This window comes from Desulfovibrio desulfopostgatei, from assembly GCF_053570645.1.
In genome coordinates this window covers 2313050-2363730 of sequence record NZ_JBRBQS010000002.1, presented here as the reverse complement: position 1 = coordinate 2363730, position 50681 = coordinate 2313050, and the positions used below count along the sequence as shown (strand labels likewise).

Annotated in this window: 41 protein-coding genes, 1 tRNA gene and 2 rRNA genes (2 of these 44 running past the window's edge); 19 read left to right on the top strand and 25 right to left on the bottom strand. The window is 57.7% G+C overall.

The window, feature by feature from the left end:
- From ACUZ9Q_RS10475 to ACUZ9Q_RS10465, 3 genes are all read left to right on the top strand, one after another.
- Positions 1-2803, top strand: a 23S ribosomal RNA gene (locus ACUZ9Q_RS10475); it begins 131 nt to the left of the window's first position.
- A gap of 45 nt (positions 2804-2848) precedes the next feature.
- A 5S ribosomal RNA gene (rrf, locus tag ACUZ9Q_RS10470) occupies positions 2849-2963 on the top strand.
- 1629 nt (positions 2964-4592) lie between these two features.
- A complete protein-coding gene (locus tag ACUZ9Q_RS10465) occupies positions 4593-5096 on the top strand; it encodes a prolyl-tRNA synthetase associated domain-containing protein (protein ID WP_233483152.1) in 504 nt (167 codons plus the stop codon).
- Positions 5097-5253: 157 nt separating this feature from the next.
- Here the strand turns inward: ACUZ9Q_RS10465 and ACUZ9Q_RS10460 are convergent, their stop codons facing one another.
- Positions 5254-6387, bottom strand: a complete 1134-nt coding sequence (locus ACUZ9Q_RS10460) for a DUF362 domain-containing protein (RefSeq protein ID WP_449247837.1) — start codon at positions 6385-6387, stop codon at positions 5254-5256.
- Positions 6388-6902: 515 nt separating this feature from the next.
- On the opposite strand from ACUZ9Q_RS10460, the gene ACUZ9Q_RS10455 reads away from it, so the two are divergent.
- Both ACUZ9Q_RS10455 and ACUZ9Q_RS10450 read left to right on the top strand, forming a co-directional pair.
- Positions 6903-7442, top strand: coding sequence for a flavin reductase family protein (locus tag ACUZ9Q_RS10455; RefSeq protein ID WP_449247836.1), 540 nt, complete (start codon positions 6903-6905; stop codon positions 7440-7442).
- A gap of 36 nt (positions 7443-7478) precedes the next feature.
- A complete protein-coding gene (locus ACUZ9Q_RS10450; protein ID WP_215648758.1) occupies positions 7479-7976 on the top strand; it encodes a nitroreductase family protein in 498 nt (165 codons plus the stop codon).
- A 111-nt stretch (positions 7977-8087) separates the two neighbouring features.
- On the opposite strand, the gene ACUZ9Q_RS10445 is transcribed toward ACUZ9Q_RS10450, so the two are convergent.
- The 4 genes from ACUZ9Q_RS10445 to ACUZ9Q_RS10430 all read right to left on the bottom strand — a co-directional run bounded on the left by ACUZ9Q_RS10445 (position 8088) and on the right by ACUZ9Q_RS10430 (position 11913).
- A complete protein-coding gene (locus tag ACUZ9Q_RS10445; protein ID WP_215648755.1) occupies positions 8088-8753 on the bottom strand; it encodes a type 1 glutamine amidotransferase domain-containing protein in 666 nt (221 codons plus the stop codon).
- A gap of 120 nt (positions 8754-8873) precedes the next feature.
- Positions 8874-9449, bottom strand: a complete 576-nt coding sequence (locus ACUZ9Q_RS10440; protein ID WP_449247835.1) for a TetR family transcriptional regulator C-terminal domain-containing protein — start codon at positions 9447-9449, stop codon at positions 8874-8876.
- A 294-nt stretch (positions 9450-9743) separates the two neighbouring features.
- Positions 9744-10565, bottom strand: a complete 822-nt coding sequence (locus ACUZ9Q_RS10435) for a phosphodiesterase (RefSeq protein ID WP_449247834.1) — start codon at positions 10563-10565, stop codon at positions 9744-9746.
- Between the two features lie 4 nt (positions 10566-10569).
- Positions 10570-11913 carry an MFS transporter gene (locus ACUZ9Q_RS10430; protein WP_449247833.1) on the bottom strand — a complete coding sequence of 448 codons (1344 nt, stop codon included), beginning with the start codon at positions 11911-11913 and terminating at the stop codon, positions 10570-10572.
- Positions 11914-12221: 308 nt separating this feature from the next.
- Here ACUZ9Q_RS10430 and ACUZ9Q_RS10425 point away from each other — a divergent pair, with 308 nt between their 5' ends.
- From ACUZ9Q_RS10425 to ACUZ9Q_RS10415, 3 genes are all read left to right on the top strand, one after another.
- On the top strand, positions 12222-13319 hold the full coding sequence (locus ACUZ9Q_RS10425; RefSeq protein ID WP_449247832.1) for a LacI family DNA-binding transcriptional regulator: 1098 nt from the start codon (positions 12222-12224) through the stop codon (positions 13317-13319).
- Positions 13320-13565: 246 nt separating this feature from the next.
- Positions 13566-13877, top strand: a complete 312-nt coding sequence (locus ACUZ9Q_RS10420; protein WP_449247831.1) for an ArsR/SmtB family transcription factor — start codon at positions 13566-13568, stop codon at positions 13875-13877.
- Positions 13874-17791, top strand: a complete 3918-nt coding sequence (locus ACUZ9Q_RS10415; RefSeq protein WP_449247830.1) for an MFS transporter — start codon at positions 13874-13876, stop codon at positions 17789-17791. Before ACUZ9Q_RS10420 ends, ACUZ9Q_RS10415 begins: the two co-directional genes overlap by 4 nt.
- 163 nt (positions 17792-17954) lie before the next feature.
- On the opposite strand, the gene ACUZ9Q_RS10410 is transcribed toward ACUZ9Q_RS10415, so the two are convergent.
- The 3 genes from ACUZ9Q_RS10410 to ACUZ9Q_RS10400 form a co-directional block, all read right to left on the bottom strand.
- Positions 17955-18596 (bottom strand): LysE family transporter, encoded by a 642-nt coding sequence (locus ACUZ9Q_RS10410; RefSeq protein ID WP_192113887.1) that lies wholly within the window; start codon positions 18594-18596, stop codon positions 17955-17957.
- A gap of 840 nt (positions 18597-19436) precedes the next feature.
- A complete protein-coding gene (locus ACUZ9Q_RS10405; RefSeq protein ID WP_192113886.1) occupies positions 19437-19970 on the bottom strand; it encodes a lysozyme inhibitor LprI family protein in 534 nt (177 codons plus the stop codon).
- 71 nt (positions 19971-20041) lie between these two features.
- Positions 20042-20731: a LexA family transcriptional regulator gene (locus ACUZ9Q_RS10400; RefSeq protein WP_192113885.1), complete on the bottom strand. Its 690-nt coding sequence runs from the start codon at positions 20729-20731 to the stop codon at positions 20042-20044.
- A gap of 210 nt (positions 20732-20941) precedes the next feature.
- On the opposite strand from ACUZ9Q_RS10400, the gene ACUZ9Q_RS10395 reads away from it, so the two are divergent.
- From ACUZ9Q_RS10395 to ACUZ9Q_RS10375, 5 genes are all read left to right on the top strand, one after another.
- On the top strand, positions 20942-21388 hold the full coding sequence (locus ACUZ9Q_RS10395) for a LexA family protein (protein ID WP_192113884.1): 447 nt from the start codon (positions 20942-20944) through the stop codon (positions 21386-21388).
- Entirely contained in the window at positions 21369-22697 is a 1329-nt protein-coding gene (locus ACUZ9Q_RS10390) for a Y-family DNA polymerase (protein WP_449247829.1), read from the top strand. The genes ACUZ9Q_RS10395 and ACUZ9Q_RS10390 overlap by 20 nt, the downstream gene beginning before the upstream one ends.
- 457 nt (positions 22698-23154) lie before the next feature.
- Positions 23155-24363 (top strand): quaternary amine ABC transporter ATP-binding protein, encoded by a 1209-nt coding sequence (locus tag ACUZ9Q_RS10385; protein WP_323390275.1) that lies wholly within the window; start codon positions 23155-23157, stop codon positions 24361-24363.
- The gene (locus ACUZ9Q_RS10380) at positions 24353-25192 is read left to right on the top strand and encodes an ABC transporter permease (RefSeq protein WP_022658192.1); all 840 of its coding nucleotides are present in this window, start codon (positions 24353-24355) and stop codon (positions 25190-25192) included. Before ACUZ9Q_RS10385 ends, ACUZ9Q_RS10380 begins: the two co-directional genes overlap by 11 nt.
- Positions 25193-25205: 13 nt before the next feature.
- Positions 25206-26072, top strand: a complete 867-nt coding sequence (locus ACUZ9Q_RS10375; protein WP_192113880.1) for a glycine betaine ABC transporter substrate-binding protein — start codon at positions 25206-25208, stop codon at positions 26070-26072.
- Between the two features lie 76 nt (positions 26073-26148).
- Here the strand turns inward: ACUZ9Q_RS10375 and ACUZ9Q_RS10370 are convergent, their stop codons facing one another.
- The 12 genes from ACUZ9Q_RS10370 to ACUZ9Q_RS10315 all read right to left on the bottom strand — a co-directional run bounded on the left by ACUZ9Q_RS10370 (position 26149) and on the right by ACUZ9Q_RS10315 (position 39746).
- Entirely contained in the window at positions 26149-28836 is a 2688-nt protein-coding gene (locus ACUZ9Q_RS10370; protein WP_449247828.1) for a ComEC/Rec2 family competence protein, read from the bottom strand.
- 293 nt (positions 28837-29129) lie between these two features.
- Positions 29130-29585 (bottom strand): SsrA-binding protein SmpB, encoded by a 456-nt coding sequence (smpB, locus tag ACUZ9Q_RS10365; protein WP_449247827.1) that lies wholly within the window; start codon positions 29583-29585, stop codon positions 29130-29132.
- Positions 29582-31354 carry a phosphoenolpyruvate--protein phosphotransferase gene (gene ptsP, locus ACUZ9Q_RS10360; protein ID WP_449247826.1) on the bottom strand — a complete coding sequence of 591 codons (1773 nt, stop codon included), beginning with the start codon at positions 31352-31354 and terminating at the stop codon, positions 29582-29584. Before ptsP ends, smpB begins: the two co-directional genes overlap by 4 nt.
- Before the next feature lies 1 nt (position 31355).
- Complete coding sequence (locus ACUZ9Q_RS10355) at positions 31356-31646, bottom strand: HPr family phosphocarrier protein (protein ID WP_449247825.1); 291 nt, start codon at positions 31644-31646, stop codon at positions 31356-31358.
- A gap of 72 nt (positions 31647-31718) precedes the next feature.
- Positions 31719-32468 (bottom strand): PTS system mannose/fructose/sorbose family transporter subunit IID, encoded by a 750-nt coding sequence (locus ACUZ9Q_RS10350; RefSeq protein WP_192113876.1) that lies wholly within the window; start codon positions 32466-32468, stop codon positions 31719-31721.
- Positions 32469-32639: 171 nt separating this feature from the next.
- A complete protein-coding gene (gene rsmI, locus ACUZ9Q_RS10345; protein ID WP_297894592.1) occupies positions 32640-33491 on the bottom strand; it encodes a 16S rRNA (cytidine(1402)-2'-O)-methyltransferase in 852 nt (283 codons plus the stop codon).
- Positions 33433-33822: a YraN family protein gene (locus ACUZ9Q_RS10340; protein ID WP_192113900.1), complete on the bottom strand. Its 390-nt coding sequence runs from the start codon at positions 33820-33822 to the stop codon at positions 33433-33435. Before ACUZ9Q_RS10340 ends, rsmI begins: the two co-directional genes overlap by 59 nt.
- Positions 33823-33884: 62 nt before the next feature.
- On the bottom strand, positions 33885-34658 hold the full coding sequence (locus tag ACUZ9Q_RS10335; RefSeq protein WP_449247824.1) for a ribonuclease HII: 774 nt from the start codon (positions 34656-34658) through the stop codon (positions 33885-33887).
- Positions 34659-34945: 287 nt separating this feature from the next.
- Positions 34946-35293 (bottom strand): 50S ribosomal protein L19, encoded by a 348-nt coding sequence (rplS, locus tag ACUZ9Q_RS10330; RefSeq protein ID WP_022658201.1) that lies wholly within the window; start codon positions 35291-35293, stop codon positions 34946-34948.
- A 78-nt stretch (positions 35294-35371) separates the two neighbouring features.
- Positions 35372-36679 (bottom strand): tRNA (guanosine(37)-N1)-methyltransferase TrmD, encoded by a 1308-nt coding sequence (gene trmD, locus ACUZ9Q_RS10325; protein ID WP_227118239.1) that lies wholly within the window; start codon positions 36677-36679, stop codon positions 35372-35374.
- 55 nt (positions 36680-36734) lie between these two features.
- Complete coding sequence (locus ACUZ9Q_RS10320; protein ID WP_449247823.1) at positions 36735-37571, bottom strand: 4'-phosphopantetheinyl transferase superfamily protein; 837 nt, start codon at positions 37569-37571, stop codon at positions 36735-36737.
- Between the two features lie 111 nt (positions 37572-37682).
- Positions 37683-39746: an elongation factor G gene (locus tag ACUZ9Q_RS10315; RefSeq protein ID WP_227118237.1), complete on the bottom strand. Its 2064-nt coding sequence runs from the start codon at positions 39744-39746 to the stop codon at positions 37683-37685.
- Between the two features lie 223 nt (positions 39747-39969).
- Between ACUZ9Q_RS10315 and ACUZ9Q_RS10310 the strand changes: the two genes are divergently transcribed.
- Positions 39970-40701 carry a hypothetical protein gene (locus tag ACUZ9Q_RS10310; RefSeq protein WP_449247822.1) on the top strand — a complete coding sequence of 244 codons (732 nt, stop codon included), beginning with the start codon at positions 39970-39972 and terminating at the stop codon, positions 40699-40701.
- 116 nt (positions 40702-40817) lie between these two features.
- Here ACUZ9Q_RS10310 and ACUZ9Q_RS10305 read toward each other — a convergent pair whose 3' ends face one another.
- Positions 40818-41204 (bottom strand): acyl-CoA thioesterase, encoded by a 387-nt coding sequence (locus ACUZ9Q_RS10305; RefSeq protein ID WP_300554241.1) that lies wholly within the window; start codon positions 41202-41204, stop codon positions 40818-40820.
- A gap of 99 nt (positions 41205-41303) precedes the next feature.
- Between ACUZ9Q_RS10305 and ACUZ9Q_RS10300 the strand changes: the two genes are divergently transcribed.
- From ACUZ9Q_RS10300 to ACUZ9Q_RS10290, 3 genes are all read left to right on the top strand, one after another.
- Positions 41304-42407 carry an MltA domain-containing protein gene (locus tag ACUZ9Q_RS10300; RefSeq protein ID WP_233483135.1) on the top strand — a complete coding sequence of 368 codons (1104 nt, stop codon included), beginning with the start codon at positions 41304-41306 and terminating at the stop codon, positions 42405-42407.
- Between the two features lie 749 nt (positions 42408-43156).
- Complete coding sequence (locus ACUZ9Q_RS10295) at positions 43157-43516, top strand: helix-turn-helix domain-containing protein (RefSeq protein ID WP_192113869.1); 360 nt, start codon at positions 43157-43159, stop codon at positions 43514-43516.
- Positions 43517-43757: 241 nt separating this feature from the next.
- Positions 43758-44516: a DNA alkylation repair protein gene (locus ACUZ9Q_RS10290; RefSeq protein WP_449247821.1), complete on the top strand. Its 759-nt coding sequence runs from the start codon at positions 43758-43760 to the stop codon at positions 44514-44516.
- Positions 44517-44667: 151 nt separating this feature from the next.
- Here ACUZ9Q_RS10290 and ACUZ9Q_RS10285 read toward each other — a convergent pair whose 3' ends face one another.
- The 3 genes from ACUZ9Q_RS10285 to ACUZ9Q_RS10275 form a co-directional block, all read right to left on the bottom strand.
- Positions 44668-46053 carry an aminopeptidase gene (locus ACUZ9Q_RS10285; RefSeq protein ID WP_449247820.1) on the bottom strand — a complete coding sequence of 462 codons (1386 nt, stop codon included), beginning with the start codon at positions 46051-46053 and terminating at the stop codon, positions 44668-44670.
- 39 nt (positions 46054-46092) lie between these two features.
- Positions 46093-47529, bottom strand: coding sequence for an L-seryl-tRNA(Sec) selenium transferase (gene selA, locus ACUZ9Q_RS10280; protein WP_449247819.1), 1437 nt, complete (start codon positions 47527-47529; stop codon positions 46093-46095).
- Positions 47530-47644: 115 nt separating this feature from the next.
- Positions 47645-48937 carry a bifunctional folylpolyglutamate synthase/dihydrofolate synthase gene (locus tag ACUZ9Q_RS10275; RefSeq protein ID WP_449247818.1) on the bottom strand — a complete coding sequence of 431 codons (1293 nt, stop codon included), beginning with the start codon at positions 48935-48937 and terminating at the stop codon, positions 47645-47647.
- Positions 48938-49150: 213 nt separating this feature from the next.
- Here ACUZ9Q_RS10275 and ACUZ9Q_RS10270 point away from each other — a divergent pair.
- Positions 49151-49227: transfer RNA gene (locus tag ACUZ9Q_RS10270), tRNA-Arg, on the top strand.
- A gap of 194 nt (positions 49228-49421) precedes the next feature.
- Here the strand turns inward: ACUZ9Q_RS10270 and ACUZ9Q_RS10265 are convergent.
- The gene (locus tag ACUZ9Q_RS10265) at positions 49422-49856 is read right to left on the bottom strand and encodes a YqaA family protein (protein WP_449247817.1); all 435 of its coding nucleotides are present in this window, start codon (positions 49854-49856) and stop codon (positions 49422-49424) included.
- A gap of 481 nt (positions 49857-50337) precedes the next feature.
- Between ACUZ9Q_RS10265 and ACUZ9Q_RS10260 the strand changes: the two genes are divergently transcribed.
- Positions 50338-50681, top strand: partial view of a methyl-accepting chemotaxis protein gene (locus tag ACUZ9Q_RS10260; protein WP_308585312.1) — the 5' end (the start) only. The gene runs 1672 nt beyond the window's last position; the window shows 344 of its 2016 coding nt (coding positions 1-344); its start codon is at positions 50338-50340; the stop codon falls past the right edge of the window.

The window sequence follows — 50681 nt, the reverse complement described above, 5'->3', positions numbered from 1 at the left end:
GGCGGGAGTCATGTCCCGTCACTGGTAGACGAATACATAGTCTGCCAAGTGCCAACTCAGGGAAGTGAAACATCTCAGTACCTGAAGGAAAGGAAATCAAACGAGACTCCCTCAGTAGCGGCGAGCGAAGGGGGAATAGCCCAAACCGTGTGGATCCGTCCATGCGGGGTTGTAGGGCCGGCATACGTGATTCTGGAGTAGGCAGGGGAAGGAAGCTGGAAAGCTTCGCCAGAGCGGGTGATAGCCCCGTACCCGAAACTGAAAAGGACACAGCCGGTACCTGAGTACTGCGAGGCACGTGAAACCTCGTGGGAATCTGGGAGGACCATCTTCCAAGGCTAAGTACTAACCGACGACCGATAGTGCACCAGTACCGTGAGGGAAAGGTGAAAAGAACCCCTGTCAGGGGAGTGAAATAGAATCTGAAACCTGATGCTTACAAGCTGTGGGAGCACCCTTGTGGTGTGACCGCGTGCCTTTTGCATAATGAGTCAGCGAGTTAATCTGTACTGCAAGGTTAAGCGTAAGTGGAGCCGTAGCGAAAGCGAGTCTGATAAGGGCGTTTAGTAGTGCGGATTAGACCCGAAACCGGGTGATCTATCCATGAGCAGGTTGAAGCAAGGGTAAAACCTTGTGGAGGACCGAACCATTAACGGCTGAAAACGTTTTGGATGACTTGTGGATAGGGGTGAAAGGCCAATCAAACCCGGTGATAGCTGGTTCTCCCCGAAATATATTGAGGTATAGCCTCATGGATTGTCTACCGGAGGTAAAGCACTGACAGAGCTAGGGGTCCTACCAGATTACCAAACTCTTTCAAACTCAGAATGCCGGTCAGATGTACCATGGGAGTCAGACAGTGGGTGCTAAGGTCCATTGTCGAGAGGGTAAGAGCCCAGATCAACAGCTAAGGTCTCCAAATCTATGCTCAGTGGTTAAGGTGGTGACGTTGTAGAGACACCCAGGACGTTGGCTTAGAAGCAGCCATCGTTTAAAGAAAGCGTAATAGCTCACTGGTCTAATGACGTTGCGCCGAAAATGTAACGGGGCTAAGCATAGTACCGAAGCTTTGAATTCCACGTATGTGGTCTGGTAGGGGAGCGTTCTTCACGGGCTGAAGGTGTGTTGTAAAGCATGCTGGACTGTGGAGAAGTGATTATGCTGACATGAGTAACGATAAAACGGGTGAAAAACCCGTTCGCCGTAAACCCAAGGTTTCCTGGGTAAAGGTAATCTTCCCAGGGTTAGTCGGTCCCTAAGGTGAGGCTGAAAGGCGTAGCTGATGGGAAACGAGTTAATATTCTCGTACTTGTACATCTGTGCGATGGAGGGACGCAGAAAGGTAGACAGGCCGGGTGTTGGTTGTCCCGGTGCAAGCAGGTAGACGTGTGGTACAGGCAAATCCGTACCGCTCTACGTCGAGACGCGAGTCCGTGACCGTAAGGTCTGAAGCTGTTGAGCCTATACTGCCTAGAAAATCTTCTAAGTTTAGGATGTGCAAACCGTACCGCAAACCAACTCAGGTGGGTGGGATGAATAATCCAAGGCGCTCGAGAGAACTCTGGCCAAGGAACTCGGCAAAATAACCCCGTACCTTCGGAAGAAGGGGTGCTCCTCCGGGTGAAGTTAATTCACTTAACGAGCCTGAGGGAGCCGCAGAGAAATGGTGGTGGCGACTGTTTACTAAAAACATAGGTCTGTGCGAAGTCCTAAAGACGACGTATACGGACTGACGCCTGCCCGGTGCCGGAAGGTTAAAAGGAGAGGTCAGCGCAAGCGAAGCTTCGAATTGAAGCCCCGGTAAACGGCGGCCGTAACTATAACGGTCCTAAGGTAGCGAAATTCCTTGTCGGGTAAGTTCCGACCTGCACGAATGGCGTAACGATCTCCACACTGTCTCGGCCAGAGACTCGGTGAAATTGAAGTCGCGGTGAAAATGCCGTGTACCCGCAGAAAGACGGAAAGACCCTGTGCACCTTTACTATAGCTTGACATTGGGATTTGGAACTGCATGTGTAGGATAGGTGGGAGACTGTGAACTCTGTACGCTAGTATGGGGGGAGTCATTGTTGAAATACCACCCTTGTTTTTTCAGGTCCCTAACCCTCGACCGTTATCCGGTGAGGGAACAGTGTCTGGTGGGTAGTTTGACTGGGGCGGTCGCCTCCTAAAGAGTAACGGAGGCATGCAAAGGTTCCCTCAGGCTGATTGGAAACCAGCCGTCGAGTGCAAACGCATAAGGGAGCTTGACTGCAAGAGAGACATCTCGAGCAGGTACGAAAGTAGGTGTTAGTGATCCGGTGATCCCGAATGGAAGGGTCATCGCTCATTGGATAAAAGGTACGCCGGGGATAACAGGCTGATCGCATCCAAGAGTTCACATCGACGATGCGGTTTGGCACCTCGATGTCGGCTCATCACATCCTGGGGCTGAAGCAGGTCCCAAGGGTACGGCTGTTCGCCGTTTAAAGTGGTACGCGAGCTGGGTTTAAAACGTCGTGAGACAGTTTGGTCCCTATCTTCTGTGGGCGCTGGAGAATTGAAAGGGCCTGTCCCTAGTACGAGAGGACCGGGATGGACGCACCCCTGGTGGACCTGTTGTCGTGCCAACGGCACAGCAGGGTAGCTATGTGCGGAAGGGATAACCGCTGAAAGCATCTAAGCGGGAAGCCTGCCTTAAGATAAGTTCTCCCTGGAGCAATCCCTAAAGGGCCGAGGTAGACTACCTCGTTGATAGGCTGGAGGTGGAAGCGCCGCGAGGTGTGGAGCTGACCAGTACTAATAGCCCGTGCGGCTTGTGTTTGAAAAAATCCTTCCGTCCCTGTCAATTAATATTTTGACAAATTTCGTTGATAGCCATGGAGGAGAGGGTACACCCGATCCCATTCCGAACTCGGAAGTTAAGCTCTCCATCGCCGATGATACTGCATAACGTCATGTGGGAAAGTAGGCCGCTGTCAACGATCGCTCCAAAGCCCCTTGCTGCTATTAGCGCAAGGGGCTTTGTCTTTTATTCCCCCTTGCTCCTTCCTTCCAACTCCCCCCTTGCTCTTTGGAGTTTTTCCTCGCTTTCTCCTGGTTGCGTCCAGAGCACGTCAGCCGCATTTACGCAAACCCGTCTTTTTGGGCCTGACTGCGTCAAAATTGGTTTTTTAATGCTCACGTACTTGAGTACGCTGCGCTTAAAAAACTAATTTTTCCTTGTCAGTCCGCAAAAATGCGTATTTTGCAAATTCGCCCAACACCAGCACGTCGCCTCCGCTCACGCTCCGGCGAGTCTAAGGAAGGCAACTCCACAACCCTCTCCTGATCACGACCTGCGAAAGCCAAGATGGAAGGCGGCACCACAACCATTTCACGTCATTCCCGTTGAAAGGCAGGGTGTCCTGTGCCGCGTGCGGTGTAATTTCATTGCAACTTTGCGCATTCAAAAGGTGATGCAATGTGACCCTGAAACCATTTATTAATTACTCCCCATAAAGACAGGATGGAAGGTGGTGCTACAGCAATCTCCTGACCATAAACAATCTAGGGACTCAGGCTCCATACGGTTACACTAGTTTATCGCAACAGTTCGCCCGTATGTGCTGAACGTGACTCTGCAACCTTTCTTTAACTACTGACTGCCAAAGACATATGATGTTAACGACTCGCCATTGGCTTCTAGCTGTGGGGCTTTCGCTTCGAGGTGACTAGGGGATTAAGCAATACGTCTTGCTTGTAATGATGCCCGCAGCGAAGCTAAGTATGTTGAGAGACAACAATTATTGTGGCGAGACAGCTTGAGCCAACGACCAGTTTTAACAGTATAATTGTTATCAGGATAGTCGGCTGAAACGGACTTTATCCAAAGCAAATGCGCCATCTGGCATTTACGCGGCGCGGAGGGAGATCGCCTGACCGAGCGTAGCGAGGGAAGGAAGCTCCCGGAGCTACAGCCGCGTTGCCCTCGCCACTCTGGGGTTATTGACAGTCCCTCTTTGGGGGTGCTTCGGGGGGGATGCAAGGGGGGCCGAGAAGGGGCGTAGCCCCATAACCGGCCCCGCCTTGCTGCGCGCCGCACAGGCGTCCCAAACTCCGCCGGGCGGCGGAATACAATGCCCGAAGGGCAGCAAAAGACTCAAACTCTACGATGAGCAGAAATTGCTCTGCACCCGCGTCTCATACTTCGCCGGATGGCGGAATACAGTGACTGAAGGGCAGTAAAAAGACTTAATCTTCACGGGGAGACGAAATTGCGCGCCGCACAGGGTCCCAACTTCCGCCGGACGGCGGAATACAATGCCCGAAGGGCAGCAAAAGATTTAAGCTCCACGAGGAGGAGAAATGGCTCGTCTCCAGGCGTCCCAAACACTGCCGGATGGCGAAATCTCTTTCCCTAAAGGTGATAAACAAATCAGGTTGAGCTGAGTAAATCAGACTGCTACACACTCAACTCCTCCCCCAGTATATTGATGCTCTTCCTTGCATCAGCAGAAGCTTGGATTTAAACTAATTTTCTGTATGATTCTGTATGACGTACGGGCAATATTCAAACGTGTATGCCAGTCTCTTGGAACACGGTTTTTTTGATACGCTGCTATGGAGGTGCAATGTCTGATCTTGAGAAGCGACAAAAAGTCTATGACTACTTGAAGCGGCTTGAAGTGAAGTACACCGTGACGGAGCATCCGGCCGTTTTCTCAATTGATGAAATAAAGGCCCTGAAGATTAATCTTAAAGGTGATGTCTGCAAAAATCTTTTTTTGCGAGATTCCGCTGGGAAGCGGCATTTTCTTGTGACCATGCGCAACGACAAGACAGCACCTTTGAAGGTCTTGCAGCAAAAACTGGGTATTTCACGGCTAAGCTTTGCCTCGCAAGAGCGCCTTGCCAAGTATCTGGATTTGGCCCAAGGGGAAGTAACTCCTTTTGGCATTCTTAATGATGAAGGCTGCGAAGTTGAGATTGTATTTGACTCCGCACTAGAGGGTAATCCCTGCCTTGGCGTTCACCCCAATGACAACACGGCAACCGTCTGGATTTCTTTTGATGACCTTTACCGTTCTGTTTCGGCGCATGGAAACCGTATCCATATGGTCGCGCTGGATGGCTGATTTCTTGCAATTTTAAATGTACGCTTCATTAATGCTGGTTATATTGCCATAGTGTTTGCCCGTGTTTTGCCCTTTGCCGGTTAAGACTTCTGGCTCATGCGGCATAACGCAAAAAAGCCGGGTTGCCCCGGCCTTTTTCACATCTGTAATAATATGCTTACTTCACCACAATCAGATCATATTCGCGTGTGCCAAGGCCGATTTTTTCGGCATGCTCCATACAGGTACGCCACTCGGATTCAGGGCCAGAATTTTTAAAGTGGTCGTGGTGATCCACAAATCCTTTTTTCGCAAGATTTTCCACAAGCTGACTGCCGGGCAAGGGTTTGGCCTTCATGCAGGCATCCACGCAGGCCTGATCAAGCGCCAGCGGGTCAAATGAGGCGAACATGCCGATGTTGGGCAGAATGGGCGCGTCATTCTCGCCATGGCAATCGCAGTTGGGTGAAACATCCACAATCAGCGAAATATGAAAGTGTGGGCGACCGTCCAGCACGGCCTTGGTGTATTCCGCCATTTTGTAGTTGAGCATTTCGATGGCGGCATCATGTGCGAAAGAAATGGCGTCAAAATTACACGCTCCCAGGCAGCGGCCACAGCCCACGCAATTATTGTGATCGACCGTGGTTTTCTTGGTTTCGGCGGAGTAGTGCAGGGCGTCATTGGCGCACTGCTTGATGCAGGCCTTGCAGCCAACGCACAGCGATTCGTTGATATTGGCCTGACCGTTGCTGTGCTGCTCCGTTTTACCAGCGCGCGATCCGCAACCCATGCCAATATTTTTGATGGCGCCGCCAAAGCCGGTCATCTCATGCCCCTTAAAGTGGGTGAGGCTGATGAAAATATCGGCATCCATAACGGCGCGGCCAATCTTGGCTTCCTTGACATATTCACCGCCCACCACGGGCACCAGGGCTTCGTCTGTGCCTTTGAGCCCGTCGCCAATGATGATGGGGCAATTCACCGTGAGGGGCGTAAAACCGTTCTGCCATGCGCATTCCAGATGTTCCAGGGCATTTTTGCGGCTACCGGGATACATGGTATTGCAGTCGGTCAAGAAAGGCTTACCGCCAAAATCCTTGACCGTGTCAACAACCGCACGCGCATAGTTGGGGCGCAGGTAACTGATGTTGCCAAGCTCCCCAAAATGCAGTTTGATGGCAACAAAACGGCCCTTCATGTCAATGTGGCCGATGCCAGCTTTTTTGATCATTTTCTTCAGCTTGGTGGGCAAACCATCGCCAAAAGCCTTGGTGCGAAAATCCGTAAAATACACCTTTGCTTTTTCCATAAGTATTCACCTTCGCGTTTAGCAGTGTTGGCCGTAATGATTGCATTGCACAATTGTGCGCAAGTTAAAAAGGGCGGCACATGGCATTCAATTGCCCCATGTTGTTTTTCGCCATCATGTCTGCATGGCTTCCAGTGGGAAAATACAGCCTGCGGCAGGGAACTGCCAAGAGCGGGCACGCCATGATCCCGACATTCTCATACCTCTGGCAGGGCGCTGCTTGCTAGCACGATCCTCCTGTTTATTTGCCTGATCCTGCAAAATCATAAAGTTATGCTAACGGTTACGCTCTCGTGCCTCCACCATATGGAGTTTGAAATAAATCTGCTTGACTTATTATACGACCGGTCTAATAATCATATGGCAAAACACGGAGCACAGATATTTTTGTATGAAAAAGTATGAACTCGTCCACTTGAGCCGCACCTCCCCAACTATCGTTCTGGCTGCACCCACAAACCTGCCGGCGGGCTTTTAAGCCCGTAGTATATTACCACACAAATGAGGATTGAATTATGGAAAGGAAAAAAATTATTGTTGCCGAATACGCCAAAAATATTCTTGAAGCTCTGCCCAAGGGCATACTGCTTACCTCAAAGGCGGATGGCCGGGTGAACAGCATGACCATTGGCTGGGGAACCCTTGGCATTGACTGGTCCAGCCCGGTATTTGTTGCCTATGTGCGCGAGCACCGCTTTACACGCGAATTGCTGGATAAAAATCCAGAATTTACGGTCAATGTGCCCTTTGGCGAATACAGCAAAAAAATCCTCGGCATTTGCGGCTCCAAATGCGGGCGCAATCTGGATAAAATTTCTGAAGCAGGCCTGACTCTTGTGGATTCAGAACTTATTTCTGTGCCCGCAATCAAGGAGCTGCCCCTCACCCTTGAGTGCAAGATCGTGTACAAGCAGAAGCAGGATCTCCCCAGCCTGATCACCGAATACCAGTCAAAGTTTTACCCTCAGGATGTTGACGGCTCCGCAGTTGGAGCAAACCGGGATGCGCACATCGCCTATCATGGCGAAATTGTCAGCGCATACATTCTGCAATAAGTTGAATTTGGCAGCACAATAACCAAGGGGGTTCCCATGAAGGAGATTTTCCACAGGGTCAGCGTGCGCAAGTTTGAAGACCGCGCCGTTGAAAGTGACAAGGTCGAGCAGATTTTGCGTGCCGCCATGGCCGCACCTTCTGCAGGCAATCAGCAACCGTGGGATTTTTATGTGGTGACATCCAGAGAAAAGCTGCACGCGCTTGCTCAGGTCAGCCCCTATGCCGGGTGCGCCGCAAATGCCCCCCTGGCCATTGTGGCTGCCTATCGGCAGGATGGCTGCCGCTTTCCACAATATGCGCAGATTGATCTTGCCATAGCCATGCAAAACCTCTGGCTGGCGGTGGATTCGCTGGGCCTGGGCGGCGTGTGGCTTGGTGTGGCCCCTGACGAAGACCGGATGGAAAAGGTAGAGAAAATTCTGCCTGTGGCAGCAGGGCAGAGGGCCTTTGCCATCTTCCCCCTGGGCTATCCTGCGGAGCAAAAAACGCAGCAGGACAGATTTAATGCAGAGCGCATCCACTACGTGAAATAATTTGTGGCCCGGCTTCCGGCCTTGTGTCGAAGCCGGGCCAAGGCCAACGAAAAGCGCCCGGTTCCCCTGAGTAATGGGGAACCGGGCGTTGATGTTTTTGTACGAGATAACTTAGCGCAGACGTTCAAGAACCGCCTGGGCAATGGGTTCGCTGGAGGCCGGGTTTTGCCCGGTTATGAGCTTGCCGTCCACTTCCACATGCGGGGCCCACATGGGGCCGACTACAAAGTTCGCGCCTTCGCTGCGCAACGTTGTTTCGAGCATAAAAGGAACTGCCTTTTCCAGCTGCATGGCAATTTCTTCATCATCGGTAAAGGCCGTTATGGTTTTGCCCGCCACAAGGGGGGAGCCGTCAGGCTTTTTGGCACCTACCAGCCCGGCCGGGCCGTGGCACACTGCCGCAATTATCTTGTCTGCTTTGGCAAAATCGTTGAGCAGGCGTTTCAGCTCGGCATCGGTGGCAAAATCCATCATGGTGCCGTGCCCGCCAGGCAGGAAGATGGCGTCAAAGCCCTCAGCCTGAATATCCTTGAGCTGTGCAGAATTTTTCAGCAGTTCAAGGATGTCGGGCCATTTGGCAACAGAGGCATCATCAAGGCTGTGGGGATCAACTGGCACTGCGCCGCCCTTGGGGCTGGCAACGGTTATGGAGAGGCCTGCCTTTGCCAGCGCAATATAGGGAACCGCGATTTCTTCAAGCCACACGCCTGTTTTTCTGCCGTTGGTCAGGGCATCGGCGCTCGTCGTAACCATGAGTATCTTTTTCTGCGCGTTCATAAGAATGCTCGCTGTTGTATGTGTGGTGTGGTTGGGGATGCCGCAGATTTTGGCTGGCAGTGCCCCGAGCATGCGCGGGATTGGCCAGCAGCTTCAGGCTCAGCCGGTTTTGCTGCGGCATCACAAAACCCTTGTGAACAGCACGTTCACAAATTGTTTCAGTGGCTCGGGCGAGCGCATGACCTTTGCCCGCAAAATGGCTCCTTCCCAGCCAGAGAGGAGAAAGCCTGCAAGCGACTGGGGATCAAGCCCCGGATTCAGTTCGCCAGCCTGTTGCGCTTCGTGCAGGCACTTGGCAAACAGCCCGAGCCAGTCGTGGAAGACTTCTTCCAGGCGGCATCTGAACCGTTCGCTCTGAGCGGCCAACTCCTGCCCCAGATTCCCGATGAGGCAACCCTTGCTGAAGTTGTCCTGCACTGTACGTTCAATGCTTTCTTCCAAATACCTGCGGATGCGCTGGAGCGGGGCCAGCGCTTCATCATCAAGATAGCCGTGCAATTTTTTTGTGTAGTTTTCAGCAAAGAGGTTGATGACTTCAATGCCGAAGTTTTCCTTGGTGCCAAAATGGTGGTAGAACGAGCCTTTCGGCACGCCCGCCGCCTTGAGTATGGCGTCTATGCCTGTGGCGTTGAAGCCGGAAACAGCGACTATTTCAACACCTACAGCGATGATTTTTTCTCGTGCGCTTTCTTTCATGACTAAAAATTAGACCGGTCTGATAGTGATGTCAATATCTGCTGCGGTCAGTTTTTATCAACTTGGACGGGCAACTTGCCAAGAGTCTGGTCTTGTTCGGTGCAGGGAGACGTGGGCAGAAGTTTATCTGAACTTGCTAAAGCTGTTTCAAAATAAGCGGATTTGGCAGAAGCAGGGCAGAAAATAAGGAGGGGAATGCAGGTATGATGGCTTGATTTCAAGAGGGTGCCGGGACTGCCGACCCGATGTCGGCAGCCCCGGCCCGCTTGCGCGGGTGTTTCATGTCGGGAAACACTATTGGGTAGGATTCACCGAGCCGGCAAAGGGATACGGCCCGGCAAACGTGGCCTGCACTGCAATCTGGCAGATGTGGGAATTCCACACGCCCTTGTCAAAGTGGTGGAGCAGATAGCCCGGCGTTTCCATGCGGAAGGTGTCGCCGCCCTCGGGGGAGAGATCAAGGTCTATCTGCATGGAAACCGCAGGTGCCGTCATGGCGATCCGCCCGTGCCATTCTGTGACGATGGGGCGGTGCATGTGGCCGAAACACAGCCGCATCTGCGGGTTGCGTTCTACAATTGCTGCAAAGCGCTCCATATTTTCAAAAGGTTCGTCCATGGCACCCATGCCCGTAACAAACGGGGGGTGGTGCATGAAGAACATGGTTGGCGTATCCGGACGCTTTGCCAGCTCACGTTCCAGCCAGTCGCCGGTTTCGGCGGGGAAGTGGCCGGAATGGGAGCCGGGGCTCATGCTGTCCATCATGATCAGCCGCTGGTTTTCTTCTTCCACCGTATAGCAGAGGTAGGGCGCAATATCTTCCTTGGCCGGGCACCAGTGGGGCATTACCTCGCGCAGGCGGTCGCGCCTGTCGTGGTTGCCGGGCACGGCGTACACGGGCACCCCAAAGGGCAAGAGTTCGTCGTGCAGGATGTGATATGCGTTAAGGTCTCCGCTGTCGGCAAGATCGCCTGTGATGACAATAATATCCGGCTGTTGCGTCAGGCTTTTTACGTGAGCCACGGCTTCGTCCAGGCAACGCCGGGTATCTACCACCCTGAAAGACAGGCTGTGGTCGCCCCGCAGGTGCGTGTCTGAAAGTTGCAATATACGCATGATGCTAACCCTGTGCGGTTCCTGCAGCCTGCGCAGCCAATCTGTTGTGCCGCGCCTGGATGGTAAAGGCCGAGAACGCGCTGGTTGCTGCGGCTACGAGTACGAAGATGCAGATGTAGAAGGGATCGCCATCGTTCCACTGGATCAGGGCGGTGCACACGCCGGGCACTATGCCCGCAACCAGGAAGCCCGGGAACTGGTAGACGATGGAAATGCCCGTGTAACGTACTTCAGCCGGGAAGAGATCCGAGAACAGAGCGGCCTCAGGCCCGAAAACACCGGCGTAAAAGATGCTCAACGGGATGGCGATGGCAAGGCCAACCAGAAACATATTGCCGCCGCTGCTTTGCATAAGCCAGAACGAGGGGAAGATGGAGATGCCGCAGGCAAGGCTGGCAAGGCCATAAATGCGGCCCCGGCCAAAGCGGTCGGCCAGTCGGCCAGCGATCAGAATAAAGGGGCACATGAGCAGGGCCGCAAACATGACCGCCGTAAGTGCCTCGGTGCGGGTGGTGTGGATCTGCTGCACAAGATAGGTGATGGAAAATACGGCCAGCACGTTGAAGAACACGCCGTCAATCCACCGTGCGCCAACACCCAGGGCAATGTTGCCGGGGTAGTTTTTGCATACGGTCACGATGGGCAGGGCCTTTTTGCTGGTTTCGCCCTTGGCTTCGGCCTTGCGGAATTCGGGGGTTTCCAGAATGTGCGTGCGCACATAGAGGGCAATGGCGATGAGTACCACGCTCACAAGGAAGGCAAAGCGCCAGCCCCACTCCAGGAACTGCTCGTTGTCCAGCAGCCAGGAGAGCAGGGCAACCATGCCGGAAGAAAGGCACAGGCCGGTGGCAAGACCCATCTGGGGGATACTGGCGTAAAAGGCCTTTTGGCGATCACTGGCGTATTCGTAGGTCATGAGCACCGCGCCGCCCCATTCGCCGCCAAGGCCAAGGCCCTGACACAGGCGCAGCGTTTGCAGGATGATGGGCGCGGCAATGCCAATGGAGGCATAGGTGGGTACAAGGCCAATACCCATTGTGGCAATGCCCATGATGAGCATGGTGAGAATGAGCATGCGCTTGCGGCCCAGCTTGTCGCCGTAATGGCCGAAGATAAAGCCGCCAAGGGGGCGTGCAAGATAGCCGATGGCAAAGGTGCTGTAGGCCATGATGGTGCCGATGAAGGGGTCGGCGGTGGGGAAGTAGAGCTTGTTGAACACAATGCCCGCCACCACGCCGTAGAGGAAAAAGTCGTACCATTCAATGGTGGCGCCAAGCAGGCTGGCAATTACGACCTTGCGCATTTCTTTTTTGGAAGGAACGTATTTTTGCTGTGAGCTGTCGTCCATACAGACACCCTCCGTGTGGGCTGTCAGCACCGCAATTCTTTTGCGGGTGCAATTAAAATTTTAATTGAATTTTAATCATGCGGTGGAATAAAATTTTAATATAAAATTTTTTAATTGCCTCCACTTCAAAAATAATGTTGAATATGGCTAAATTTAGGGTTTGATATCACGCTGAAAAAAATTGTGTCAATTGAATATTTATTAAATAAAAAATAATTCTTTTGATACATAAAAATCTGAATAAAGCCTTAGGCCTGGTTTCCATGCGTCGCCGTGTGGGATCGCCCATGACTGAACAGGAGGCTGCCATGACGGCAGAAACAAGCAGCAAGAGCCGCGTCAGGCATACCGCCGCAAAAAAAGTTACGCTTGCCCATGTGGCAAAAGCAGCCGGAGTTTCCCAGGCTACAGTCTCAATGGTGCTCAACGGGCGCGAAGGGGTTTCGTTTGCAGACGAAACCATTGCCGCAGTCTTTGCGGCAGCGGAAAGCCTGGGTTATCGGGGTGCAAGAAGGGCAACGGGGTGCGCAAACGTTCCCTCAGTGCTTGTGGTGGCCCCTAACGTCACCAATCCATATTATTCCACTGTTATTCAGGCCATGCAGCAGGCTGCCGCGCTCAAGGGCTATGCCACTAGCATATATACCACCTACCGCAGTCTTGAGAGCGAACTGGCGGCCCTGCGCCTTGCCCGCAATATGGGCATGGCGGGTATTATTTTTGCCATGCTGGCCCATCCGGAAGAAGTACTTGAAAAGGCTGACCGCAAGTTGCCCATGGTTGTTATTGGCGACAGGCGGCAGGATCTTAACGTGGATACGGTGGAATTGAACAATTATGATGCTGGCAGCCTCATTGCCCGGCATATGCACGATCTGGGGCATCAGCATCTGGCCTACATTTCCACCACGCTGGATCAGGCCAATCCCATCCGCATGCAGCGATTGCAGGGCCTGCGCGACACCTTTGCCCAACTGTGCCCGCAAGGCTCGGTGCTGGTAAAAAGCCGGGATATCAGCCCCGAGACAGAGCTGGAAAATTTGCAGATAGAACACATTGTGGGTCTTGAACTGACGCGCAAGTGCCTTGATGACAAAAAAATCACCTCCTTTGTGGCGGTGAACGACATGGTGGCTTACGGCGTTATAGATGCCGTGCGCGGAGCAGGTTTTACCATTCCCGGCGATTACAGCGTTTGCGGCTTTGACAATATCTTTCCCTCAGGTTTTGCGGGCGTGGCACTGACCACGGTTGAGCATTATATGCGCGACAAAGGCCGCAACGCGCTGGAAATTTTGCACAATAAAATCAGCGGTGCGGCCTCTGACCGAAATATCACCCGCGTGGAATACAGCCATAAGCTCATTACGCGCACCTCTACTGCTGCGCCACGCGCTGGCGGCTAGGGCACGCCCATAGGCCTGAATCCGGAGGGCCTTGCTGGCAATAAAAACCTGGAAGCAGGGGGGCATTCCACCGTGGGGAATTGCCCCCCTGACCTGTGATGGTAATGTTGTCCCTCCTGTGTTTATTCAAAGTAATTATCTGGTATGATTAGTAAAAATATTTATTTGACATTTTATAACTAAAAAACTAGTTATATAGTTATGAGAACAACGTACCTGAATACCCTCCCCGAACATTGGCAGCCCGTGGCCGCAGTATTCGCAGCCATGGGGGATACCACCCGCCAGCGCATCCTGCTTTTGTTTGAGCCCGGCGAGGAACTTTCCATCAAGGATATTGCCGCAGAATTCGATCTTGGCCGTTCCACCATTGTGCATCACCTTGCAGTGCTGGAAAAAGCCGGGATACTCGCCGTGCGCCGCGAGGGCAGGCAGGCCCTGTATTCTGTATGCCACCATGTTGTGCTGGATTCTCTGGAAAAACTTCGTCTCTTTATTGAAGAAGACCTGCAAGAAGGGGCCGCGCAGCCCCAAGCCGAAAAGGGAACAAACGCATGAGCCAGTCGCCCGAATCACTCCCGGCAGCCAGTGGGAAAAAAATACTGCTGAGCATGGGCACAACCTATGCCATGGGCACATTCAACGACAATTTTTTCAAACAGGCAGCCCTGTTGCTTGCCGCCAGCGCGGGGCTTGAGTCCATTCAGGGCATTGCCTCCGCCATGTTCGCCTTGCCGTTTGTGGCCTGTTCTGCCTGGGCAGGGTGGCTGGCAGACCGCATGCCCAAGAATAAAATGGTCATCTGGTCAAAATTTATGGAACTGGCGGCCATGCTCTATGGCGTGTGGGCGCTTGTGGATATGAACTGGGCGGGCATGGTTGCTGTAGTTTTTTTGATGGGCCTGCAATCCACAATCTTCAGCCCCGCCCTTAACGGAGCCATACCGGAAAACTTTTCTCCGCAGGAAGTGCCACGGGTGAATGCCCTGCTCAAGCTGGCAACCACGGCAACCATTCTGCTGGGTATCGCCGCCGGGGGAGTTGTGCTGGATCTGCCCGAATTTTCTGCATTTGCTGCATTCATCCCGCAGGGGGATCACGGTTTTGGCCGACTGGCCGTGGGGGCGGTGGCTGTGTTTATAGCTGTTATCGGGCTGGCGTCCGCCTTTGGCATTGGCAAAAGCGTTGTTTCTGCCGGGGCAAACGCTCCCTTTCCCCTATTGGGGCCTGTGCATTCCGTGCTCCATGCGCTGGAGTGCCGCGGGCGCGACCCGCACCTGTTTCTCACGCTGGCGGGGGAAGCTTTTTTCTACTGCCTGTCGTCCTTTGCCCTGTTGTGCATCAATAATCTCGGCATCATCCAGCTTGGTTTTTCGCTTACCGTTACGAGCCTGCTTTCCGTGGCGATGATGATTGGCATATGCGTGGGTTCCGTTCTGGCCGGGCGGTACGAAGCCACAAGCTGGCAGCGCATTATGGTTCCGGCTGGCGCAGGGCTTGGCCTTGGCCTCATGCTCTCCGGCCTTGCCCCATTGCTGCCGGAGGCGCTGCAATTTCCCTGGCTTTTCTTGTTGCTGACGTTTTCCGGTATTTGCGGTGGATTGTACCTCATACCACTTGTGAGCTTTATTCAGGTAAAGCCAGCCGCCACGGAGAAAGGAAAAACTCTGGGGATTTCCAACTTTTCGTGCTTCAGCGGTATCCTTCTTTCCGGTTTGATTTTCGCATGGCTGGGCAAGTTGCCCCCGGCATGGCTGCTGGCTGGCAGCGGCCTTGCGGCGCTGGTTTTCATCAGTTGGGCCGCTGTGCGAATTAGCCGCATGTTTTCTTGCGGTAAGCGTTTCAGCCTTTTGGGGCTATGTTTGCGTCTGCTGCTGGGCCTGCGCTACCGCGTGACCGCGACCGGACTGGAAACCATATCCGGCCCCGGCCCAATCCTGTTTATGCCCAACCATCCCGCGCTGATTGACCCCGTCATTGTATATTCGCTGCTGGCGAATCATGCGCCACGCCCTCTGGCCGACGAGCGCCAGATGGAAGGCCCGCTTGGACGGCTGGCGGCTAAGGCCCTGCGCGCCGTGCTTATTCCTGACGCCATGAAGGATGGGGCCAAGGCCCGACAGGGCGTTGAGGCTGGCATGCAGGCCGTGCTGGATGCCTTGCAGGCCGGGGACAACGTATTGCTGTATCCCGCAGGGAGGGTTTATCGCTCAGGCCGGGAGAGCCTTGGCGGCAACTCCGGGGCAGCGCTTATTCTGCAAAAAATGCCCGGCCTGCGCGTGGTGCTGGTGCGCACAACCGGGCTGTGGGGCAGTGCTTTTGGCTACGGAGCCACGGGCAAAGCGCCGCATTTTGGCAGGGTGCTGCTGCGTGGCGCGCTGGTGGTAGTTGCCAACCTGCTGTTCTTTACGCCCCGCCGCCCCGTGACGGTGGAGTTTGTGGAAGCCGGCGATCTGCCCCGCACGGGCGACAAACGTGTGCTCAACCCCTGGCTGGAGCAGTTTTATAATCAGGCGGAGCGCCCGGCGCAGGAAATTCCCCATTTTTTCTGGCAGGGAAGCGCGGCGCGGATTCTGGATGCCGTGCCGCAAAACCGAGCGGCAGAGGCGGCGGATATCTCTGCGGAAGTGCGCGCCGCCGTCTATGCGGCCTTGCGTGAGGCGGCTGATCTGCCGGAAGCTCACCCGCTCTCGGACGACATGACCCTTGGCGGCGATCTGGGGTTGGACAGCCTGGCCCTCATGGATCTGGCCCTCAGCCTTGAAGGTGCGCAGGGTGCAACTATAGCAAATCTGGAGCTTCTGGTTACGGTGCGCGATTGCCTGCTGGCGGCGAGCGGTCAGCTTGGCGAGACCTGTGCGGATTCTCCCGCTCCTGCTGGCTGGTTTGCGCCTGCCGCTGACCAGAAGCTTGCCATACCCGAACACGCCGCAACCATAGCCGATGCCTTTCTGACCCAGGTGCGTTCCGCCCCTGCCCAGCCATTGCTGGCAGACCGCGCAAGCCTGCGCAGCCGGAGGGACATTCTGATGGGCGCACTGATTCTGGCTCGCCGTTTACGGACGCTGCCCGGCGAGCGCCTTGGCATCATGCTGCCCGCCGCGCCCGCAGTGGTCACGGTGTGGCTTGCGGCACTGCTGGCAGGCAAGACGCCTGTGCTGTTCAACTGGACGGTGGGGCAAGCCAACCTCCGTCACTGCATAACTATAACCGGGGTCAGCCATATTCTCAGCGCAACGGCCTTGCAGGATCGCCTGGAACGTCAGGGGCTGGGCCTTGCATCCCTGCCTGTGCAGTGGGTGCTGCTGGACAAGCTGGCGGCATCGCTGACCATCTGGGAAAAACTCTGCGGCGCGCTCAAAGCCCGTCTGCTGCGTAATCTGAAAGAATACGCGGTGCCGGAAACAGCGGCGGTGCTCTTTACATCCGGCTCGGAATCCCTGCCCAAGGCCGTGCCCCTGAGCCACGCCAATCTGCTCGCCAATGCCCGCGATATTGTGGAGGTGCTGCACCTTGAGCCGGACGATAGCGTGCTTGCCATGCTGCCGCCTTTCCATTCCTTCGGCCTTATGGTGAATATTGTGTTGCCCCTGTCGTTGGGCATCCGCGCCGCCTCTCATCCCAACCCCACTGAACCCGGCCCGCTGGCGGCCTTGGTGCGCGATTACAGGCTTACGCTCATGGCCGCGCCGCCCACATTTCTTGGGGCAGTGCTGGAGCGGGCCGCAGGGACGGAAAATCTTGCAAGTTTGCGCTGCGCTTTTGTGGGGGCGGAAAAATGTCAGGATCATGTCTACCGCGCTTTTGCAGCGCAATGTCCGCACGCGGCGCTTTGCGAGGGCTATGGCGTTACGGAATGCTCCCCGGTGGTTTCAGTCAACAGACCGGGCGACATTGTGTGCGGAACCATAGGCCACGCCATGCCCTCGGTAACACTGGCCCTTGTGCGCGAAGAGGACGGCAATATCTGCGGGCGCGTGGAGGCGGGGCAGACCGGTATGCTTCTGGTGCGCGGCCCCAGCATCTTTGGCGGCTATCTGAGTGATGCGCCCTCGCCCTTTGTGGAGTTTGAAGGCCATACATGGTACCGCACCGGCGACCTTGTGCGATTGGATGAAACTGGCCGCCTGACCTTTCAGGGACGGCTCAAGCGCTTTGTGAAGATTGGCGGAGAAATGATTTCTCTGCCGCAGATCGAATCCGTGCTGCTCGAAATATTCGGCAAGCGGGGAGATGCGCCGGAGCAAGGCCCAGCGCTGGCTGTGGAAGCCACAGCGGAAGAAAGCGGCTCGGCAATTATGCTCTTCACCCCGATGGCGCTCTCCCTGCCGGAAGTGAATGCCGCCCTGCGTGGGGCGGGGCTTTCATCCCTGTATGCGATAAAGCGCATTGTGAATGTGGAGGCGATTCCCCTGCTGGGCAGCGGAAAAACGGACTACAGAGCGTTGAAAGGGAGTGTTGATGCGGTTTAGCTTGCGTGTCTAGGATGCTGTTATGCAAAGGGCCGCAGGAATAATATATGTTCCTGCGGCCCTTTTGTGATCTTTTTGATCGGCACTGCAGTGGGGATGTGCAGCTTGCTTACATTTGCACCTTGTCCGTTATGAGGGGGAACGCTCCGAGAGTGGCTGCATTTCAAGGTTGCTGCATTACAGCGTAAAGCAGAGAGCCGAGCGCATAAAAACCGAAACCCATGAGGATCACCCCGGACATTCTTGATACGCAAAGGGAAAATCCTTCGGGCAAGCGCCGCTGGGCCAGAGCAACCCCGCCGCTCAACAAGAACCACCACAATAACGACCCCAGAAATACTCCGGCAACAACGGCAAGAGCATTGGTTGCCCCCGGCGTATCGGTCAAGCCGAGGCCAGCGAACAGTGCCGCAAAGGAGAAGATGGTCACCGGGTTGGTGAGCGTAAGAAGAAATGTAGCGGCGATAGTTCCGGAGAGTCCCCTGAATTCATTGGTGCGGGCAGGTGTTGATGCCCGCCGGGGATTTGGCCGCAGGCTGCTACAGCCAAGCCACAGCATGAACAGACCGCCTGCAAGCTTGAGCCACGGGGCAAGCGTCGTCAGTGTTGCCGTTAAAGCTGAAAAGCCGATCGCCGCAAGGCTCGCGTAGATGGCATCGGCCAGGGCCGTTCCCATCCCTCCGGCTACCCCAGCCCAAAAGCCGCGCTCAAGCGTGCGGTTTATGCACAATACGCCGATGGGCCCGAGCGGAGCTGCCACCGCCAGGCCGAGAAGCATGCTTTTACAGAATAACAGGAGTTCCATCAGGCGTTCTTTTTGCGGTGTTGACAGTATGCTGTTGATGATCGGGCATATTCATTGCTGGGACCTTGCTCTACGGGGTTAGCCAATCGTCCGTGCCGTGGTCCCTGTGGTAGCCACCGGAATATCTGGCCCACGTGCAGCCATAAATTTTACCGTTTCTGTCCGTGTACAGATTGAAAACAGTCATGCGCTTGATTGTAAAAGAGTCCATCCTGCTTGGTGCAGCAGGGGAATCGTAGTAATATGCCCAGGTTTTGTCACCATCGTCATTGTATTTTTTGTATATTGATCTTTGGAATGAAGAGAACTCATCAATATGCTTGCCCAGATAGTCCCCATCTGAACACATTCGTTCCTCGGCTCTGGCGATATATTTCCACGTTTCAACTCGCCGCATTTCTTTTGGAATCCACATGTTGAGGGCTTTCCCGGTATTGACATCTATGACAGGCTTGCTGGGAGGTGGTCAGTCGAAATAGCAGCCAGGTCTGGAAGGCACCCGGCAAGAATGACTATGATGGATGCGCAGCATTTCAGATCCCCGCCATAGTTTGCATCGCGGGAGTATACTGGCAACTGATGATAGACGCAACGGTTTGTAATTACTGGATTGTTAGTCTGTTTTTGTAGCCAGTGAGAAGTAAAATATGCTAACTTGCTAAAACTAATAGTATAAATTATTGAGTTATTTCGGTATATAAGAGTGACAGAATGTTGTTTGCACATAGAGCGCCGCTGCTTCGCCTGTTGCACGAGAGGCGGGCACAAAAAAGCGCACCCCCAAGGATGCGCCTTTGCATGTCATTGATTTGCACCAGCCGTGATGCCGGATTTTGTTCGCTACTGTTCGGCGCTTTCCTGCAAGACGTCAACCCAGCGCGTCATGCGGGCAGTTTGTTCCAGATACCACAGCGATGCCATAAGCGGCGAAAGGGTACCGCCGTTGGGGTCAAACATGGCAAGGGAACCGCTCTTGCGCAGGGTGTCCCACGCGCTCAGAGCGTCATTAAAAGCCTTGGCGCGTTCCGGGTTCAGGGTGGCGGCAACGCGCGCGCGTTGCGCGTTCAGGCGGGTTTCAAGCCGTTCCTGTTCCGCACTCATGCAGTCCTGCATGCCGGTTGTCACCCCAGCAGCTTCGTCCATGCAGGCCTGATAGGTCTGGCTGAACAGATTCTCCGCCGGGAGGGCGGAGTCTTGCTGATCAGGGCTGTCGGCGGCAGCGGCGGCGCTGGCATCCTGCTGCGCCGGGGGCGCAGCTTGTGGCGCGGCCTCTGCGGCAAGGGCGGGGTGGGCAACAAGCAGCACGGCGCAGAGCGCACTGAATGCGGCAAGATTGGCAAAGAACGTTGCAAAGGATCGACGAGCAGACGACATCCCAGACTCCTTGGCGAAAAAACCTTATATGTTGAAAGTGTACGCGCGCCGGGTGCCGTGCGCAAGCATTCTTACCTGTATTCCCTTCCAGACCACAGCACGCGACCAATAACCCTGAACTGGTCGGCGCAGTCGCCGCGCAGGTCAAGGCTCACAGGTGGATAGGCCGGGTTGACGCTGTTCAGAACAATTTTGCCGGGGAGTTTATCAATGCGTTTTATATAGATGGCGTCTTCAAAGCCAACGGCATAAAGCCGCCCAGGGCTGATTTCCGTCTGCCCCCGATCCAGCAGCACCAGATCGTTATCAAAAATTTCCGGCACCATGCTGTCGCCAGAAACACGCATGAGCACCATACGCCGGGGGTTGCCCTTGCGGCGTAAAAAATCGCCTCTGAAGGCATAGCTGCCCTGGCTGTGACTGTTGACCTCAAGACTGCCCGTTCCGGCAGAGAGCCGCGCTTCTGCCAGCGGCACACTGATAAGATCAGTTTCACAATCCGCCTGAATGCTGGGCAGTTCGCCATCCGCCGCCTCCGGCAGCCGCATGGGCCCGCTGCCAAAAAAAAGCCAGTGGGCGTTTACGCCTGTCTGGGCGGCGCAGGTCTGAATCCACGCAGGCGGCACTTCGCCGCGTTTGCGCGCTCCACACACGGATTGTGGGGTGATGCCCAGCGATCTTGCCAGTTCCGCATCGCTGACCACGCTGAGGGCCTGCATAAGCCTTTGCAATGTTTCTTTGAACTCTGATTTTTCAGGCATTGCGTTCCTCGCTTCCGCGCGAATGGGTGATTGCCGCACACGCTTTCGGCGGGGTTGTTTCAACTTTTCATTCAGGGTATCAATCTCAGGCGTTGCTTGCAAGGAGAAAATAAGCTAAAAACTGATGGTCGCGTGGTTTTGCCCCACATTTTTGCAGATTTTGCCATCCGCATCCGTCGGGCTGCGGTGAACCGATCCACAGGAGGCGGTATGGCTTTCATTTCGTCTTCACTGGAACTGCTGGCTCCGGCAGCGGCCGTTTCTGACCACAGGGCGGGGCTGCCCCTGTATCTTGCGCCTGTGGAGGCGGGTTTTCCTTCTCCGGCGGAGGATTACCTCGACTGCAAGCTGGATCTGCACAGGCACATGGTGCGCAACGAGGCTGCCACCTTCTTTTTGCGCGCTCATGGAGAATCCATGCTGGGCGCGGGTATCCATGACGGAGACCTGCTGGTGGTTGACCGCTCGGTAGAGGCAGGGCACCGCAAGGTGGTTATCGCCGCACTGGAAGGGGAACTGACCGTCAAGCGCCTGCTGCGCCGCGATGGACGCGTCTTGCTCGCCCCAGAGAATCCCCGGTTTGACCCCATCGACATTACAGAAAGCGAATTTGTGCATATATGGGGCGTTGTTACCTATGTCGTCCACAAGCTCTGATTCGCCAGCGTCTTTGTGGGCGCTTGTGGACTGCAACAATTTTTACGCCTCGTGCGAAAAACTGTTCCGGCCCGATCTTGCCGATCGCCCTGTGGTTGTGCTCTCCAACAACGATGGCTGCATCGTGTCGCGCTCGGCTGAGGCCAAGGCTCTGGGCATCCCCATGGGCGCGCCGGAATTCAAGCTCCGTTCCCAGTTGCGCGCGCTGAACGTAGCGGTATTTTCCTCTAATTATGCTCTGTACGGCGATATTTCCGCACGGGTAATCAGCATCCTTGAGCAGTGCTGCTCTCTGGTGGAGCCGTATTCCATTGATGAATCCTTTTTGCGGCTTGAGGCCCCCCAGCGGGCCAATCTGCCCGAATTCTGCCGCGATGTGCGGCAACGCATTCAGCGCTGGACGGGAATCACAGTTTCCGTTGGGGTTGGAGCAACGCGCACCCTTGCCAAGATTGCCACACATGTGGCCAAAAAGCATCCGTCCTACGGGGGCGTGTTTTCCCTTGTACGGCAAGAGCGCGACATCGACCGCGTGCTTGCCGGTACGCCCGTTGAGAATGTTTGGGGCGTTGGGCGGCGGCAGGCGCGGCGCTTGTGGGCCGAGGGCATCTGCACGGCCCTGCATATGAAAAACGCTGACGACATCATGCTGCGCCGTCTGCTCACCGTGACGGGCTGGCGCACGGCTCTGGAATTGCGCGGTGTTCCCTGCCTTGGCAACGAGACCGCTCCTGTGGCGCGCAAAACACTCATGTCCACGCGTTCGTTTGCGCAGCGCATCCACGACAAGGCCATGCTGGCGCAGGCGCTCTCAACCTTTGCCGTGCGCGCGGCCACGCGGCTGCGGCGCGAGGGCCTTGTGGCCAGCGGGCTGGGCGTTCATATCCGCACGGCGCGCCCCGGCCAGGCGGCAGCGGAAGAGCGGCTTTACGACCAGACAGCCCAGTGCCCCCTGCCCCTGCCCACGGCTGACAGCCAGATGTTCATCCGCACGGCGCTGGAGGGGCTGGAGCGCATATTTTTGCCCGGCTTTGCCTATGCCAAGGCAGGGGTGATGCTCTACGGCCTTGAACGGGCCGATGCCGTGCAGGGCAGCCTGCTGGCCCTTGCGGCCGGGATTGAATCCGGCGGCGATGGGCGGCGGCAGAGCCTCATGCGATCGCTGGACAGCATCAATAACCGTTTTGGCCGGGATACGGTTATCTTTGGCGCGCAGGGCATGGGCGAGGCTCCCTGGCATATGCGGCAGGAACACCGCTCCCCCCGGCTCACAACCTGCTGGAATGAACTCCCGCTTGCCCGCTGTTGAAAACGCCTTCCCCTTCCTTCTTCAATTTCCCGCCCCTTGAGTGCATATGCTCGTCATGGTGGAAGTGTCATTTGCGCTTTGCCTGTCTTGCATAAATTTATGATGCAACACATTATTTATGTTGTATTACACAGCAGCAAATTGCCATATTTGCACAAAATTTTAGTTTATAGTATGGTGTCATTATCGGTACAAAAATTACAAACATCATGGGCACGTGGCATGGTATGCTGTGTGTAGAATTGTGATTTTTTCTGTTGTGGTTGTTTAACGATTTTGTGTTAACATTATGGAAGTTCGGTAGTAACCGAGGAGGCGTTCAAGAGCTGGTGCTGTCTGCGCTGATGACTCCAGCCCGTTCGTTTTGACGGCCATATTGGGGCCGTGCTTCCATATACTCGTCCCTCCTCAGGGGCTACACCCGCAGCGGTTTTCTGCTGCGGCAGAAGGAGAGTATATGGCGAAGATTTCCGTCAAGAATCTGTTCAAGGTCTTTGGGCCAAATCCGGAGCATGCCCTTCAACTGGCATCCAAGGGGCGTTCCCGCGAAGATATTTTGCGGCAGACCCGCTCCACTGTGGCACTGCGTGATGTTTCCCTCAATATAGCTGAGCGTGAGCTGCTCGTGGTCATGGGGCTTTCCGGCAGCGGCAAGTCCACACTGCTGCGCTGTCTCAACGGACTCATCATGCCTACGGCTGGTTCCGTGCTGGTAGATGATCGGGACATCATGCAGATGAAACCGCGCGAGCTGCGTCGCGTGCGGCAACGCTGCTTTGGCATGGTTTTTCAGAATTTTGCCCTTTTTCCGCACCGCACCGTGCTGCAAAACGCGGCCTTTGGCCTGGAGGCCATGGGGGTTGGCGAGGCCCTTCGCCTGAAAAAAAGCGGCGAAATGCTCGAGCGCGTTGGCCTCTCCCAGTGGGCTAACGCCTATCCCCGGCAGCTTTCCGGCGGCATGAAGCAACGTGTGGGCCTTGCCCGCGCCCTGGCAATGGAGCCGGAAGTGCTGCTGATGGACGAGGCTTTCAGCGCGCTTGATCCGCTTATCCGGCAGGAAATGCAGGAAGAACTCCTGACCCTCCAGCAGGATATCCGCAAAACCATCATCTTTATTACCCATGATCTGAACGAGGCCTTCCGGCTTGGCGACCGCATTGTGCTGCTGCAGGACGGCGCGGTGGTGCAGACCGGCACGCCGGAGCAGATACTGCAATCGCCAGCCAACAGTCACGTGGCCCGCTTTGTGGCCTCCGCCGACGTGACCCATGTGCTCACGGCTGGCGGCATCATGAAACGGTCAGAAGACTGGGCCGTACTGGGCCTTGACGGGCCGCATTCCGTTTTGCGCAAAATGGCCGCGCATTCCATAAGCTCGCTGTTTGTCATTGATGCGCAGCGGCGCTTTGCGGGCATTCTGTATGCCGCCGACGCCGAGCGCATGGTGGCCCAAGGCAAGACGGACATTGCCGCCATCACCCAGCGCGACATAACAACAGTCGCGCCCTCGACCCCCATTGCAGAAGTGATGCCCATCATGGCTGAGCTTCCTTATCCGCTGGCCGTTGTTGACGAGCGGCAGAGGCTCCAGGGCGTCATCGTGCGCGGCCTGCTGCTGGCGGCAATGGTGGAAGGCATGGAAGCGGGAGGTCAAAATGCTGCCTAGAATTCCCCTGGCCCAGAGCATTGACGCCTCCGTAGACTTTCTGGTGGAAACCTGCTCGGATTTTACCCGCGCTGGTTCTGCGGCAATGGGCACGCTGCTGGACGGGTTTGAAAATCTGCTCATGTTGCCCCAACCCTGGCTTTTCATCATCCTGCTGGGCCTTGTGTGCTGGTGGGCCACGCGCAGTATCAAGTTGCCCGCCTTTTCCATGCTGGGCTTTGCCCTGCTGTGGAACCTTGGCTTGTGGGAACCGACCATGAGCACGCTTGCCCTGGTGCTTTCCGCAACCTTGCTTTCCGTGCTGCTGGGGGTTCCCTGCGGCATCTTGGCGGCGGTGTCGGGCTGGGGCAGGCAGATCATCATGCCCGTGCTGGATGTTATGCAGACCATGCCCGCATTTGTGTATCTTATCCCCGCCATCCCCTTTTTCGGCATCGGCAAGGTAAGCGCCGTTGTGGCAACGGTGGTCTTTTCCGTGCCGCCAGCCATTCGCCTCACCTGCCTGGGCATCCGGCAGATTCCCGCAGACCTTGTGGAGTGCGCCGAGGCTTTTGGCCTCACGCGTGTGCAGCGCCTGCGCAAGCTTGAGCTGCCCCTCGCCATGCCCACCATTGTGGCGGGCGTAAACCAGACAATCATGCTGGCGCTTTCCATGGCGGTCATCGCTGCCATGATCGGTGCGCGCGGCCTTGGCGGTGAAGTCTGGAAAGCAATTCAGAGATTGCAGATAGGAAATGGCTTTGAAGCCGGACTTGGAATTGTTATCGTGGCAATCACACTTGATCGCCTCTTTCGTGCGTTGGCGCAAAAATGCGCCGGACAAAACTAGACGGGAGGACGCAATGACACGCAGACTTTTTATAATGGTTCTTGCCATCATGGTTTTGTGGGTGTGGCCTGCTCAGGCCGCTGCCGGCAGCAAACAGAACAAAACCCTTAAAATTGTCTATGTCGAATGGGATTGCGCCACTGCCTCCAGCAATCTTGCCAAGGCCGTGCTGGAAGACAAGCTCGGCTACAAGGTGGAATTGCTGCCCGTTACCCAGCCAATATTGTGGACGAGTATTGCCACCGGCGATGCCGATGCCATGGTGACTGCCTGGCTGCCTGACACCCACGCCGCCATGTACGGCAAGGTGAAAAATCAGGTGGAAATGCTGGGCAAGCTTGTGGGCGGCGCGCGTCTGGGGCTGGCCGTACCGGATTATGTGCCGCTCAAGTCCATTGATGAACTGGACGCCAATGCGGACAAGTTCAAGGGGCGCATTGTGGGCATTGATCCGGGTTCCGGCCTGATGCAGCTCACGGAAAAAGCCATTAAAGACTATGATATAAAGCAGTTGCAGCTTGTGGAGGGCAGCGGAACCATCATGACCTCCAGCCTGGCTGAGGCCATCCGCAAGCAGGAATGGATTGTGGTGACGGCATGGTCGCCCCACTGGATGTTTGGCCGCTGGCAGATGCATTATCTGGATGATCCGCTGGGCAGCCTGGGCAAGGAAGAAGGCATTTTCAAGGTTGGCCGCAAAGAGCTGAAAAAGGATCACCCCGATGCCTGGGCCTTTTTGACCAACTTCCGGTACGAAGATCCAAGCCAGCTCCAGAGGCTCATGAACTGGAATCAGGAAAAGGGCGCAGATCCTCTGGAAAACGCCCGCCGCTTCATGAAGGAAAATCCCCAGATGGTAGAAGCCTGGCTTAAAAAATAATCAATGCCTGCAAGAGGCCTTGTTGTTCCTCCTGATGCACCCCGGTTGCCCGCAAAGGCCGCCGGGGTGTATGCGTTCAGGGCCGCGCGGAATGAACGGCTGGCGGGCCAAGACTGTCGCCGCGCGCGGGCCAGATAATCCGCACAGCGCCGTCGCGCCCTGTAAAGTACAGCGGCACCTTGGCGGCATCGCACCATGCGCGTAGTGGTTGTGAAGGGTAGCCATAGCGGTTTTCAAATCCGCACGAGGCGGCCACAATACCGGGGTGCACCGCCTCATAAAATTCCGGCAGAAATCCTGTGGCAGAGCCATGGTGCGGCGCAACAACAACCTCGGCGCGCAGGTCATCGCCATTATCAATCAGACGGCGCAGCACCGGGCGTTCCGCATCGCCCAGAAAAAGGGCCAGACCACGGCCATGCTGAGTCAGCCGGGCCACTACCGAGGCATCGTTGCCTTGCCATGCGTCCCACTCGTTCAGTGGCGGGTGCAGAACTTCCAGGCGCAGACCCAGAGACGGTTTGCCCAGTATCAGAACATCGCCACGGACAAGGGCGCGGCTGTTGTGGGCCGTGCGCGCCGCGCGCCACTGTTCGCCCCAACTGCCCTTGCCTTCGCGCCCATTGTCCAGCAGGTGATCCACACGAAAAACGCGCAGTATGTGCAGCAAGCCGCCCATGTGGTCCAGGTCGGGGTGGGTGTTGAGTATGGCGGCCAGGTGCGGCGCGTCATTATAGGTCAGGGCCGGGGCCACCAGCGCCTGCCCCGGATCAAAACGCGGCGAGGCGCTGCCTCCGCCGTCCAGCAGCAGGCGCACATGCCCCGGCAGACGCAGCAGCAGGGCCTGACTCTGCCCCACATCCAGCACATCAAGACGGATATGGTCTGACAGGCGCTCTGCGGTGCGCAGGGCCGGGCCAACGCATAACAGCAGCGCCCCGGCCAGCAGCAGACGTCGCGCCGCGCGGGGCAGGTCTGCGCGCCCCGCCTTCAGCGCCAGCGCCCCAAGCAAGGCCGCAAAAGCTGGCAGGGCTGTCCAGTGCGGGCGCAGCAGGGCCGGGGGCTGCAACAGGTTTGCGCCAGCCAGCCACGCAAGGCAGTCTGTAAGCCATTGGCAGGGCAGAGCCGCCATGTCCAGCACTGCCCGCGCCGCAAGGTCAAGACCAAGAGCGGACAGGAACAGGCCGAGCACAGAGGCGGGCAACACCAGCATGTCGGCCACGGGCAGCCAGAGCACATTGAGCCAGAACCAGTGCCCCATATTGTTGAACAGCAGCATGTTCAGAGGCAGCAGGGCAATCTGGATGCCCAGGGAAACCAGAAATATCCGCGTTAATACCCACGTTCCCCGGCGGATCTTTTGATTCACATGTCTGCCAAGGCCGTTGCCCTGCCGTATTTGCGCAGCCGCATCCGGCTCCGGGGCCAGCACCCGCAGCCAGGGCAGGCTCATGCCGATGACCGCCACGCACAGCACGGAAAGTTGCAGGCCTGTGTCCAGCATGCTCAGCGGGGAGACCACGCTGATGCAGAGCAAGGCGGCGCAGAGCACATCAAGCGTTGTGTGGGGCCGCCCGCGCAAAAAATAGACGGCAAGAAGCAGCAGCATGACGGCAGCCCGCAGCAATGACGCCGGGGCATCGCCCAGCCACAGGTAGGCCAGTGCTGGCGGCAGTGTTGCCAGCAGCGCCCAGACGGCGCGGGGGCGGCGCAGGTATATGCCGGGGCGAACCCGCGCGGCGGCAAGTACGCAGAGCAGGCCCACAAGGCCCGCCACTGTAAGGTGCTGGCCGGAAAGGGCGAGACTGTGCACAAGCGTGGCCGAGGCAAAATTGTTCAGTGTCTGCTGGTTCAGGTATTGCCTGTCGCCAAAGAGCAGAGCCAGCAGGATGGCCTTGCCCTGTGAAAGCTTGTACGGCGTGGGTTTGTTATGGGCTGGTGGAGGGGAAGCGTCAGCCGCTATGGTTTCGTCTGCTCCTCCCGTATGGGACTGTGCCGCCGCCTGGGCCGGAAACAGCGCGTGCACAAAATCCTGCCGCAATGATTCGCGCCAGCGGGCGGAGAGGGTTGGCTGGCCGGAAATGTGCGGCTCTCCCTGATTGCCCAGAGTCCACATGCGCCAGCGCACACCCTGAGCCGCCAGCCACAGGCCCCAGTCGGTCTGGCCTTCGTTGGCAAAGCCCTGCGCGGGCATGGGGCGTCGCGTCAGGCAGACTGTCTGGCCGGGGAGCGGAGGAGAAAGGGCAATGGCGGCTGTGGGCGCTTCCCATGTCCAGGCCAGTTTGCCGGGCAGAGGGCGAACAGTTGAATTTGCGGCGCCTGGCGGTATTGCGGCAGCATCAGAGGCAGAGGGCAAGCCGTCCCTGCCGTCCGTATCGGCGGGGCGCACATCGCTCAGCAGCAGGCGCAGGCGGTTGTCGGGCAGGCCCTGCATATCGCGCACAATGCCGCACACTCGCGGCGGCTGGGCAGATTCGTGCAGCCATTGGGGCGGCTGGCCCGTTTGCCTTGCCTGCTCTTCTGTTGTGAGCAGGGTTTGCCACGGGCAGCCATAGAGCTGCCAGTATCCTGTCAGAAATCCCGCCAAAAGGCACAAGGAGGCCAGAGCCGTGCGCGCGGCGCGCCACAGGCGGGCATCCACAAAAAGCAGCAGCAAGGCGCAGCAAAGCGAGGGCAGGGGCCAGGGGGCCGCGGTAATGCCCGCTATCCAGAAGCCCAGATATGTCTGCCAGAGCAGGGGGGCTTGCAATGGAGGGTGCCGCATGAAGAGCCTTGGGAGAGATGTGAGGTGTCGCGCCCTTGCAGCAAGAGCACCTGCTCACGCAATCGCAGTTTATCTGCGCTGTTAAACGCCGAAGCGGGAGTCTTGCAAACTTTGAAAATGCACATTTTCGAAGGAAATTTGCATCTAGGGGTTGTTTCTAAATAAAATATTTTGCGCCGAGGACAAGGAAAACAGTATTTTTTACGACAGGAGTGGACTTTTTCTGTCCATGACTGGAGTAAAAATGCTGGATGACGCAGTGATCGGCCAAAAGAATTATTTAGAAACAGGCCCTAGGACAACTCCCGGGCCATATCCCGTTCCTCCGCCCTGCGTTTGAGTGTTTCGCGGTGGTCGTGCAGTTTTTTGCCCTTGCCGAGGGCAATTTCTATCTTGATCTTGCCCCTCTTGAAGTAGAGGCGCACGGGCACAACCGTCAGGCCCTGCTGGGCCACCAGCCCCGCGAATTTGGAAATTTCCCGCTCGTGCAGCAGCAGTTTGCGCGCGCGGTCCGGCTCCTGCGACACATAGCCCGCGTTGGCGTAGGGCGCGATGTGCAGCGAAACAAGCCAGGCTTCTCCCTGGCGAAAGTCTACATAGCTATCAATAAAGTTGACCTTGCCCGCGCGGATGCTTTTGACTTCCGGGCCGGTCAGTACAATGCCCGCCTCGGTGAACTCGGAAAGTTCATAGAGGTGGCGGGCCTTTTTGTTCAGGGCCACAGTGGATGGGGGTGTTTTCTGGCTCATGGGTGACTGTATGTGAAAAGGCTTGTGGTGTGAAATGCCAGTTCCTGTCCCAGTGACTGTTGCAACGCTTCGCGCACCATGCGCTTGGAAGCGGCCACATCGGTGCTGAGCAGCACGCTGTTGGCCAGATCCATGCAGGTCTGGGCGTTGAACTGGCGTATAAGGTGCTTCATGCCCGGTACAAATCGGGGGGCGGCGGACACAGTGTCCACGCCCATGCCCAGCAGCAGGGCCAGGCCAAAGGGGTCAGAAGCAAGCTCGCCGCAGACGGAAACACCTATGCCCTCGCGGTGGGCGGCGTCAATGATGTGCTTGAGCGAGCGCACGATAGCCGGATGCAGCGGCTCGTTGAGGTAGGCCACATGGCGGTTGTTGCGGTCAATGCCCATTATGTAGTGGATAAGGTCATTGGTGCCGATGCTGAAAAAGTCGCATTCCCGCGCAAGGGCATCGCAAATAAGGGCCGCAGCCGGGGTTTCAACCATGACGCCCAGGGGCAGCAAGGGGGCATGGGGCAGGTTTTGCGCCGCAAGCTCCTGATGCAGCTCCTGCATGATGCGCCGTACCTGCTGCACTTCATCCAGGCAGGAAATCATGGGCAGCATGATGGCCACATTGCCCATGGCCCCGGCGCGCATGAGCGCCCGCAACTGCGTGCGAAAAATGCCTTGATGGCGCAGGCAAAAACGTATGCCGCGCAACCCCAGCGCGGGGTTTGGCTCCTTGAGCACTGCCTGCGCGTGGAGCATCTTGTCTGCCCCCACGTCAAGCGTGCGGAATACCACGCGATCCGGCGCAGCTCGCTGGGCCACTGACGCGTATTCTGCCAGCAGGTCTTCTTCTGACGGCAGGCGGTCGGTAAAATAGGCGAATTCGGTGCGGTACAGGCCCACGCCGTCGGCCCCGCACTGGGCAAGAGCAGACAGCTCGTTGGTGCCTTCAAGATTGGCCTGCACTTCCACGCGCACGCCATCGCACATCTCGGCGGGCCAGCGGGCAGATTTGAGCGTGAGGTCTTCCCACGCCGTATATTCCTCGCGCCGGGCCGCAAAGCGGGCCTCGTCAGCCTCATCGGGGCTCAGCAGCACGCTGCCGCCGAGGCCGTCAACTACCAGCGTCTCGTTTTCGCGGGCAATGTCCATAAGCCCGGTAACGCCCGCAAGGCAGGGAATGTGCAGCCCGCGCGACAAAATGGCCGTGTGGGAGGTGGGGCCGCCTTCTGCGGTCAGAATGCCCAGCACCCGGTCGAGGTTGAGTTCCATGACATCAGCAGGGGAGAGGTCCTCCGCCACCAGCACGCCGGGGGTTTCATCCTCTCCCTTGTGGGCCGGGTCTGCCGCCAGATGCTCGCGCAGGCGCAGACCCACGGCGCGGATATCCTGGGCGCGGTCGCGCAGGTAGGCGTCGTCCATGCTTCTGAACAGCGCGCACAGTTCATCCACCGTGAGCTTGAGGGCCCACGAGGCGCACACAAGGTTGCTTTCTATGCGGGCCAGCGCGGCCTTGAGCAGCTTGGGGTCGCGCGCCATTTCCATCTGGGCGGCGATGACGTCGCGGTATTCCGAAAGGTCTTCCGGCACATTTTCCATGGTGGCGGCCAGTGAGGCGCGCACGCCTTCAGCGGCGGCGCGCAGGGTCTCCTGCTCCGCAGCTACTTCGGCGGCAGTGATGCGACGTTCGTCATCCTGCCGTGTCTTGTGCATGAAGCGCACCCTGCCTATGGCTATGCCAGGCGAAACAGGTGTGCCGAAAAGTACCGCGCGGGCCATGTCAGTCCTGTAACTTGGTTAAAAATTGGGCCAGACCACAAAGGGCCTCGCGGGCATCGTCACCCTGAGCCACCAGGGTCAGTTCTGCATTGGCGGGCGGCGCAAGGGAAAGGATGTCGAGCATACTTTTGGCGTCTACTTCGCCTGTGTCGCTGACAAGCAGTATATCTGAGGCATAGCGCTGCGCCTCTTGCGCCAGACGGGCCGCCGGTCGGGCGTGCAGGCCGTTGCGCAGGCCAATGCATACCCGTAGCGCCAGCCCGCGCGGCGTTTGTTCTATGGCTTCTTCCATCATCTTACCTTATGAGCGTGTTATCGGCCAAGGGGGGACAAAGCGTGTCCACTACCGAAAAACACGTATATTCTACATGCCTATGAAGCCCAAGTCCACGAGAATAAGGGCTCCTGTTGTCACAACCCAAAGCAGCAGCCGTGGCAGGCGCATTCGCCCTACGAGCCATGCGGCGGCAAGCACCGCTGCGGCGCCCATGGCATAGGCAGTCCAGGGAAAGGGCTTCATGGTGCTGATGGGCAGATGCCAGATGACCAGGGCAGCCAGCGCCGCATTGACCATCTTGAGCCTGTCCACCCAGTTGATGAGGTTGAGCTTGCGCAGGCGGGCGAGCGTGGTCAGCCCGTACCGCAGGCCGGAAACAAAACAGATGGCCCTGAACAGCAGCAGGGAGCCGAACAGAATCACCGCCAGCAGCATGGCCATGTTGGTAAAGCCAGCCAACAGCAGGCTGATGCTGAGCAGCGACCACAGGGGCAGCAATGTGCCGCTGAAAAATGAGTCGCCCAGGGCGGAAAGGGTTGTGGCCAGTGTTTCGCGCACGGAATTCAGCACGCCCTCCGGCAGCGCCCCCTTGGCGATGGCCTGTTCGAGCGAGAGCAGGATGCCCACGAAAAGGGGAATCATGAAGGGATGGGTGTTGCTGTGTCCCGCGTAACGGCTCATGGCGCGGGCAAAGGCCTGCGGCTCGGGATACAGCTCTCGCAGGGCAGGTTCCAGCACGTAGGCCAAACCTATCTGCTGCATCCCCCGGGCGGTCATGGCTGCATTGATGCAGCTTGTGCGCGCGAGGCAGGCAAGTACAACGCGTGTGGGATACATGGCAACCCCGTGGCATGCCGGTTTGGCCGTTGCAGCGAGGGCGCGTTCAAAAGGAAAGCGCCGCCTTATGATCACTCAGCCACGATCTGCTGCCGCAAGCTGGTTCCGCAGCATGCGCAACTGCTGGCCTGACGCAAGCAGGAGGCAAAAGAGCCCTGGAGTGAACAGCCCCTAAGCTTCCGGCTCTGCTGGCTCTGTACCCGTCAGCAGGGCGTAAATTTCCTTGCCCGACCAGCCGCGCACGGCATCTTGCACCCTGCGGGCAATCTGACGGGGCTTGCCGCCCTGAGCAAGTTCCTCTTGCGCCAGCAGCAGCACATCTTCCCTTGGGGTGCGCTCTGCCTGCTCCGGAGGGCCGACAACCACGGTGATTTCGCCCAGCAGTTCATCGGGCAGCAGCTCGCTGTCTTCCAGACGACCTACTATAAATTCCTCGTGTTCCTTGGTCAATTCCCGGCACACGGCCACCTCGCGGGGGCCAAGAATGCGGGCGGCCTGGGCAAGGCTCTCCTTGAGGCGATCCTTGCGCTCAAAAAAAATGAGTGCGCCCGGCACATGGGCAAAGGCGGCAAAAAGGGCATCGCGCCCTGCGGCATCGCGCGGCAAAAAACCCAGAAAACTGTGCGGCAGCGGGGGAATACCAGCGGCGGAAAGGGCCGTCACAGGAGCCGAAGGCCCCGGCAGGGGGGATACGGCAAGGCCCTCCTTGCGGCAGGCCCGCACCAGCCGGTAGCCGGGATCCGCCAGCAGCGGCGTTCCGGCATCGGAGACAAGGGCAACTGTCTGGCCTTCACGCAGCATGCGCAATACGCCCTCTTGACGTTCGGCCTCGTTGTGATCGTAAAAACTCAGCAGCCGACGGGCTTCAATGCCGCAGTCGCGCAACAGGCGGGCAGTGCGGCGGGTATCCTCTGCTAGCACAAGATCGGCGCTCGCCAGCACTTCGCGCGCTCGCGGCGAAAGATCACCAGGGTTGCCAAGTGGCGTTGCCACTATCCACAGACGGTTCGCATTCAAAGGCATGGCGGCAGTGCTCCAGGTGCAGGGTATCGCCCTCGCGCACAATGCAGACCACATCAAACCGGCAGGGGCTGCTCCATGCATCGTGGGCCGCAAGCCACGCCCTGGCCGCCCGGCACAGGGTACGCTGCTTGGCAGGGGTCAGTGCGGCGGCGGGGCCGCCGTAGGTTGAACCGCTGCGGGTTTTTACTTCGACAAAAACAACGGTGTCGCCATCGCGGCAGACAATATCGAGTTCAAGCCTGCCGCTGCGCCAGTTACAGTCCAGCAGTTCCATGCCGTTGCGTTGCAGCAGCTTGCGGGCGGCTTCCTCGCCTTTGCGCCCAAGGTTCAGATGGGCCGGGGCGGCGGCTTGTTCATCCTTGCCGCCAAAAAGTGTTTGCAGCCAGCGCGGCGTCACAACAGGCTGCCCTGCTGCGGGCTGGGCTTTTCAGGCAAAACGCCGCGAAAGGTCAAGCGGTGCTGGGGGCAGGGGCCAAGGCGGCGCAAGGCTTCGTAATGATCCTCTGTGCCGTAGCCTTTGTGCGCTTCAAACCCATAACCGGGCCAGCGTTTTCCCAGCCGGGTCATGAGCTTGTCCCTGTAAGTTTTGGCAAGGATGGACGCGGCGGAAATGGCAGGTTCGCTGGCGTCGCCGCCAATAATGCAGCACTGCGAGGGCAGGGGGGCTGCGTGCCCCTTGCGCCAGTGGAAGGCAAAAACCTCGCCGGGCACGGTTTTGTTGCCGTCAATGAGCAGATGCGCTGGCGCGCACCGCAGGCAGCGCACGGCCCTGCTCATGGCTTCAAAGGTAGCCTGCAAAATATTGATGGCGTCAATGCGGGCGGGCCACACCACGCCCAGCCCCCAGGCTACTGCGCACTGACGTATGCGCGGGGCGAGCATTTCGCGGGTTTTGGCGCTGCATGCCTTGGAATCGTTGAGGCCCGGCAGGTCGTAGCACTCCGGCAATATGACCGCAGCGGCTACTACCGGCCCGGCCAGACAACCGCGACCGGCCTCGTCTATGCCAGCGGTAAAAATTTGCGGGACAGTCTGGCTGTTTGCCTGCAAAAGGGAAGAATCATCCTGAGGCAGCGGGGCGCTCGAGGTGCTCACCAGTTGGACAAGGCTCGCCTGTGCCTGCTGGTTGCGCGGCTTTGCCGGGCGGCTCGTTGCTTTTCTGCCCATGATTTCTCCGCTGCGCAGCAATGGCCGCGATCCCATGGTCAATGCGTGATGGTCAGCGCGTCGGTTTAAAGCCGTTTACGAATGAAATGAGTTAACTGCTCTGCAAGGATTTTTCTGAAAATCCTTGCCATGAAATGCGAGCAGGCAGGCTTTGTCTACCGTACGCGAGCATTTCAAGTGCTAGTGTTCTAAAGACGCGCGAACAGCGCGCCAGGGATTTTGCAGTTGCCTGCATGCCCTGGCGCGCCGTAAAAACGCTCGCTGCGATTCTGATGCCTAAAAAAGGATCAGAAGCGGCCACGCGGCTTGATGCGCGCGGCTTTGCCCTTGAGGGCACGCAGGTAGTACAGGCGGCTGCGGCGCACGCGGCCCTGCGTGATCAGCTCAACGCGGTCGATGAAGGGCGAGTTGAGCGGGAAAATACGTTCCACGCCCACGCCGTCGGAAACCTTGCGCACCGTAAAGGTGGCGCTGGTGGTGCCGCGCTTGATGCGGATAACGTTACCCTGGAAGACCTGGATACGTTCTTTTTCGCCTTCCACAATGCGCAGGTGCACTTTCACCGTGTCGCCGGAGCGAAACGCGGGAAGATCCATGCGCTGGTTTTCCAGTTCAATTTTCCTGATGATGTCCATCGTGAACTCCTTGCAAATCCGGGCGGATTGTTGCGTCGTTGCAAAGCGGCGCCGATGCGCTCAGGCCGCCGTGTTGCGTCAGTAGTAGTCGCCTAATATCCTGTCGGCCAGAATGGCGGCCGCGCTGCGCACCGAAAGATGGTTGTAGCCCAAAAAACGCACCGGCCTCAGAGTGCCTTCGCACTGTTCGAGCACCTCCGGCGCAAGCCCTTGCGCCGTGCCCAGGCAGAGCATAACCGGCCCCTGGTCGCACCAGCGCCGCACGTCACGCGGAGTCATGGGCATGCGTCCCGGTTGGGATGCCTTGCCCTTGGCAGGCCAGACGGCAGAACTAGCCACCAGTCTGGGTCGCGTTCCATGCTGCGCGGTCATATGCGCCACCGCTTCTTCAAGCGAAGTCGCGGGTTGCACCAGGCCGAGGGCCTGAGCGCGGTCGGCGTTTCCTGTACCGCCCGGCCCCCGCGTCCAGTGACGCAAAATTTCTTCCAGCACCCGCAACTGGTCGCGAAGAGGGGTCACCGGATAAAAGGAACCCATCGCATAGCTGCGGGAAATTCGGGCTATATCGTGTATGTCCAGATTTGTCAAAGAGGAAGCGCCGATTTTTTTTGGCCCAAGGGAAACCGGGTAGTGAACAAGGCAGAACGAAAGGTTGCGTCCGGGCCTGTCACGCGGGGTTTCAGCCAGCGTTTGCACGTCTTCGCGGTAGAGCGGCGCTTCATTCAACATTTCCGGGCGCATGCGCAAGGTGGCGCGCACGGATTCCTGCCTGCGCCACTGGGCAATGCGGGCATGGTCGCCGCTTTGCAGCACCTCGGGAACAGACAGGCCTTCCAGGGATTCTGGCCGCGTGTAGTGCGGATATTCCAGTAATCCGTGAGAAAAACTTTCATCGTCGCCGGATTCTTCCTTGCCCATAAAGCCGGGCATGAGTCGGGCCACGGCCTCCAGCACGGAAAGAGCCGCGCTTTCGCCGCCGTTGAGTACAATATCACCCACGCTCACAGGTTCAAGCGGAAAAAGCTGCAACAGCCGTGCGTCAATGCCTTCGTACCTGCCGCAAACAATGGTCAGGTCTTCCTCGTGGGCAAGGTCGCGCACCATGTCCTGCGTCAGCGGGCGGCCGCCGGGGGCCATGAACAGCATCCGGCCTGGTCGCTCAATGGAGCGCAGGGCACGGGCCAGAGGCTCGCCCTGCATGACCATGCCGGGGCCGCCGCCGTAGGGGCGGTCGTCCACGTGGCGGTGCTTGTCGGTGCTGAACTGCCGGGGATCATGAAAGCTGCATTCCACAATGCCAGCCTCCCGCGCACGGCCCATGAGGGCGGTGGACAGGGGCGACTCGAAAAATTCGGGAAAAAGCGTGACAAGGTGAAAACGCGGCATGGGCGGAGAGTGCCGTAAAAACGTTCGCCTTGCAAGAAAATGTCTGCCGGGGCGCTTAGACGCGCGGGCGTAAGGCGGAAAGGGCGCGCAGCAGGGTAGTCGGGCTCTGGCGGAGCACCAGTGGTCGAAAAAATTCTGGTGGAAAGGCTGTTTTGGCGCTCACCTGCTGTGCAACGCTCAGCCAGTGGCCGGGGCTGGGCAGACTGCGCCAGTAAAATACGCCCATCGGCCCGTGCCAGATCCCGGCTCTTTGCCCGAAACCGCCTGTGGGAACCCTGGCAGGATCCATGCCCAGCCCCAGACCGGATGCCTTGAGCAGCGCCTCCTTGATTGTCCAGCGGCGCAGGGCTTCGCGGTTGATGCTCTGCTGTGGAAAACCGGTCTCGCGCCGGGGCAATTCTGACGGGGCAAAGGCATTGGGGGCAGGCGGCAGGGAAAGCAACGATTCGGCATCCAGCGCGTGCGGGGGCATGGCATGAGAGGCCAGCTCTGCATCTGCTGGCCCAGGGCAAAGGGCGCAAAAGGCCGCCTCGCCGCTGTGGCTGAAGGCCGCATGCCAACCGGGGAGCAGGGGACGGCCCTGAGTATCCATGCCCAGGTGTGGCAGCGGCCCAGTTGCGGTTGAGAACTGTGTCTTGGCCTGCTGCGCGGCATGCGTCACCAGTTGGGCGCGTGCGAGCAGCCGCGACAGAGCCGCCCGCAGTACGTTCTGCTGCGCCTCCGGCGTCTCGGCCTGCCCGTTGGGCGAGCGGCCAAAGCGGCGCACATGGGCAAGCTGCCTGTCGTCCAGCCACGGTTCCAGCGCCGCTTCAAGGGCACGCCGCCAGCCTTCCAGCTCTATAATGGAGCCAGCGGGCAAGGGCGTGCAGAATATTGTAAGCGGTCGTTCCATGATTTTTCGTATTTTGCTGTTTGCGGCAAAGACGCGCAAACCGGCTGTTTTACAGAAAACAGCCGGTTTGTCATCTATAAGAGGAAGAGGTGGTCTGCCCCACCCCAGTGGTTATTCGGCAGCCTTGTGCTTCTGGTGCTCGGCAATGACCTTTTCCGCCACGGGTTGCGGGGCTTCTTCATAATGGGCAAATTCCATGGTGAAGAATCCCTGTCCACCGGTCATGGAGCGCAGGTCGGGCGCGTAGCGCAGCACTTCGCTCATGGGCACGTGGGCCTTGATTTCCGTGCTGCCGCCCTGCGAATCCGAACCCAGCACCTTGCCCCGGCGGGAGGAAAGGTCGCCGATGACATCGCCCATGCTTTCATCGGGCACGGAAACGGTGAGCAGTACAATGGGTTCGAGCAGCACGGGCTTGAGCCCTTCCATGGCCTTTTTGAAAGCAATGGAGCCAGCCACCTTGAAGGCCATTTCTGACGAGTCTACCGTGTGGTAGCTGCCATCGTAGACCTTGACTCGGAAGTCCACCACCTGGCATCCGGCCAAAAATCCGCGCGCGGCGGCTTCCTGAACGCCCTTGTCGATGGCGGGAACATACTGGCGGGGGATAACGCCGCCCACGATGGCGTCTTCAAACACATAGCCGGAGCCGCGCGGCAGGCCTTCCATTTCAATCCAGCAGTCGCCAAACTGACCACGCCCGCCGGACTGCTTTTTGTGGCGGCCCTGCACCTGGCATTTGCCGCGCACGGTTTCGCGGTAGGGAACCTTGGGCGTTTTGAGTACGATATCCACCTTGAAGCGGCGTTTGGCCTTTTCGACCGAAAGCTCGATATGCAACTGCCCCATGCCGGAAAGCAGGATGTCGCCGGTTTCTTCATCGCGTCCCAGACGCAGGGTGATGTCTTCGTCCAGCAGCCGCTGCATGGCGGCGTAGACCTTGTCTTCCTCGCCTTTTTCCTTGGGGGCGAGGGCGTAGGTAATGAGCTGCGGGGGCAGGGTGGGCATTTGCAGGGCAAAGGGGGCTTTTTCATCGCAGAGGGTGTCGCCCGTGCGGGTGTTCTTGAGCTTGGCAACGGCCACGATGGTGCCGGGGCCAATGGGCTCTTTGCAGGGAGTCTGCGTTTTACCCTGAATGTACAGTAGGTTGCCAAGACGTTCGTTTTCTTCCGTGCGGGAGTTTTTCAGCGTGGCATCACCGTTGATGGTGCCGGAAAGAATCCGCAAAAGGGAAAGCTGCCCCGAAAAAGGATCGGCCAGGGTTTTGAAAACAAAGCAGGCCACCGGCCCATCCGGGTCAGCGGCGCGTTCTGCGCCATCGCGGCCAGCAAAAGGCGGGCGATCAAGGGGCGAGGGCAGCAGGGCTTCAATGGCGGCCAGCACTGATTCGCCGCCCTTGTTTTCAAGAGCCGAGCAGGCCAGCACCGGCGTAAGCTCACCCTTGAGCACGCCCGAGCGCAGGCCGGTTTTGAGGTCATCTTCTGAAAGAATGCCTTCTTCCAGATACTTTTCCATGAGTTCTTCATCGCTTTCTGCGATATTTTCTATGGTCACATCGCGCAGCAGGCTGACATCGTCAGCCAGGGCAGCGGGGATTTCAGCCTCTGCGGCTGCGCCGTTTTCGCCAAACATGCGGGCCTTGCCCGTCAGCACATCGGCAACACCCACAAAGGATTCGCCCTGGCGAATGGGCAATTGCAGCACAACGGGCTTGACGTTCAGGCCGGAGAGCCCGTCAAGGGCCATCTGAAAATCGGCGCGGTCGCGGTCAACCTTGTTGACCACTATAATGGAGGGCAATCCGGCTGCGCGGACCAGATTCCAGAATTTTTTGGCAAGGGGGCGCACGCCGTCCACGGCGTCCAGCACAAAAACAACGCTGTCCACGCCTTTGAGCAGGCATTCCATGTCGCCTGTAAAGTTGCCGTCACCGGGGATATCCAGAAGGAAATGGCGGTTTTTATTCCAGAGATATGTGGCGCAGGAGGGTTGAACGGAGCCGCGTCGGCGGGTTTCTTCGGGTTCGTAGTCAAGGCATGTGGTGCCGTCTTCTACAGCCCCCAGGCGATTTACCGCCCCGGCCTTATAGAGAAGCATCTCTGCCAGGGATGTTTTGCCGCAACCGCCGGTTCCGACGATGGCGAACGTGCGTTGCATTTCCAGTGGAGTAGGCATGGTTTTCTCCCTTCGTAAGCGATATGGCGCGCCCTTGGCGGCCTGGTGAACGAAACTAGGGAAAGGAACAAGTCTTCCATCTGCTATTGGTTCCCACGTTACAGGCTTGTCGCAAAAAAGGAAAGAGGCCGCGACTTTTAATGTAAGGCTTAACGCTTGACAGCAGAGGCCGCCGCTGTGACAGTTGGTCGGATATATATTGGAGCAGGCGGAGGGAGCGACCATGGCGCTATGGGAATGGGCCGGCGCTGGTGCGGTTTTTTTGGCGGCTGTGGTTTTTTGCGTGCGGCTGATGAAGCGTGGTTTGACCACGCTAGAGGACGAGCGCGCCCAATGCCTTGAGCGCATTCGCCAGATGGAAGAAAAAATTCAGGAAGATCAAAAAAATATGGCTTCCAGCGAACACCTGCGCGTAGCCCGCGCCGGACTGGAAGACCTTTTGCGGCTGGCGGGCAATCCGCCCGGCATGCGGCTTGAGTCTCTCGCCAAGGGGCAGGGCGAAGCGCGGGGCGAGGCCCTTGTGCTGCACTTGCCCGAGGGCGAGGTGCGCATCAGTCTGAACATGCGCGAGCGGGAGCTTAAAGGGGTGCGCAAGGTGGTCCATGGGCATGGGCGGTGGCACCTGAACGGTTTGGGCCTGAATGAGGAATATACAGACCTTGTACCGCTCATGCGCGCGCTCAGCGCCAGGCTGGCCATGCATCTTGGCGGAGGTGAGAGCACAAGCGCCCCGTTTTGCCCCCTTGGGGATCCCGCAGCCGATGTGCCCCCTGAACTGCCGCATCTTGCGCGGCGTTTCAGCAGCGCGCGACCTGTGCGGCAGAAGCGACCGCCTGTGGTGCGGCATGACGAGGAGGAGGGCCGCCTCGAAAGGCTGCGGCGGCTGGAGGATGCCCGTGCCGCGCGCAAGCAGTTGCGGGCCAATCCCGGGCCCACCGGGAGCAGGCACCGTTAAGGCCTTGGACAAAATATTTTTCTGCCGCCGCATGTGGTTTTGCGGCGGCAGATCACGCTGGCATAAATGCGGTGGAATAACGCGGCATCATCGCAGGCAGGGGAGGAAGCTGGCGGTTACTCCGTAAAGGTGAGATTACGGAACCAGTCCGGCACAGGAACGGGGCGACCTTCGTGATTGACCAGCGCGTGCTGGGTCATGCCCGTGGCCAGAAGTCTCGTCTTGTCCTCGTTCAGTATCTCATATACAAAGCGCAGGGATGCGCGCGCCCATTCGGCTATGCCAGCGCGCACAAGTACAAGATCATCATAGCGGGCGGATGAGCGGTAACGGCACTGGGCCTCGCGCACAGGCAGGATAAGGCCTTTCTTTTCAACTTCCGCATAGCTCATGCCGCAACGGCGAATGTACTCGCTGCGTGCCCGCTCGAAAAGATGCAGATATTCCGCATAATAAAGTACGCCCATCGTGTCTGTTTCACCATACGACACGCGGTGCGGCATCCAAATATCAGGGGTGGGAAATTGGTCATGCACGAAACGGCTCCTTGTTACGCGTTTTCCGGGCGTTGTTGCAGCGGATTTGCAAACCGTGCAGGCGGCATGTTGCGCCTGTTGCTGCTGCTGGCGGTCACAATGGCTTTGTTTGCCTGCGCCAAGCAGGCCCCGCCGCCAGTGGTGGAAAGAACCTTGCCGCCGGTAGGGTTTGAAAGCCCGGAATTTTTTGTGAGCAATCTTCTTCCTGCCAGTCAGGATCTGACAAGCTGGAAGGATATGGCCCCCAGTGTGCGTAAGTCGCTGCGTTACGTCAACAGCAAGCCCAAGGACGCCATCGCTGTGCAGCGCCCCGGCCTGACCGTGACGTGGGGCGATCTGTCGCGTACGCTTGAACGTTTGCAGGAACTTTTGCCCCGGCTGGACAAGGAACCGGAACTGCTGCTGGCAAACTTCCGCTGGGCGGAAGTGACGGGCGGCATCAACTATTCTGGTTACTACGAGCCTGCCGTCCCCGCCAGCCGCACACGCAAACCGGGGTACACCCAGGCCATCTATGGCCTGCCCCCGGATCTGAACAAGGTCGTTGCCAAGCGTGGGCAGTACTATGACCGCCGCACCATCGAAGAAAAGCAGGTGCTCGCGGGCAAGGGGCTGGAACTGGCCTGGGCCGCAGACCCCGTTGACGTATTTTTTCTTGAAATTCAGGGTTCTGGTCGCCTGATTTTTGACGATGGCACTCAGGCCTATGTCAACTACGCGGGCCAGAACGGGCACAAATACAAAAGCTCTGGTCGCATCATGCGCGAAAAAGGCCTGCTCAGGCGCGGCGATATTTTTGAACAGCGCGAGTGGTTCAAAAACAATCCCGACCGCGTGCGCGAAATTCTCAATGATAACCCGAGCTATGTCTTCTTTAAATACGGCATGCGTGGCCCCACCGGGGCCATGGGCTATCAGGTGGACGACTGGCTGACGCTTGCAACGGATCGCGGGTTTATCCCGCTCGGCTCCATTGTGGCCTACGGCGTCAATATACCGGATGAAACCAAGGGCAAGATGCCCCTGCGCGGCATCGGCTTTGCACAGGACGTGGGCGGGGCCATCAAGCGTAACCGCATAGATATCTTTTGCGGCGGCGACCAGCGCGCCAACTATGTGGCAAGCCATCTGGACGCCAAAGGGCCTGCCTGGGTGCTGCTGGCGCGTTAGGGCTGGCGAATATATCTTTTGCCGCCAGCAGCAATGCTGACGGATTTGGTTGAAAATTCAGAAGCATATGAGGCCGGAGCGATTGAAACCCGCTTCGGCCTTTCTGGTCTGCACGGTTTTTTTGAAACCGCATATTTTTATTATTCTATTATCAGATATTATTCTTTCATATCTTATTAATTTTACACGCAGGCTTGCCTGACAAACGGACATTTCAGCCCCATAAGCGGCCAAAAACACGCATACCTGATAATTAAACTCCTTGACTTATCTCATGTTGTGGGTATTTCTTTAAGCGTACACTGACAGCCACTCCAGAGTTGCGATAATTTTGTTTCGCTGGTTTGTCTCAATGTGTACGGGAGCCGCTTGCGGGTTCCCCCTACTCTCCCCCTTGGGGCTGGAATTTTATTTCTGCCTCACCAACCCGGTTGCGACCTGCAGGGCTACGAAGCGTTGGCGTATTGTCACGGCTTTTTAGGCAACTGTGATGGCTGCACGGAGTCTATGTCAGTTCTCCCGGCTGTTGCACTGTTCTTTGTGCAGCAATCCGTTGGCCTGTTCCACTGTCCAGACCGCTCCCTTTCAGAAAAGCATCCTCGCGTCCGTTTTTATGGGTTTGCCACATCCTGGCCAGCACAATAAACGCGCATCTGAGCATCCGCTCGCCGCACCCGGTTCCTTCGTTTCAACACGTTGATAATTCCGGGCATTTTGCACGCCTATAGCGTACAGAGGAGGCTCTTCCAATGAGTGGAAAGGTATTTGAGTATATGGCCATTATGGATCGCATCAAGAATGTCACCCAATGCAGAACCCAACAGGAACTTGCGCAGTTTTTTGATGTTTCGCAATCATGTATTTCTGATTCCAAAAAGCGGCTGGCCATCCCGTCCAAGTGGCTGCTCAGTCTGCTGAAGAAAAAAGGCATCAATCCCGAATGGGTGCAGAAAGGCGTTGGCCCGAAGTTTTTGCTCCCCTATGACGAAGACCGTGGGGCAGTGTGCAGCATTTATGCAAGAACGCCCGACAAGTGCCCGCTGCAACATATTGTTTCGGACATTGGCAAGCTGGTTTCGCGGGCTGAGGGTATGGGGCGCAGCGCGTAGGCTGGTGAATCTGCCGCGTCCGCTGGGCGATGGTTTTGCAGAACGGGGCAGAGCCTGCCCCAGATTGAAGCCCACCCGCATGTTTCAGCAAAGGCAGTTGTCTTCATGCCCGCATGCGGCTTGGGCAACAGGGTTGCATCATACCTTTGGCTGTTGCGGCAATAATTTTGATCTGCAAAGACCTGCGCCAGTTTGACGCAGGTCTTTGCATACCTTGAGCATTGGTGTCGCCGGGAGTGCCATGACCATACCTTCCACGCGTCTGGCCCAGCTCAACAGCGGGCAGGACGCTTCAAAAAATCTGGCAGAGGGCTTGGCGGTGGATTTTGCCGCCCTCATGGCTGCGGCCTTGCCGCAGGCTGATGCCGCGTTGCTGGATGAAATGCGTGCTGCCGCACCCCTTGGGATTTCAAAGCGCATGCTGCTGGCTGGCGAGCTGGTGTACCGGGCCGTGGGCGCGCAGGGATTGGCAAGGCTTGCTGCGCACAGGTCGGATACTGTCCGGGGCTGGATATGTTATGCTCTGGCGCACGAGCATGCCCTGCATTCTCCGGCGGAGCCGCTGGAAAATCTGCTGGAAGCCGTGCGCCCCTTTGCGGATGATGCGCATTTTGGCGTGCGTGAATGGGTATGGATGGCAGTGCGGCCTCATCTGGCAAAGCAGCCGGAACACGCCCTGCGCCACCTCGCAGGCTGGACCGCCGACCCCTCGGAAAGGGTGCGCCGTTTTGCCAGTGAAAGCACCCGCCCGCGCGGCGTGTGGTGCGCCCATCTGAATATCCTCAAGGAGAATCCTGCTCTGGGCTTGCCTGTTCTTGAACCCTTGCAGGCCGACCCCTCCACCTATGTGCAGGACAGCGTGGGCAACTGGCTCAATGACGCCGCAAAATCGCAACCGCAGTGGGTGAGCGCGCTCTGCGACGTCTGGCTTGCGCAAAATCCGGGCAAGGCGACCGCGCGCATCTGCAAAAGAGCGCTGCGCAGCCTGCATAAAAAATAGAGCGCATTCCCAAGCGCCATACATGGACTGCCCTTGCGGGCTGGCTGATTTTTTCGCCAGCCTGCAAGGGCAGTCTGTTATCTACGTAGCTTTATGCAGCCGGGGCGGGAAGCATCTGTTGCCCAGATGCCCGCTGCCCAGGCCTGCCCGGCTATAGCTGGGCTTCCAGAAATGCGCGGAATGCCTGCTTGGTGGCGAAGAGGTCAGCGCTGCTTGCCAGTTCAAAGGGGCTGTGCATGGACAAAATGGCAGGGCCGAGGTCAATAACCTGCATGCCGTAGGCCGCAAGGAACAGGGCCACGGTGCCGCCGCCGCCAAGGTCTACCTTGCCAAGCTCCGCACTCTGCCATGCAATGCCCTTGCCGTTGAAAAGCCCGCGCAGCGCGCCGAAAAATTCGGCGTCGGCCTCGCTGGCGCCGTACTTGCCGCGCGAGCCGGTAAACTTGGAAAACACCGGGCCGTAGCCCAGCAGGGCGGCGTTCTGTTTTTCGTGCACATCCTGATAATCTGGATCCAGCGCTGCGGAAACGTCGGCAGAAAGGGCGCGGGTTTCAAGCAGCACATGCGAGGGCTGAACATCCTTTTCCCACGCACGGGCGAGGTCTTCCACGCAATACTGCATAAAGCGCGAAGCTGCGCCAGATGCGCCGTCCGAGCCGATTTCTTCTTTGTCCCAGAAAATAACAGCCATGCTGCGGCCTGTGGCTTCGGCCTCAAGCAGGGCCTCCAGCGCGGTAAACACGCAGATGCGGTCGTCCTGCCCGTAGCCGCCGATCATGGCCTTGTCAAAGCCCACAAAGCGGGCCGGGCCAGCGGGCACAGCCTGAAGCTCGGCAGTGATGAAGTCTTCTTCGCAGATGCCGTATTTTTTGTGCAGCAGTTCAAGCAACTGGGTTTTGATGGGGTCTTTGGGTGCATCGTCCTTGCTGGATTTGCCAGCCTTGGGCGTGCTGTGGGCCAGAATGATATTGAGTTTTTCGGCCTCAAAGGCTTCGCTGACAGGCTGCGTAACCTGCTTCTGGGCAAGGTGGGGCAAAAGGTCGGCAATGCAGAACACTGGCTCGCCGGGTTTTTCGCCAATGGTCACCGTGAGGGTTTCGCCGTTTTCACGCACGATAACGCCGTGCAGGGCCAGGGGGCGCGCAAGCCACTGATATTTGCGGATACCGCCGTAGTAGTGGGTCTTGGCCTGGGCAACGCCGGGCTGCTCAATAAGGGGGCGCTGCTTGAAATCAAGGCGCGGGGTATCGGCGTGTGCAGCCAGCAGCGAAAGCCCCTGACTCAGGGGCAGCGCACCCTTGCGGGCCGCAAAGATGGCCTTGCCGCGCAGGGACCGCATAACGCGGCCGCCGCTGAAATCTTCCGCATACCCATGCTCGGCAAGGCGCTGGCGCACGTATTCCACGGTTTCGCGCTCGGTCTTGCAGTGGGTGATAAAGTCGATATAGCGCTGGGCCAGAGCTTCCATTTCCTTGCGGGTTTTGGCGTCGGCGTTGTCCCAGATGCTTTTGGGCTTGTAGGCAAGATTTTTTTCCATGATGCTGTTCCTTTTATCTCACGCTTTATGTTTCGCGTATTATGCCTGTTGAGGGATTGCAGCGTTCAGCGCCTGACGCAGTACGCGCAGTACCTCGGGGTATTCTTTGACATCAAGTGTGCGCGGGTCAATGCAGAAGGCATCGTCTTCCAGCCGCCCGATGAGCGGGGGAACCGTTTCAAGCAGGGCCGCCTTGAGGGCCGTGGGGCTGCATGCCGTGGGTCTGAGTCGCACCAGGGTGGTGGGCAGGTCGTACTGCGGAAACGCGCCCCCGCCCACGCGCGACACATCCTCCCGCAAGCCTACCTCGCACAGGGTACTTTCTGCATTAAGCCCCTTGCGCAACCGTTTTGCCAGATTGCGCGCTGCCCTGGCCAGTTCATCGGGCGGGCAGGTTATCATGCGCAGGGTAGGCACGCTCTTGCGGGCTTTTTCCGGGTCAAGGTACAGGCGCAGGGTGGCCTCAAGAGCGGAGAGGCACAGCTTGTCGCAGCGCAGCGCCCGCGTGAGCGGATTGCTCTTGAGTTTTTCCACCATGCTCTTGCGCCCGGTGATGATGCCGGCCTGAGGGCCGCCAAGAACTTTGTCACCCGAAAAAGTTGCGATATCCGCGCCCTGCGAGAGCACTTCAGGCACGGTTGGCTCGTTGGGCAGGCCGCAGGCAGAAAAATCCATAAGGCTGCCGCTGCCGAGGTCTTCAATAAGCGGCAGGTTGTGCTCGCGCGCCAGTTCCGCCAGCTCGGGCAGGGCCACGGCGGCATGAAAGCCCACAATCCGGTAGTTGGACGTGTGCACGCGCATGAGGGCGCGGGTATTCTCGTTGATGGCGGCGCGGTAGTCGCGCAGATGCGTGCGGTTGGTGGCCCCCACCTCGCGCAGGGTGGCCCCGCTTTTTTCCATCACTTCAGGAATACGGAAGCTGCCGCCTATTTCCACCAGTTCGCCGCGCGAGACTATAACCTCGCCGCCCTTGCAGAAGGTGTCGAGCACCAGCAGCACGGCGGCGGCATTGTTGTTGACCACAAGGGCAGCTTCGGCCCCGGTGACGCGGCAGATGAGTTCTTCCACCAGCGCGTGACGGCTGCCCCGGCCGCCTGTGGCGAGATTCAGTTCCAGATTGCAGTAACCGGTAGCTGCCCGCAGCACGGCCTCTCGGGCTTCTTCGGCAAGTACGGAGCGCCCCATGTTGGTATGTACCACAACGCCCGTGGCGTTGAGCGCCGACCGGAACCGGGGGCGCAGACCGCGCTGCACAAAGGCCAGCAGGCCTGGCAACTGGCGTTCAAGGTGCAGGTCTTCGGGGGCGGTGCAGCGCCCGGCGCGGATGTCATCCCGACGAATGTCCCAATAGGCGGCCACAAGATCGCGTAGCAGCGCGTGCGGCGTTTGCTGGCTGTCGCCCAGTGCGGCATCCGCGCGGTGCAGTGCGGCAATGCTGGCGTCTACGGCGGGAATGGCGCGAAAAAGATTTTGCATGGGCGTCCTTTATACTGCGGTTACCGCAAAAAATAAAAAATGCGCGAGCACGGCGGCTTGGGCTTTGTCTGCCATGCAGCGTCGTCAGCCGGGCCAGCGGCGGGCTTGCCTGCGCCTACTGGAGCTGCGGTTGCAGCAGCCATTGGGGGTGCTGCGTAAAAAATTCTGAAAGCAGGTACAGCGAACCCGTCATGAGCACTGGGCGGGCTTCGGTGGCGGCGGGCAGAGCGCGCGCCAGTTCAAGCGCCTTTGCCAAGCCTTGAGGGCCTTGGGGCAAGGCCTGCGCCGTGGCCGGGGGCAGGGCGTTGCAGGCAGCGGCTATGTCTTGCGCCGCTGCGGCCCGGTGGTTGCCAAGCGTGACCACAAACATGGGGGCTTCGCCCAGATAGTGCTTGAGCATCTGGGCGGCGGGCAGCCAGTCTTTGTCTGCAAGGCAGGAAAATACCGCTCCGGCGGGTTGCAGGCCTTCGGCGCGCAGGGCCTTGATCAGCGCGGCCATGCCGTGCGGATTATGGGCGCCGTCAAGCAGCAGGGGAGGGTACTGATCCGTACCCGGAACCCGTTGCAAGCGGCCCGGCATAAAGGCTTGCGCCAGCCCTTGAGCCTGGGCCTTCGTGTCGTCCGCGCTCTTGCCCAGCATGGGGGCAAGCTCGCGCCATGCCGTGAGGGCCAAACCTGCGTTGGCGCGCTGGTGAGGGCCGCTGAGGCCAAGGCGGGTATCAGCGGAAACCGGACAAGCCCTGATGAAGGGCGCATTGTGGCTGCGGGCCGCGCGCTCAAGAATTTTTGCGGCTTCGGGAAACTGCGCAACACTGCATACGGGCGCTGCACTGCGTATGGCTGCGGCCTTGTCTGCCGCAATGTCGGCAAGGGTGGGGCCCAGGATGTCCTTGTGGTCAAGGGCAATGGGCGCATAGCACATGAGGTCGGCGGCGACGGCGGTTGTGGCGTCGTGTTTGCCGCCAAGGCCAGCTTCAAGCACTGCCAGCTCCACGCCCTTGCGGGCAAAACCCAGCAGGGCCAGCACCGTAAGAAATTCAAAGTAGGTCAGATCGGGCGCGGCAGCCATGACCTGGTTGGCTGGCTCAATCCAGTCATCCACAGGCCAGGGGGCGCAGGTGGCATCATTTGGCCCGCCAATGCGGATGCGCTCTGTGGGGCTGACAAAGTGCGGCGAGGTGTAGAGGCCCACCCGACAGCCGTGAGCAAGGGCAAGGGAAGCCAGAAATGACGATGTTGATCCCTTGCCGTTGGTGCCGAGCACCTGAGCCACCACAAAGGGCGGGCGAGCCAGATCAAGGGCGGCCAAAGCCCGGCGCATGCGGCCCAGGCCCATATCCATATGAAAAAGCCCCAGGCTGGCCAGATGGCGCTGGATATCTGCGGGAGTGCTGAACGTGTTGCTCATTTAGATATGGTAGCGCAAAGCGCGCTGTCTGTCAGCGGGCGTGCACAGGCAAAATCCGCGCAAATCTTGCCCGATGCTTGCGTAAAAACGTGAGCCATCGGGTAAACACCGCCTCATGGGCATGTATGCCTGAATGCGCGGGAACGCTTGACGCAGTGGGGCGCTATCAATATATTGGCCGCCACACGGCAGGGCACTGCGCCCTTGTCATGTGCGCCCGTAGCTCAGTTGGATAGAGCAGGAACCTTCTAAGTTCTTGGTCAGGGGTTCGATTCCTCTCGGGCGCGCCATAAATAAATCAGGATGTTACATGGTTTTTCATGTGACATCCTTTTTGTTTTTGGGGCAAAATATCTGTTTGGTTGCCCGCCAGTCACCTACCTGTCTGTTTTACATGATCGCGGGGTGGTTGGCACTGATTGGCCACGCGTTGGCACAGCGATTCTGTTTAGCTCGGCCTGCTTCAAGCCGCTATTCTTCATCATCAGGTGAACTGCAAGGTAATCAGCGCAACCATGATATAGCGGAGAGTTTTTGCCACAGCCACAATGGCGATGAATGAGGGGAAGGGTTCGCGTAGAATCCCCGCTACGAGCGTGATGGGGTCGCCCACAACAGGCATCCAGCTTAAAAGCAGCGACCAGCGCCCGTACTTGCCATACCAAGCTTCGGCCCTGGCAAGGCTGTTGCGCTTTATGGGAAACCACGAACGATCCTGATAATGGATAAAGAACCGTCCGAGCAGCCAGTTGGTGGCAGAACCCAGTGTGTTGCCGAGGCTGGCGGCGGCGATCATTGCCCACAGCGGCGCGTAATCCTTTGCCAGCGCTCCTGCCAGAAAAAGTTCTGACTGCGCAGGAAAGATCGATGCTGCCACAAATGCAGAAATAAATAATCCCCAAAGTACGCTCACGCTCATTTCCGCATCCTGTCTGCAAGGCTTTATTGATTGCGCTGCGGCATGCCAGCACCGCACCATATAAAAGTGCCGCGCAGCGCACAAGTAGCATGAATCCTTGCCATGAATAGCTGATGTCTTTTCTCATCCATCATTATTTCTTCTGCCGTTGATAACGATCCTGATCCCATATCTATTTCTGATACGATAATGTTGGGGGTATTGTATTAAATATTTTAATTATGCATGTAGAAAAGAGCTATTTTGTGAAGACAGGACGTGATGATCGTATATTGTTTTTCGTTGCATTTTTGCAACACTATGTTGCAAAATTACAACATATGAAGATATTTTTGCTGTGTTTTTGCAACAGCATTGACTGAACAAAAAAATTATATAGTGTTTCCGGGTTGACTCTAAAGAATTTTAGCGAGCATTCGATACTATTGCAGTGTTTTGTTGAAAATAAGTTGATGCTCAATAAGGAGAACGTGACGTGGCAATGAGTGCAAAAAACAAAATCCTCCTAAGCGTAGTCGCATTCTTTTCGCTGGTCATCATCGCGATGGCCTACAGCTCGTACCGGAGTTTCTGTGCCTCGTCATACGACTCTGAAATGGAGCAGCTTGACACCATGTCCCAGGCAGTGGGCAAGGCTGTGTCGGAAAAGATGGATGTGTATTTCAATGTGCTTGAGCTTAGCTCGCGCATGCTGACGAATCCTGTGGGCGCTTCCCCGGATGAACTTTATGAATATAAACGTAATGTTTTGATACAACTGCTCAAGCAGGTGAACCTTGTTGAAGCCTATTATGCTTTTGACAGCGGCGAAACGCATAATGATAA

Bases quoted from the DNA above. Each gene is read 5' to 3' on its own strand.
- ACUZ9Q_RS10405 (WP_192113886.1), bottom strand. From the start codon at position 19,970: ATGTCGTCTGCTCGTCGATCCTTTGCAACGTTCTTTGCCAATCTTGCC.
- ACUZ9Q_RS10310 (WP_449247822.1), top strand. From the start codon at position 39,970: ATGGCGCTATGGGAATGGGCCGGCGCTGGTGCGGTTTTTTTGGCGGCT.
- ACUZ9Q_RS10370 (WP_449247828.1), bottom strand. From the start codon at position 28,836: ATGCGGCACCCTCCATTGCAAGCCCCCCTGCTCTGGCAGACATATCTG.
- ACUZ9Q_RS10450 (WP_215648758.1), top strand. From the start codon at position 7,479: ATGAAGGAGATTTTCCACAGGGTCAGCGTGCGCAAGTTTGAAGACCGC.
- ACUZ9Q_RS10290 (WP_449247821.1), top strand. From the start codon at position 43,758: ATGACCATACCTTCCACGCGTCTGGCCCAGCTCAACAGCGGGCAGGAC.
- ACUZ9Q_RS10285 (WP_449247820.1), bottom strand. From the start codon at position 46,053: ATGGAAAAAAATCTTGCCTACAAGCCCAAAAGCATCTGGGACAACGCC.
- trmD (WP_227118239.1), bottom strand. From the start codon at position 36,679: ATGCCGCGTTTTCACCTTGTCACGCTTTTTCCCGAATTTTTCGAGTCG.
- ACUZ9Q_RS10455 (WP_449247836.1), top strand. From the start codon at position 6,903: ATGGAAAGGAAAAAAATTATTGTTGCCGAATACGCCAAAAATATTCTT.
- ACUZ9Q_RS10415 (WP_449247830.1), top strand. From the start codon at position 13,874: ATGAGCCAGTCGCCCGAATCACTCCCGGCAGCCAGTGGGAAAAAAATA.
- rplS (WP_022658201.1), bottom strand. From the start codon at position 35,293: ATGGACATCATCAGGAAAATTGAACTGGAAAACCAGCGCATGGATCTT.
- ACUZ9Q_RS10380 (WP_022658192.1), top strand. From the start codon at position 24,353: ATGCTGCCTAGAATTCCCCTGGCCCAGAGCATTGACGCCTCCGTAGAC.
- ACUZ9Q_RS10390 (WP_449247829.1), top strand. From the start codon at position 21,369: ATGTCGTCCACAAGCTCTGATTCGCCAGCGTCTTTGTGGGCGCTTGTG.
- ACUZ9Q_RS10350 (WP_192113876.1), bottom strand. From the start codon at position 32,468: ATGTATCCCACACGCGTTGTACTTGCCTGCCTCGCGCGCACAAGCTGC.
- ACUZ9Q_RS10425 (WP_449247832.1), top strand. From the start codon at position 12,222: ATGACGGCAGAAACAAGCAGCAAGAGCCGCGTCAGGCATACCGCCGCA.
- ACUZ9Q_RS10430 (WP_449247833.1), bottom strand. From the start codon at position 11,913: ATGGACGACAGCTCACAGCAAAAATACGTTCCTTCCAAAAAAGAAATG.
- ACUZ9Q_RS10305 (WP_300554241.1), bottom strand. From the start codon at position 41,204: ATGCCGCACCGCGTGTCGTATGGTGAAACAGACACGATGGGCGTACTT.
- ACUZ9Q_RS10320 (WP_449247823.1), bottom strand. From the start codon at position 37,571: ATGGAACGACCGCTTACAATATTCTGCACGCCCTTGCCCGCTGGCTCC.
- smpB (WP_449247827.1), bottom strand. From the start codon at position 29,585: ATGAGCCAGAAAACACCCCCATCCACTGTGGCCCTGAACAAAAAGGCC.
- rsmI (WP_297894592.1), bottom strand. From the start codon at position 33,491: ATGCCTTTGAATGCGAACCGTCTGTGGATAGTGGCAACGCCACTTGGC.
- ACUZ9Q_RS10400 (WP_192113885.1), bottom strand. From the start codon at position 20,731: ATGCCTGAAAAATCAGAGTTCAAAGAAACATTGCAAAGGCTTATGCAG.
- ACUZ9Q_RS10440 (WP_449247835.1), bottom strand. From the start codon at position 9,449: ATGAAAGAAAGCGCACGAGAAAAAATCATCGCTGTAGGTGTTGAAATA.
- ACUZ9Q_RS10295 (WP_192113869.1), top strand. From the start codon at position 43,157: ATGAGTGGAAAGGTATTTGAGTATATGGCCATTATGGATCGCATCAAG.
- ACUZ9Q_RS10355 (WP_449247825.1), bottom strand. From the start codon at position 31,646: ATGGAAGAAGCCATAGAACAAACGCCGCGCGGGCTGGCGCTACGGGTA.
- ACUZ9Q_RS10335 (WP_449247824.1), bottom strand. From the start codon at position 34,658: ATGGGCAGAAAAGCAACGAGCCGCCCGGCAAAGCCGCGCAACCAGCAG.
- ACUZ9Q_RS10315 (WP_227118237.1), bottom strand. From the start codon at position 39,746: ATGCCTACTCCACTGGAAATGCAACGCACGTTCGCCATCGTCGGAACC.
- ACUZ9Q_RS10445 (WP_215648755.1), bottom strand. From the start codon at position 8,753: ATGAACGCGCAGAAAAAGATACTCATGGTTACGACGAGCGCCGATGCC.
- ACUZ9Q_RS10460 (WP_449247837.1), bottom strand. From the start codon at position 6,387: ATGGAAAAAGCAAAGGTGTATTTTACGGATTTTCGCACCAAGGCTTTT.
- ACUZ9Q_RS10410 (WP_192113887.1), bottom strand. From the start codon at position 18,596: ATGGAACTCCTGTTATTCTGTAAAAGCATGCTTCTCGGCCTGGCGGTG.
- ACUZ9Q_RS10375 (WP_192113880.1), top strand. From the start codon at position 25,206: ATGACACGCAGACTTTTTATAATGGTTCTTGCCATCATGGTTTTGTGG.
- selA (WP_449247819.1), bottom strand. From the start codon at position 47,529: ATGCAAAATCTTTTTCGCGCCATTCCCGCCGTAGACGCCAGCATTGCC.
- ACUZ9Q_RS10435 (WP_449247834.1), bottom strand. From the start codon at position 10,565: ATGCGTATATTGCAACTTTCAGACACGCACCTGCGGGGCGACCACAGC.
- ACUZ9Q_RS10300 (WP_233483135.1), top strand. From the start codon at position 41,304: ATGTTGCGCCTGTTGCTGCTGCTGGCGGTCACAATGGCTTTGTTTGCC.
- ACUZ9Q_RS10265 (WP_449247817.1), bottom strand. From the start codon at position 49,856: ATGAGCGTGAGCGTACTTTGGGGATTATTTATTTCTGCATTTGTGGCA.
- ACUZ9Q_RS10275 (WP_449247818.1), bottom strand. From the start codon at position 48,937: ATGAGCAACACGTTCAGCACTCCCGCAGATATCCAGCGCCATCTGGCC.
- ACUZ9Q_RS10395 (WP_192113884.1), top strand. From the start codon at position 20,942: ATGGCTTTCATTTCGTCTTCACTGGAACTGCTGGCTCCGGCAGCGGCC.
- ACUZ9Q_RS10465 (WP_233483152.1), top strand. From the start codon at position 4,593: ATGTCTGATCTTGAGAAGCGACAAAAAGTCTATGACTACTTGAAGCGG.
- ptsP (WP_449247826.1), bottom strand. From the start codon at position 31,354: ATGGCCCGCGCGGTACTTTTCGGCACACCTGTTTCGCCTGGCATAGCC.
- ACUZ9Q_RS10385 (WP_323390275.1), top strand. From the start codon at position 23,155: ATGGCGAAGATTTCCGTCAAGAATCTGTTCAAGGTCTTTGGGCCAAAT.